Here is a 57,671-nt window from a genome sequence, read left to right as displayed (position 1 = left end):
CAGAGCTGACTTCACGGCCCAATTCCTTGATGATGACCTTTGCCCCCTCGAAACGCGCCTTATTTTGCGCATCAGTCAATTCGCCCTGTAATGTATTCGCTGACGCAGGGGTACTCAGCAGGCCCAGTGCAATGGCAACGCCAGCACAGATTTTCGATATACCAGTCGGTAGAGTGTTCTTCATGTTTTTTCTCGCACAGAAAAGGGGTTTTAATAAATTTCGGGACGACCTTAACGGTGCTCAATGAACGAATTATTGCAGCCTGATAGAGAACACGACTCATATGCCACCAAATTGAGTGTTTTTACACCACAATGAGCTAAAATGACCCCTGTCATTGCGGTAACACGGTGGTTTTTTTGAAATAAATGCGCATATGTCGCACACTTGCTGACTTGTATGAGCTGTTTTGACCCCGTGACTAAATAGGCGATGATTTCGCTTCTGAGCCGAAAAAACGAAAAAAGCCGCGGCACATAAGTGCTCGCGGCTTTAACAACCAGAATTTGTTGTTACAGGGCTTGTTCGAACTGAGGTAAAACCTCGAACAAATCAGCCACCAAGCCATAGTCTGCCACCTGGAAGATGGGCGCTTCCGGATCTTTATTGATAGCAACGATGACTTTTGAATCTTTCATACCGGCCAGATGCTGAATCGCACCACTGATCCCCACGGCAATGTATAGGTCTGGCGCTACGATTTTACCCGTCTGACCAACCTGCATATCATTTGGTACGAAGCCTGCGTCAACCGCAGCACGTGATGCACCAATGGCTGCCCCTAATTTGTCTGCAATGCCTTCCAACAGAGAGAAGTTCTCCCCGTTTTGCATGCCGCGACCACCAGAAATAACCACTGGTGCCGCCGTTAGTTCAGGGCGCTCAGACTCAGTTTGCTCAACACCGACAAAGCTGCTGCTGGTATTTTCAACCGACGCAGTCAGTGTTTCGACGGCAACAGGTGCTTGCTCACTGGCCGCATCAAACGCACTGGCACGCACGGTGATAACTTTTTGTGCTTCTAATGATTTAACCGTAGCAATGGCGTTACCAGCATAGATAGGACGCATAAAGGTGTCTGCATCGACCACATCTACAATTTCAGAGATTTGCGACTTATCCAGCAATGCCGCAACGCGAGGCATGATATTTTTACCTGTAGTCGATGCCGCAGCCAGAATATGGCTGTAGCCTTGTGCAAGTGTGATAACCAGATCCGCTGTGCTTTCGGCCAACTGATGATCAAGCGCACTATCGTCAGCCAGCTTAACCGCCGTTACGCCTGCGATTTGTGCCGCGGCCTCTGCCACAGATCCGACGTTATGACCCGCGACCAGAACATGGATCTCTGCGCCAAGCTTGCTCGCCGCATGAACCACTTTTGCCGTTTCTGGCTTTAATACACCATTTTCGTGTTCAGCAATGACTAGTACGCTCATGAGATCACCTTAGCTTCAGTTTTTAGTTTATTAACCAGTTCTTCTACACTTTCAACAACGATACCCGCTTCACGTTTGGCAGGCTCTGCCACACGAACCAGCTCCACACGCGGCGTCAGATCAACGCCCAGCGTATCTGCTGCAATCACATCAAGTGGTTTACGTTTGGCTTTCATAATGTTTGGCAGAGATGCATAGCGCGGCTCATTCAGGCGCAGATCTGTGGTTACAACCGCAGGCAGGTTAAGTGCTACCGTTTGCAGACCACCGTCTACTTCACGGGTTACAACCGCTTTACCGTCTGCAATTTCAACTTTAGACGCAAACGTGCCCTGAGGGCGTTTAGTAAGTGCAGCTAACATCTGACCAGTTTGATTGTTGTCAGAATCGATAGATTGTTTGCCCAGAATAACCAGTTCAGGGCTTTCTTGCTCTACCAGCTTTGCCAGTAGTTTAGCAACATGAAGCGACTCCAGTTTGGCGTCAGTTTCAATGTGAATGGCTTTGTCAGCGCCCAGCGCCAGTGCGGTGCGTAGTTGCTCCTGACAGGCCTTGTCGCCTATCGACACAGCAATGACTTCGCTGGCTGTACCAGCTTCTTTAAGGCGGATTGCTTCTTCTACCGCTATCTCACAGAACGGGTTCATTGCCATTTTTACATTGGTCAGATCAACATCACTGTTGTCGGCCTTGACTCTTGCCTTGACATTGTAGTCAATCACGCGTTTGATTGGCACAAGTACTTTCATGGTTACTCCATCATCTGGTTATTCTATAGGGCTGACGTAAACGTCAACAAAACAATTTAATGAATCCAGACTACTTCCTGTTGACGTAAACGTCAACCTAAAATAACCTTAGCTTAACCTTAACAAAACTAAAGCCTCGTTTTAGTTAAACTACCGTCAATCTATGTGAGGTAAAAATGGTCGAACGCGAAACCATGGAATTTGATGTTGTGATCGTTGGCGCGGGCCCTGCGGGCTTATCGTGCGCGATCCGACTTGCACAACAGGCACAGGAAAAACAACAAGAACTGATGATCTGTGTCGTTGAAAAAGGCTCAGAGGTCGGAGCACATATATTGTCTGGTGCTGTCTTTGAAACTAAAGCGCTGGACGAATTAATCCCGGATTGGGCTGAAAAAAATGCCCCTGTCACCACAAAAGTGACCGAGGACGAAATCTACCTGTTTAAAGATCAGAGCAAAGCGACCAGCATCCCGCATTTTGCTGTTCCTAAGACCTTTAAAAATGATGGCAATTATATTGTGTCTATGGGTAATGTCTGCCGCTGGCTGGCTGAACAAGCTGAGCAACTGGGTGTGGAGGTATTCCCCGGATTCAGCGCGCACTCGCTGATAGTCGAAGATGATGAGGTGAAAGGCATCATCACCGGTGATATGGGTGTTGGCAAAGATGGCAAGCCAAAAGACAGTTACATGCCAGGTATGGAACTGAGAGCCAAGTACACCGTATTTGCAGAGGGTTGTCGTGGCCATCTGGGCAAACAGCTGATCAGCCAGTTTGCACTGGATAAAGATGCAACCCCTCAGCACTACGGTATTGGCTTTAAAGAGATCTGGCAAATTGACCCGGCAAAACATCAGGAAGGTAAAGTTGTCCATGGTACGGGCTGGCCGCTCGATAACGAAACCCACGGTGGTTCGTTTATGTACCATGCCGAGAATAATCAGGTCGTAGTCGGATTAATCATAGATCTAAACTACAAAAACCCCTACCTGAGCCCGTTTGACGAGTTTCAGCGTATGAAGCATCAACAAGTCTTTAAAGACACGCTGGAAGGCGGTGAGCGCATTGCTTATGGTGCCCGAGCGATTGCCAAAGGGGGTCTACATGCGTTGCCTAAAATGCACTTCCCGGGCGGTTTGCTGGTTGGCTGTGATGCCGGTACTCTGAACTTTGCCAAAATCAAAGGCAATCACACGGCAATGAAGTCGGGTATGATAGCTGCGGATACCATTTTAGCTGCGCTAGGGGAAGAAAACCTTCGCGCAGATTTAAGCGAGTTTGCCGATAACTTCAAAAGCAGCTGGCTGTATGACGAGCTTTATCAGTCACGTAACTTTGGCCCGGCCATGCACAAGTTTGGTCGCATATTGGGTGGTGCCTACAACATGGTTGACCAAAACCTGTTTTCAGGTTCATTGCCATTCACACTCAAAGATACCACGCTGGATCATGCTTCTCTCAGGCTGGCAAAAGACTCTCAGGAAATTAACTATCCTAAACCGGACGGTAAACTGAGTTTTGACAAGCTGTCGTCTGTGTTTTTATCCAATACTAACCATGAAGAAGAGCAGCCCTGTCATTTGCAACTTAAAGATGCCTCTATTCCTATTCAGGTAAATCTTGAACAGTATGCAGAGCCTGCACAGCGTTACTGCCCCGCAGGTGTGTACGAGGTCAACGAAGATGAAAACGGCGATAAGCAGTTTGTGATCAATGGACAAAACTGCGTTCACTGTAAGACCTGTGACATCAAAGATCCGAGTCAGAATATCACCTGGGTGACGCCAGAAGGCGCAGGTGGTCCTAACTATCCCAACATGTAATTTATGCTGGCAGGTGTCCCTGACCTGCCACAAATGCTATTTATCCTAAATTGCCGGGGCAAAATGCCCCTTTTTTTCTATACTTAAGCAAACGTTTTTTGGAATATGAGGTGCCCTATGGCGCAGCAATCTGAAGTGGTGTTTCGCTTTTTAGCCGAGCCAACCGACGTGAACTTTGGCGGTAAAGTCCACGGTGGCGTAGTGATGAAATGGATAGATCAGGCGGGCTATGCCTGTGCTGCGGGCTGGAGTGGTGCCTATTGTGTTACGGTTTCCGTCGCGGGAGTGCGTTTTCATCGCCCTATTTTGGTTGGCCAGATTGTTGAAGTCTCTGCACGCATTGCCCATACCGGCAAAACCAGTATGCAGATTTTTATTCAGGTGCGTTGTGGCGACCCACAAAAGCAACACATGGTCGAGACCAATCATTGCATCATCAGCTTTATTGCCATGGACCAGGCCGGCTACCCTATTCCGGTTGCCAAGTATGAAGCGAAAACCCAGGAGCAAAAAGCGCTGGAGCAATATGCCATTAAGATGAAAGAAATTGCGATTCAGACCGAATCATTGTTACAAAACACGCTGGATCAGGACGACTGAACCAGCGTGTATAGCGGTTTGCGAGTCCGGCATTTACGCTTAAAAGGTGTACAATGCGCCGATAAAGGCCACATCCATAGTGTCATCACCCACCAGAGGGCTCTTGCTGATAACGCTATCCAGCTCTGTTCTGCTTACACTGGCTATCAAGGTAACTTCTGGCGTCAGCTGGTAGTAGGCGTTTAAGCCAAACGTGACGTTCACGGCACTGTCGTCAGTCTGATACGCTGTACGCCCAACTGATGCATTGATATTTTTGCCGCTGATTCCGTATACGGTATTCACGTAATCTGAATCCAGCCAGCGCACCTGTGCCTGTGCCGAAATACCAAATCCATGAGCACTTTCATACAAAGGAACTTCTGCACTGAGTGCAAAATTGGTGGCGTCTGATTCATCAGACAAATCGGTATGTCCGGATACACCGAACCATAAGAATCTGGCACCATAGTTCAACACTAACTCACCATCAGGTGCGTCATAGCCGTCAAACACTTTACTGTCTGAGCTGGTGTTACCAAACAGACTATCATACCCTTCGTTGCGATAGCCAAGACCAGCGTAGGCGGTAAAAGTATCATTCAAGTTCAAAAACTGATAACCGATGGTACTGTCTTCATTAGAAAACCAGTTACCTTTTTTGATGTCGGCCATCGGCACTATCGCCATTTCGTTGCCAACTCCCTTCCAGGGCAAGTCTGCCACTAATACACCTGCACCAATTTTGACTTCCCAGTCATCCTGCCCTTGCTCGGAGGCGTTACCATACATGCTTGCCAGACCCAAAAATAAACCGCCAGCCATGGCCACTGAGTTTTTAAATATCCCGATCATTCTGAGCTCCTAGTCTCTAAAAGTGTTATTGCGCTGAGATTGAAAGTTTGGGAGTCTGCCGATAACGGCTGAGCAAATGCCCCGACTTCCCCTTAAACTCCACGTACTCATGATGTGATAAAAACATGCAAAACTCAGTGAGGGTCTTGTGAGCAACTGTAACTTTGTGCGCCATATCACAACAGTTATTCACATCTCAGGCGCCTTCATGTATTTAAGTCACCCATTTTGGAACGGTTTAAATTTATCCAGTGTAGCTCTTACCTGCTGGTAAGAGCTGTGCTATGATTGCCGCCGGCTTAAATTGTGGTCAAAGAAAGAGCAAATAGTAGTGAGAAATGTCCGGTTTTTAGTGGTAGACGATTGTACCGCAGTGCGCAATGTCGTACGTAATATCATAAAGACACGCCTGGGGTCAGATCAGGTGATCATGGCAGCTAATGGTAAGCAGGCAATTCAGATCCTCGAGTCAAAGCCCGTCGACATTATTATTTCTGACTGGCAAATGCCGGAAATGAATGGCGAAGAGCTGCTCTACCGAGTCCGCAATAGCGCAAAATTTAAAGACCTGCCTTTTATCATGATGACCTCTAACGGTGAGCGCGATTTTGTGATAACCGCGATCAAAAATGGCGTTAGCCACTTTGTCGTCAAGCCGTTTAGGGCAGAAAAACTTGAAGCTGCTGTGAATAAATCCTGGAATGGCGCTTGTAAACGTAACTCAGTGCGCCATTCTGCCTTGCCATCACACGCATTGCGTATTGTTGCATCCGACGCCCTGCTTGAAGCCAAGGTAAATAACATCAGCCACACCGGTATGCAGGTTTATTCAGATTATGTGGACGCGCTTAAACTATACAAAACCACTGAATTCAACCTGAGCTTTGACAACTTTAACGGCCCTCACGCTTTGAGTATTTCCCCTTTGTATGGGTCGATTGTGCGTATAGAAGCAAACGAAGGCCCAGAGCAAGACTGTTTGCTGGGCGTGCGTTTTGAGCTGGATAAATGCAGCGAGCAGGTTCGTAAGAACCTGGACAAACTGATGATACACCTGGATAACGCAGCCCCGGACGTTGTAGATAATAATTAGATAGCTTGCCTGGCCAGCTCGAACATTGTTGTATTTGTTTGCCTGATAAGCTCGTGGCGCGGCATATCACATTGCGACATGACTTTACTCACAACCAGCTCGATTTCGCATTGCAATGCCGAATTGAGTTGAGTAGCCCGGACCGTCCCATCTCCTACTCCTGCAAATAATGGTTGTAAAAACACACGACGTTTACAGAGCTGCTCCACGACTAAAGGCATTACCGGAGACTGCTCAGTAAAAACCCGACGGCAAATACTACTTACCATACGACTGTATGTCGGCTCCATCATATTGGAAACAAGGCGACCTTTTTGCTCAGACTGCGGAGCACTTTCTATACTAAACATTTTCAAACCAATACATTATGTAATAACCCGATCCTAGCTACAAACAGCAAACTGGGGAATTACACAGGATTACAGCTCAGAGTCAGTTCCATTTGTTACTACGCTTTTAGATCGCTACAATACGCGCAAATTTACTAGCCGGAATATTGCGTGCACTTCGATATACAGCCCATTGGTGTGATCCATTCACCCTACAAACAAAAGTTTGCCATTCCAAGACAACCTCGCCTTGTACCAGAAGCCAAAGCTAAGCTGGTATTCTGTGCAGACTTTAACCGAGAAGAGTTTGTCCGCGGTATTGAGGAGTTTAGCCACCTGTGGCTGTTATTCCGCTTTCACGAGACCGCCGACAAAGGTTACTCTGCTTTGGTACGACCGCCACGGTTAGGCGGCAATGCGCGCAAAGGTGTATTTGCGACCCGCGCCACCTTCAGACCAAATGGCATTGGTATGAGTGCCGTAAAGCTCGAAGGTGTCGAGTACAAAAATGGTCAACTCGCACTACTGCTATCTGGAATAGACTTGCTCGACGGCACGCCGATAGTCGATATTAAGCCCTATTTGCCCTATTCAGATGCTCTGGCCGATGCTGCCGCGGGTTTTGCAGATACCCGCCCTGAGACGCAAATGACGGTGACTTTTAGTGAGCAGGCCGAAGATTTTATCTCTAAACAGGGGGATTACCCGGATTTAAGGGACTTTATTAGTAACGTGCTCAAACAAGACCCTCGCCCTGCATATAAGAAAAAACAGGAAAATCCGCAAAACTATGGCATGAACCTGTATGACTTTAATATTCGCTGGCAAGTAGATGGCGAACACAACCATGTCCTTGAAGTAGCCCAGGCGGAGTCGGATTGAACAAAAATCCCTCAGCTACCTGAACTGTCGCTTTTTCGCGATAAATAAAGCTTTTTAAGCGGTTTTAGCACTGTTAAACTAACCCGACAAAAATACTACAACAACGTATGACTACTTGGGCCAAGGCCTGAGTGATCATCAATTGAACGGAACAAGTATGCGTACCAGTCAATATATTTTAGCGACTCAAAAAGAGACGCCTGCAGATGCAGAAGTGATCAGCCATCAGCTGATGTTACGCGCGGGCATGATCCGCAAATTAGCCTCCGGTTTATACACTTGGTTACCTTCCGGCCTGAAAGTGCTGCGTAAAGTAGAAAAAATCGTCCGTGAAGAAATGGACAAAGCCGGCGCCATTGAAATGCTGATGCCCATCATTCAGCCAGCCGATTTATGGCAAGAGTCAGGCCGTTGGGAGCAATTCGGTCCTGAGCTACTGCGTATCAATGACAGACACAATCGTCCGTTCGCACTGGGCCCAACCCACGAAGAAGTGATCACTGATCTGGTACGCCGTGAAGTCAGCAGCTACAAACAACTGCCACTGACCTTATATCAGGTTCAGACCAAAGTCCGTGACGAAGTACGCCCTCGTTTTGGTGTAATGCGTGCCCGTGAATTCACCATGAAAGATGCTTATTCTTTCCACCTGGACGAAGCGTGCCTGGAAAAAACCTATCAGGCAATGCACCAGGCCTACTGCAATATCTTTGAACGCCTGGGCTTGGATTACCGCCCGGTTATCGCAGATACAGGCTCAATCGGTGGTAGTGTGTCTCACGAGTTTCACGTCTTGGCTGAATCGGGTGAAGATGCCATCGCTTTCAGCACTGAAAGTGACTATGCAGCTAACATCGAAAAGGCCGAAGCCGTTGCGCCCTCTGAGTCTCGCCCTGAGCCTTCGAAAGAACTGAATACTTTCGATACGCCTGAAGCCAACACGATAGCCGAGTTAAAAGCAAAGCATGGTGTTAAACCACATCGTGGCGTGAAGACTCTGATAGTCTACGGCGCGCCGGACGAAGACGATAAGCGTGGTCTGGTTGCGCTTATTCTGCGTGGCGATCACGAGCTAAATGAGCTGAAAGCTGAGAAACTTCCTCTGGTTGATTCACCTCTGGAAATGGCAAAAGAAGAAGACATCGTTGCTGCAATTGGTGCTAAGCCAGGCTCACTGGGCCCGGTTGGTCTGAGCATGCCTGTTATCGTCGACCGCAGCGCTGCTATCATGGCAGACTTCGTTGCAGGTGCGAACAAAAATGGTGTTCACTACAGCGGTATTAACTGGGATCGTGATGTTACAGACTATACGGTTGCAGATCTGCGCAATGTGGTTGAAGGCGATCCAAGCCCGTGTGGTAAAGGCACACTGCAGATCAAACGTGGTATTGAGGTTGGTCACATTTTCCAGCTAGGCACTAAGTACTCAGAAGCCATGAGCGCTGGCGTCCTAGGCGAAAGTGGAAAAAACCAGGTCATGACCATGGGCTGTTACGGTATTGGTGTTTCGCGTATCGTTGCGGCTGCCATCGAGCAGAATAATGACGATTACGGTATTAAGTGGCCACAGGCCATAGCGCCGTTTGAGCTGGCTATCGTACCAATGAATATGCATAAATCGCATCGCATCCCGGATATTGCACAGAAGTTTTACACTGACCTGCAAGCGGCCGGTGTTGAAGTACTATTCGACGATCGTAAAGAGCGTCCGGGTGTGATGTTTAACGACATGGAGCTATTGGGTGTGCCATTCACGCTGGTGATCGGTGAGCGTAACCTGGACAACAACCAGGTAGAGCTTAAGAACCGCCGTACTGGTGAAAAACTGATGCTGGACATTGACTCTGCGGTAGCTGAGATCGCAAAAGCATTGGGTAAATAGTCCCTTCTCCGGCAGAGCACACTAAGCTGTGTTCTGCTTTATCCTCACTGTCACAATAGCTTCTCTTAACTGCCCTGTTTTTGTCATCCCTCGTCTCTAACTTAGGGTTTATTACGCTCGAGAGTATGGCTATGACACAAACCTACTATCCAACAATTTGGATCTCCGATGTACATCTGGGCTATAAAGACTGCAAAGCCGAGTTTCTGCTGGACTTTCTGAACAGCACACGTTGCGATACCCTATATCTTGTCGGTGATATCGTAGACCTGTGGTCACTCAAAAGGCAGTTTTTCTGGCACTCCAGCCACTACCAGGTACTCGAATGTATTCAACGCAAGGCTGAAAATGGCACTAAAGTCATTTACATTCCCGGTAATCACGATGAAACTTTCCGCAATTACGTAGGTAAAACCCTGTTTCATGTTGAAGTACACAAAACCTATATTCATACCACATCAGCGGGCAAACAATTTTTGTTATTACATGGTGATGATTTTGACTCAGCAACCCGCTATAACAAGCTGATCAGCATCATAGGCGATGCAGCCTATGATTTCTTGCTGTTTCTTAACCGCTGGACCAATCGAGTACGCAGGCTTTATGGCGGGCACTATTGGTCTTTGGCTTCGTGGTTAAAAAACCGGGTTCATAAAGCCCGTGAAGCAATCCATGCTTTTGAACAAGCAGCGGTGCACGAAGCAAAAAAACGCGGTGTTGATGGCATTATTTGCGGTCACATACATCAACCTAGAATTGCTGTCATGGATGGTATCGTGTATTGCAATGATGGCGACTGGATAGAAAACTGTACTGCGCTGGTAGAAAATGAACAAGGCCGAATTGAATTACTGCATTGGTCTGACATTAAGAAGGTGTTGACCGTGGTCGAGCCTGAAGCTGCCTCCCCTGAGGATGTCAAGGCAGCCTGAATTACCGCATGAGGTAGCATGGCGTTAACCATGCTACTAATTTATCTGAATAATACGGATTCGCGACTGAACCAGCGTACACAGCAACCCAACAGAGCCGCAGCGAGCAGAGTTGAAGCTAAGAAGATCAAAGCCACCGCCTGGTAATCAACCGTCCCTTTAACAATTTCCTTGATGGCCAGCGCCACATTGGTGATTGGGATCCAGGCGGTTTTGGCATTTAAAGTCATATTTGGCAAAACGGAAACCACAATAGGCACAAACACCAACATACTCAGCGGTCCCATGTAATTTTGTGCCTCTTTAAAGCTACGAGCATAAATGGAAATCGCCAGCACCAGAGACGACAGCATCATGGCAACGGGTAATAACAGGGCAAAAATCAGCAGAAAATCCCACTGTGTGACACTCGAAAATGCACTCAGGATAGGATCCAATGTACCAAACCCACTGGCAATCCCAATCCAGATGGCCATGCTAGACACAGTGACCAAAGCACAGGCAATAGAGCTAATAAGAATAGTCAGAAACTTGCCCAGCACCAATTGAGTGCGAGTCAGGGGTGTCAGTAGTAAGGTTTCCAGCGTACCGCGCTCTTTCTCACCAGCACCCAGATCAATTGCCGGGTAACTGGCGCCCATCAATACCAGCGGGATCAGCATGTAGGGAATAAACGCACCGATTTTCTCACCAATGTTTTCGCGCCTGTCAGCGGTGTCCACCTTTTCCATTATTACAGGTTTAAGTACAGCCGCTTGTTTATTCGCTTCAACACCCAGTTCAGTGAGAGCCTGCTCTGTCAGTTTGGCCGAATACTCATCAATGGCCTTTTTTATCCGGCCATAAATAAAATTAATAGACTGCGCATCATTAAAGACCACCTGAAACCGGGTTTGTTCACCCAGAATCACCTGTTCCTTGGGAGTTGACGGAATGTAGATCCCCACGTCAATAATACCTCTTCTGACAGCATCACTGAGTGCGTCAACACTGTCGAGCTTAGTATCGCCCTCATAGCGTTTAAAACTGCGATGATAGAACAAGGTATCGGCGAAAGGACGGGCAAAGTCCTCGTTAACCACATAAAACGTATGAACCTTTTGCTCTGCCTCTAAGGCTGCTTTAGAAGTCAGAAAAGCAACAAAAGCAAATAAAACTGGAAAGATAACGATGGGAAGCGCAATCACAAAAAACAAAGTTTTGCGGTCTCTTAGTAATTCGCGCAGCTCCTTGAGCATGACCTCAAACATATTGCTCTCCCTGAATGATAGTTAAAAACGCCTGATTGAGCTCGCTGTTTTGTCCCTGCTCGCGAAAAGCGATCAGGCTGCCTTCAAAACAGCTGATGCCTTTGTCAATCACACACACCCGATCACATAACATATCGACTTCATCAAGGTGATGCGTAGAGAATATGACCGGTGTGCCCTGCTCTTTTAATTGCCTGATAAAAGACAGTAACGTTTGTTTGGTCATAATATCCAGACCTGTTGTTGGCTCGTCCAGGATGACCACCTGTGGGTCATGAACTACCGCTCGGGCTATACTGGTTTTCTGTTTCATGCCGGTAGATAAGCTGTCTGAGCGCTTATCCAGGAACGAGGTCATATCCAGCGTTTCGAACAATAGTTCACAGCGGGTCTTTAACTCTTTGCCTCTAAGGCCATGTAATCTGGCAAAGTACTCGACATTTTCTTTTGCACTCAGGCGCCCATACAAGCCGGTAGTGCCAGACAAAAAGCCGATATGACGCCTGCCATGTAGCGGGTTTTTGACGATATCTTGCCCGGCGACAATGATAGCCCCGCTGTCGGGAGACAGTGCCGTTGACAGCAACCTGAGCGTGGTTGTTTTACCAGCCCCATTAGGGCCGAGTAACCCCAATACTTCCCCTCTTTGACACTGAAACGACACAGATTCAACCGAATGAAAATAACCGTCTCTTTCTCTGGGGTCGTCACTGGTTTTATTTTTGTTGTGCTCCCTGCTGAGCTTAAAGCGCTTTTTTAAACCCTCAACCTGTATCACTGTGTGTCCTTTTTTGCTGCCGATAGTCGTTTAGGGCGGAAATAATCGGTATCGCTATAAAAAGCCAGGTCCTGCTGACCCTGATGCCATTGGGGTATCCCAAGTAAGGGTAGAGGTGACATATGCTTATTGTTATCCAGCAATCCCTGACGTTCTATCATATCGACCAGTTTCTGGTCTAAATGACGATACTGAAGCCTTAAAGGCAAGTGATAAAAAGCTTCATCTACTTCGATGCATATGACCTTGCCCGTAAGACCGGTAAAAGGCTTAGTCAGCATTTCGTAGTTTGCATGACCAAATACAAAGGGTAGCAGGTTGTGATGCCACATCGCACTATATTCATAAAATACTTCCTGCCACTGGTGGGCACGTAATGCCGTTTGCCAGCTGATATCAGGTACCGCCAATACCACCCCGCATTCGTCGAATAATGTCAGCGCATTGCGCTTTTTACTACGCTGCTTCAGGCCATGTTCGCCGATTTCCTGCATATGCAAACGATTCAGCAAAGACTTCGTTTGTGGAAACAGGCACCAGATAAGGGCACCAAAAAAATCATGCCAGTTGTTTTCGCGGGTGGGAATACGATTTGTCTGTGCAATGATCTCTTCGTAATACAGAGTTTCGCCTTCCAGCTCACTATTGGGTGTAAATACCACATCCCGATTGTGTTGCTGATCTTTTTGGCCATTCAGCCAGTCAAATGACGGCCAGTCAGCGTGGTGGCTAAGTGAAAACAGCTCTTCTAAATGTTCAAATGGTGCCTGACTGAACAGGTCTGCATGCCAGTGCTCTGGCGCGGTGAATTTATTCATATTGCCGATATGTCTTTCTCAGGCAGTGTTCAAAGCTGGCATTTTACCTCACCTGAACCCAATACCCCAAGCTTACTTTGTTTAGTAAACCGCCAATTTCGTCAATTATCGCCAAAAGTCGAAATATCAGTGTAAATAACGTTATACTAGCGGCATATAACAACAAGCGAAGATAAATAACACTATGAAACTAAAACTAGCGCTAAGCGCACTGTCTGTTGCTGTGTTAGCTGGCTGTATGGCAACACAAACCAATCAGCCCGGCGATGTAACCGCCGCTTATAACAGCATCAATGCCGACCAACTGGCAACCCACATTAAAACTCTGGCCTCTGACGAGTTTGGTGGTCGTGCCCCTTCTACCAAAGGCGAAGAACTGACTCTGGCCTATCTGAAAAAGCATTTCACCGAGTTGGGTTTCCAACCAGGTAATGGTGACAGCTTCTTCCAGGAAGTCCCTTTGGTATCTATCGAAGCCGACCCGAACATGACGCTAAGTATTGGTGGTAAAGACTACGAATATAAAAAAGACATGGTAATGGGCACGGGCCGTATCAGTAAATTAGAGTCGATTAAAGATTCTGAACTGGTGTTTGTCGGTTATGGTGTCAATGCACCAGAATATGACTGGAACGACTACGAAGGTCTGGATGTGCGTGGCAAAACTGTCGTCATGCTGGTAAACGATCCGGGCTTTGCACGTAAAGACCCGGCTTTGTTCACGGGTGAAGCCATGACTTACTATGGTCGCTGGACTTACAAATATGAAGAAGCAAGCCGTCAGGGCGCTGCAGGTGCTATTATCGTTCACGAAACCGCACCAGCTTCTTACCCCTGGAGCGTTGTTGAGAATTCGTGGAGTGGTCCTCAGTTTGGCTTCCAGAAAGAAAACAACAACATGGACCGCGTCGCTGTTGAGGGCTGGGTAACCAGTGATGTTGCCAAAGAGCTGTTTGCAAAAGCAGGCTTGGACTTTGCCGAAGCAAAAGAAAAAGCCGCTGCCGGCGCATACCATGTAGACATGGGCGATTTAACAGCGTCTGTTACTGTAAAAAGTAAGATCAGCACTTCAACGTCTTATAACTTCATCGCGACTTTGCCTGGTGCAAAGCACAGTGACGAGCACATCATCTACTCAGCTCACTGGGATCACTTAGGCACAGATCCTAACCGCAAAGGTGATAAAATTTATAACGGTGCTCATGACAATGCAACCGGCACAGGTGGCATGATCGAAGTCGCTGAAGCTTTCAGCAAGCTGCCCGTTAAACCAGACCGTTCAGTCACGTTCCTGGCTGTTACCGCCGAAGAACAGGGCCTGCTGGGCTCAAAGTTCTACGCCGCAAACCCGGTTATCCCAGCCGATAAAACGGTAGCCAACATCAACATGGACAGCCTTAACCTACTGGGTAAAGTAAAAGACATCAGCGTCGTGGGTATTGGTAAATCATCACTGGACGAAATGCTGGAAACCGCCGCGAAAGCACAAAACCGCGTTGTCTCTGGCGATCCACGTCCGGCAGCTGGCGGCTACTACCGCTCTGATCACTTTGCCTTTGCCAACATGGGTGTTCCGGCCATGTATGCCGGTGGTGGTACAGAAGCACGTGACGAAGCCACAGCACAATACCGTAAGCGCATGAGCTTAGTGCTACGTGGCTGCTATCACCAACCTTGTGATCGCTACCGTGATGAGTGGGACTTAAGCGGTGCCGTACAGGATCTTCAGTTATTCTTCCAGGTTGGCTACGACATTTCTCAGCAGAGCGACTGGCCTACGTGGAAAGCAACCTCTGAGTTCCAACGCAACAAATAAATACAAATGATATTGATTTTCATTTAATATCATTCTAAAGTGCAACTGTGTTTTCAATCGGTTGCACTTTTATGCTCTCACAATCCTATTCTGCCACAACCAGAAGCAGATCTGCACTCTCCTCCTTGCTGGCAAACAAACGATTATTACTGCCATTTTTACTCTGCCTGGCTGTCGCCTTTGAGCCGCTGCGCGCCCTTACTATCGCAACACTCGCCGACGCATTTTTTCAGGTAAGTGTGTTTGTTGCCGGCACACTGGCAATCTATTACTTTTTAATCGACAGATTACCTCAACTGGAACTCAGTTACCTGAAAGCCAAGTCCCCTGTGCTGGAAATTGCAATGGCAGCGGTGCTGGGTGCACTGCCGGGCTGCGGCGGCGCAATCATAGTGGTCACGCAGTTTACCAAAGGACAGGCAAGCTTTGCTTCTGTGGTTGCTGTGCTAACGGCAACCATGGGGGATGCTGCTTTTTTACTCTTGGCAAAACAACCTCTCGAAGGGTTGATAATTATCGCTTTAGGTATCGCTGTAGGCATTGCCAGTGGTTTGACTGTAAACTTGCTCCATAAGCCTGAGTTTTGCCAGCCAAATCTGCAAAACAAAAACGCCATACAATGCAAAGCGCCTTCTGCTGCCATTCGCTTCAGTGAGCCAGTCTGGCGCTGGGCACTTATACCCAGTCTAATCATTGCGTTGCTGATTGCGTTTAACACAAACCTGGGCGTCTTCACACAGCCTGTAGAGCTCGCTGGGGCTGCCTTAGCCATATTTGCGCTCACTATCTGGGCACTTTCTTCGAAGGGGCAAAGTTACCGCGAAGTCACAGCTGAAGATGATGAACAGGATCCCCCATCCAAACTGGCTAAAGTCATACACGACACCCACTTTGTCACCGCCTGGGTTGTTGCCAGCTTTATGCTCTACGAGCTGTCTGTGGCGCTGTTTGGCCTGGATCTGGCAGCCTGGTTTTCTGAGTACGCAGTATTTGCCCCTCTTATCGCGGTTGCCATTGGGTTGCTACCTGGCTGTGGGCCGCAAATAGTGGTGACCACTCTTTACATTCAGGGGATTTTACCTTTCAGTGCACTGGCGGCAAATGCGGTTGCTAACGATGGTGACGCGTTGTTTCCTGCCCTTGCGCTGGCACCTGGGGCAGCTGTTTTGGCAACAGTTTATTCCGCCATACCCGCGCTGCTTGTCGGATATGGCCTGTACTACTTTGCTGTATAGTAAAAGCAAAAGGCCTGCAGACGCAGGCCTTGTTAATTACATGGTGAAAAATAAAGTGGTGCTAAAAACTAGCCTTGATGCTTTTCGATGATCAATATCACTTCTCCAACTTTAAAACCCCATTTGATGATTTCTGTACGATTGAATAACCGCTTTTCGTTGACCAGATACATCCAATCATCCAGGGTGACTTCCAGTGGCTTGCCCTGATATTGGATCTCCAGCTGATATCGCCAGTACAAAGCAGACCCGGCGGTTTCTCCCTGCGCCACACCAATAACGTCGCCTGCCGTACCTTGATAGCGATTGTCTGCGGTTTTTTCCAGCTGCCATACTCTTGTCGATTTCTCTCCATCGTCGAATCGAAACCACTCTTTTAACTCGCCTTTATTACCCTTCCAGGTACCTATCAGATCGGCCTCAAAGCGCCGGGTCAAGTTACCACTGCGGTCCAGCACTATCCCATAGGCTGTCAACTCTCCTTCAAAGAATTGCTCCAATGCAAGTTCAGGCTTGGTATCGCTGTAGTCCGCAATCGTTTTGCTGGTGCAACCACTCAATAGCAACATCAGCACTATAGTCGTTAGTAGTTTCATTGTAATTTACCTTTTCCCTATAAGCTGTTTTCTCAGCTTGGGCTCAGTGGTTTTTTCAGACAACCAGATCCCCAAAAATGCAGGGCCAAAGGCACGGTCATTAATCGCGCCCAGAAACCGAGCAGATTCTTTAAGTACAGACTCTGAAAGAGATCCTTTTAACGTCTCTGGTGCTTCAGGACGAAAGTAAAAACGGCTCTGTTGCTCTTTATCAACGACTAATATCAGTTGATTTCCTTTACGGATATCAGGCCAAAGTTGACCAAGCTGTCTGAGCCACTGTTCGCTGTTATCCAGCTTAACTTTTTGTTTTTGCCATTGCTCTCGGGTTGCATCGACCAGCTCTTGCGCCTCAATATCACGCTTGTAGGTCAATTTGAGTACTTGCGGAAATTCTGTTTCCTGATACGTCCCTGCTGATGTATAAAGCGCAGCGGAGTATATGTCCCAAAACAGATATCGTAATTCTGCAGTTCCACGTAGCTCAAGCGTTGGCAATTGAGTAGCACTTGATGCCCCAGCCTGAGACGATACCAATATGGCAGCTGCCGTTATTAATTTTCGACCTAATCGACTAAGCATGTTGAACCCCCGATTGCGTATTCAGGCGTGAATTTAGGTAGACCACCAGGGGTAACACTATCGCCCACACCGCGGCGAACACTAAAAACACATTAATAAGAGACAGCGAACTGTTGAGAGCTCCCAACTTGATACCACCGATATAGCTCAGGGCACCAAATACCGCGCCTGTCATTGCCTGAACGCCCACATTGAAGCGCCCCAGCCAGCTAAGGCTATGATTCAGAGTTAACAGAAAATGCGCCCACAACAACGCTAACCACAATGGCAACCAAGGCTGACCATCAACAAAGGAGATAACACCAAGTGCTGCAAGCGTTTGGTCGACCACTAATCCCACAGGTAAAATCGTTAAACTGACCACATCTGCTTTTCTGCTAGGTGAAAGTGCAAAATGCAGAGCCATAATAACGACTACCGCGATGACTGCCTGGTGAGTGAACAGTGCGCTAAGCCACCAGACAGATTGAAAAATGACAAGGTTAATTAGCCAGAAATTGCGCATCGTTGACCCCAACGTATCTGGGCTTACGGGCAACGAGATGATGTGTACTGATCACTCGCTCAAGGAAGGCGCCCTCACAATACTGCAGATAAAAGAGCCATAGGCGCCTAAAGCGCTCGTCAAAGCCGAAAGTACGGATCTGTTGCCAGTTTTGCTCGAACTGCAACCGCCAACGCTTGAGTGTCTGCGCATAATGTAAGCCAATGTCGTCGATGTCGCGCACAACCATGTCTGTTTGAGTACCCAGATGCGCAGACATCACCGCAACTGACGGAAGACACCCACCAGGAAAAATATAGCGCTGAATAAAGTCAACGTTGTTTCGATAGTGGTCATAGCGCCCATCTGAAATGGTGATAGCCTGAAGCAACATTAAGCCGTCGTCTTTTAGCAAACTACTACACTTGGCAAAAAAGCCCGGCATATAACTATGTCCGACTGCTTCTATCATCTCAATAGACACCAGTTTATCGAACTCGCCTTCCAGCAACCGGTAATCCTGCTTCAACAAAGTAATCTGCGCTTCCAGGCCAGCAGTTTTAATTCGTTGTGCGGTAAAGTCGTGCTGGGCATCTGATATGGTAGTGGTTGTAACTTTACAGCCGTAATTTTGCGCTGCAAATATGGCCAGTGCGCCCCAGCCAGTGCCAATTTCCAACAGGTGGTCATCAGGACTCAGCTCAAGCTTGTCACAAATGACCTTCAGTTTGTTGTGCTGGGCCTGCTCAAGCGGTTGATCCAATGTCTCAAACACAGCGCTGGAGTACATCATGGTCGGATCCAGGAAAGCCTGGTACAAATCGTTGCTCAAATCATAATGGGCAAGAATATTTTGCTTGGAGCCTGATTCACTGTTGCGATTGCCAAAGTGAAATACCTTATTTTTAAGCGCAGTAAGCCAAGACATTTTCCCCTCTAGCTCGTCTAACTGAGACTGAGCGCAGGCAAATATACGGATCACCTTAGTCAGCTCCGGAGTGGCCCATTTTCCATCGATAAAAGCCTCAGCCGCACCTATTCCCCCTCCTTTGAGCACATCAATATAAAAGCTGGGATCGCTGACGAAGATGGTCGCCTGGAGCCGTGGTTGCATCGCCCCCAGTAACACTTTCTCGCTACCTTCTATGATCTCCAGTCGATCATGCTCGAGATTTTTAAGTAGCTTAAAAATAAACGCTCTGGCTTTATTAATCATCAACTGGTGCCACCAAGATATAGTGACGGGCTTAGAGATGGTTTGGCTATTCTGTTCCATGTATCACTTCGCTTTATTACAGTTAGAGTGAGTGTCGGGGTGTGGTATGAAGGGCACACGCTTCACCCAGAGTTTCAAAGCCTGCCAGTAAATAGACAAGCATATTTTCAACGTCATAGAGGGCACACACAAACCCAAACCAACCAAACTCTTTAATGAGAGTGGCCTGGACTTGAGTGCCATGGTGGCATCAAACAACTTGTCCTGTTGCATCTTGCCCAACTGCTTGTATTCATGCTCAGGAGTTGCATGGTTTTCGATATGAACCATCAACTGTCCCGGTCCCTGCTCAGGCGGCGCTTTAACGCGCCAAAGGTACTGCATATCCAGAGACATAAACGGAGACACATGAAACACTTTATCGGTCCTGTGCGCCTTGCTGATATCAACTAAATAATAATGACGCTGATTCCAGGGGGTATTACTCACCTCTGCCAGCATCAAACTGCAATCGCCCTGAGTGTCGTAGCAAAAATAGACATTGAGCGGGCTAAAATACAAGCCCAGGCAACGGCCTTGCACAAGGGCCTTAACCCGACCCCCAGGCCATTGTCCGCCAAGCTCTATGACTTTGTTTTTTATACGTTGCTGCAAGGTACCGGGATCACCTTTGAGGTAGTCTTTGTGAGCAAAACGAATTGGGCGATACCATTGAGGGCCCAGTATTCCCTGCCCTTTTTGAGTAAAGGTATCTTCGTCGACGTCCAGGCATAACATATACAAACGGTAAGAAAAACCGTGAAACACAGGTGAAAAGCGCCTGTGCCTGACCTGGCCGACATACAAAGGTGAACTCTGTGCTACACCACTCATCACAAATCGTCCAGGCTTATGCCAAACTTTGCGGCCACATCAACTGCGCTGCGCACGCCGTCTTCATGGAAACCGTTATACCAATAAGCACCGGCAAAGTGGGTGTGCTGTTTCCCGCAAATTTCCTTACGACGTTGTTGTGCCGCCATACTCTGCGTATTGAACACCGGATGTGCATACTGATAGTGGCCAAGCACCTTATCTTCATCAATCGGTTGATTTAACGTGACACAAAAAGTACACGGTGCTTCAATACCCTGCAAAATGTTCATGTTGTAGGTTACGGCTGCAGGTCGCGACTCATTGTTATCGAGCAAATAGTTCCAGGCAGCCCACGCCAGACGACGCTTTGGCAGTAGATTTGTGTCAGTATGCAACACTACACTGTTGTTAGCATAAGGGATCGCTGATAACACACTGGTTTCTTCCTCACTGGCATCACCCAGTAGTGTCAGCGCCTGATCACTGTGGCATGCAAAAACCACCTCATCGAATTCATGGGTACCATCAGCAAAATGAAGCTGTACGCTACCGTCTGTTCGGGTCACCTTTTCAATATTGGCATCAAGATGAATGTTACCTTCTAGGCCATTCAGCAATGGTGCAATGTACTGCTTAGAGCCACCAGGGATCACATACCATTGCGGCCTGTCACTGATGTTGAGGAGTCCATGATGGTAAAAAAAGCGAACAAAAAACTTCAGCTCGAATTCTTTCATTTTCTGCAAGCTGGTCGACCAGATAGCAGCCCCCATGGGCAAAATGTAGTGCTCAGCAAAAAACTCACTGAAACTTTGTTGTTCGAGAAAAGTACCGAGGGTTTCATCGCTGGTAAAGTCGTCATTAGCAAAGCGCTCTTTAGCGGCTTTGTTGAAACGCACAATTTCACGGATCAAACGCCAAAATTTTGGACGGACAATATTGCGTCTTTGCGCAAACAGCGTATTGAGGTCGTGGCCGTTGTATTCCAGTCCGGTATCCTTGTTATGAACACTAAAGCTCATTTCTGTCGGTTTACCCTGAATTCCAAGCTTATCCATTAATTTAATAAAGTTTGGATAGGTTCTGTCGTTATAAACGATGAACCCGGTATCAACCTGATACGTTTGTCCCTGATATTCGATGTCTTTTGTTGCAGTATGCCCGCCCAGACGATCTCGTTTTTCGAATAAATGTACGTCATGTTGGGTACTGAGCAAACGTGCACAGACCATACCTGAAACGCCACTACCAATGACGGCTATTTTTTTCATCTTTTTATCCATTTTGCCGCAACATGTCGCCAAACGTTATGCGGCAACCAACCAAAAAATTTAAGCAGGTAGGTAAACCTGCGAGGAAAGTGAATATCAAACTGTTTGTTTTCTACCCCTTGAAAGATACGTTCCGCGGCTTGTTCGCTGGTTATCTGACAAGGCATTGGAAAGTCGTTTTTTTGTGTTAGGGGAGTATCAACAAAGCCGGGGTGTACGACGCTGACCTGAATGCCATTTCCGGCCAAATCCACATCGAGTGTCTTAGCAAGATAGGTAAGTCCCGATTTGGAAGCACCGTAAGCCTCAGCACGAGGTAAAGGCAGGAAACTTGCCGATGAACTGACAAACACCAAAAAGGAAGGAGCACGTAGCTTGCCAAGCCATGCATCCAGGCAGTAACCCACTGAGATCAGGTTAACGCGGATGATCCGCTCGAACAGTTCAGAATCGAATTGTTTCGCGTCGTCTATGTATTCACAGCCACCGGCGTTAAGGATAATCCCATCCAGGTGTGGCAGTTTGTCTGCCACCTCAAAAATGGCAGCCTTATCATTAAGGTCAAAACATACATGTCGTACTTGTTCAGATTCAGGCAGAACCGATTGAAGTTTTTCTTTACTACGGCCACACACATGCACTTTGTAGCCGGCATTAAGATAGCGTCTGGAGAGAGCGAGCCCTATTCCGGAACTTGCCCCCGTTATCAAAATTTCGGGCATGCCTGTGCTCCTTTGTTGTTTACACCGCTGCTTTGCTCCCCAGAAATACGGGCTTTGAGCCAACGTACACCCACTCCCATCAATGGGATATGTTCGTACAGCAAGCTGCCTGCATCGAAGTAATCTCGATGTAGAATCACTTTGCCGTCCTGTATTTTTAGGTAAGAATGGCCTTCTACGCTTATCTCCCGGCCTTTTCCCAACCGGTTATGCCGATAGCGCATGGTCCAGTAAAGCGCGGCCTGGTCGCCTTGCGACAGACTATGGTGAATATCAAACTGACAGCTGATCACATTGCTGTACATATCGGAAAAGTATGTGCTGAGGTTGCTCAGTCCATTAATGCCATGTAACGGATCGCTAAACTGGATATCAGGGTGATAAATCTCTTCCAGCAAGTGCAAGGTTTCTTTGTCCAGTTTATTGTAAATCCTTACAAAGTTGCTTAGCCAGTCTGGTTGTTCGGTCATTACTTTGTCCTTTTTGATACTATGCCTTGTTATACGGGGTCAGACTGACATCAGATCAAACTCTCTGAGTCTGGGGTAACCTTTTGCACTGATACCGGCTGATATCAGATGGACGCACAAGTTACTCCTAGAACATTAGCAGCTTTTCTGATAAAGCGCTTGAAATCAGCACCCTATAAATGAAAAAGCACAAAGGCTGGCTTTGTGCTCAAGTCGAAGGAGGAATTAAAATAAGACTTAATGCTGATTTAGTAGATCAACTTACCTATGGGGTTAAACAATTGGCTCAGGCCCTGGCTAAAGTGCAACGCATCGTCGGCAAGTGTAAAGCACAAGCAAGACTCAGTCGCAACAGGTGAATGTTCATGGCTACCATCTAGCATAATAAAGTCGCCCGGAACGTAACTGTCCATTTCATCTTTGAATGTACCGGAAAGCAGTAATGTCAGCTCAAAGCCCTTGTGGGTATGCTGAGGTACACTGCCGCCCTTTTCAATGTGCAACAAACTGGCATGCAGCTTACCGTCGCCCAGATTCAACCTGGAGCGAGACAACTTGCCTAGTTTTAACCAGCCACTCAATCCAACATTCTGCAAGCTGGATGGCAGCACAAATTGCTCTCCCTTCACTTCAATTTCAAGAGGTGCAGGAGCAGGCTGGTCTGTAAACTGCGTGTCTTCTGTTATCTGAGCGATTAAATCGTCCCAGTTTTCGTCACCTTGCAGATCCATATCTTCACCAGCAAAGCTATGCGCACAGCTTGCTTCAAACTGACTAGTCAGCTGCTGGCATTGCGGGCACATAGCCACGTGCATACTCACAGCCACACTGAGCGACGCGCACAGTTCTCCCTGAACATAAGATTGAAGAATGTGTTCGGATGGGTGATATTTAATCATGGTGCTCCCCCATATGTGCTTTCAGTTTGCCCAGTGCCAGTCTCAGTCGGGATTTTACGGTGCCCAAAGGTATACCAAGTTGATTTGCCAGCTCTTCCTGACTCAACTCCTGAAAATAAATGCCTTTCACTACATTTTTTTGTTCTTCAGGTAGCTTTTCTACATAATCTACGAGCTGCCTGTCCAACAAATGATCGGAAAATTCGGCACTGTCATCGCGCTCATTGCTATGTTGCTGCCAGATGTCCTCACTAAGATTGTCCTCACGGTTGGTCTGCATCTTTCTCAGCATATCGAAGGACTGATTCCGCACCAGAGTATAAATCCAAGTGGTTACAGCGCCTTTTTCGGCATTAAACAAATGGGCTTTTCGCCACACGTTAGCCATGCTCTCCTGAAGCAGCTCCTGTGCCTGGCTTGCATCGCCAAAGCGTTGGCGACCCAGGTGCAACACCTTAGGTGCAAACCACTTGAATAAACAGGCGAATGCTTTTCTGTCCCTTTGTTTGGCAATGCGGTGCATCCAGTCGCACAACTGCGCCTGTTGCTCGGGACTGAGCAGGCGTTGCTCCGAAGTTTGTGTAGCAGCAACGTCTTTCATAACTGACCCCTGTGGCGTTTCGGTACTTTGCTGACGGCTTTTTTCTATCATTAGCTCACATCCATACATAATGGAAGTTTAAAAACGGATTTTTTATTTCTATACACTTTATACGTCGAACAAATAGATTGGGATCACACATGCTGACGAATATATCAGTCGTCCTGACCCGTTAAAATGGTATCAAGGAATTTCAGTGCCTGAGGCAATGTGCCTGGCTCGCAAAAGCCCTCTTTATGCTCCGGAGAAAACGGTAAAATCTCCAAGAAACGTCCGGCTACCCATGCAGCATCTTCAAATCGGGGTTCCGGATATAACGCAGCCAGTTCGGGGTTTTGTTTGAATATACGCAGCAGCTCATCGCTAATGTGTTGATATCTGGGTGCCAGTTCAGAGCACGACCAGTGTGGTCTTACATCAAAGAGAGCTTGGCGTAATCCGTCAGCGTCCATCCAGACTTCGGTCACATCCAGCAAACCCTTAGAACGTACGTCGATGGTTAGAATATCATCTTCCGCGGAGCCAAAATCAATGATTTCCACCCAACTTGCCCAAGGTGCAGTCTGAAATTCAGTCGCAGACTTGTACAAACTAAGTGCAAAGTGACGCTCATCGCCGGCTTCTTTCACCATGCGCAAATATTTTTGCTCGAAGATCCGCAACCGAGTGACGCCACCGGGCAGGAGAAATACGGGTAGTGGAAAAAGTGCCATTTGCACGCTTTGCATCATAAAATCAGGCCAAACAGTTAAATCTGACTTGTAATACGTATAAGCGATTTACCCGGATCAACGAAAATCTATCTCGCTAAGCCAGTACATACTTTTTGGTTTTTTATCGGCGGGAGCATTAAAAAAGGGCCGTAAAGGCCCTTTACAACAAGTAAGAAACTAGCAAAAGCAATGATTAGCGCATCGCCATCATCATTTTAGCCGGCTCCTCTAAGTAAGACTTCCACAAATTGTTGAATCTTGCAATCGTTCCGCCATCAATAACACGATGATCGCCAGACCAGCTCACTTGCATAATCGCACGTGATACCACATTGCCCTTATCATCAAAACGTGGCAGATGCTGTAATTTACCCAGCGCAACAATGGCCACTTCAGGCTTATTAATGATAGGTGTCGCTGTCGTTCCGCCGATTGCGCCGATGTTCGAAATTGAGATCGTGCCGCCTTTGAGGTCATTGGGGGAAACTCGCCCTTCACGCGCAGCGTCTGTAAGCTGTGTTACCGCTTCAGCGACATCCACAATCGATTTGTTCTGACACTGTTTAATATTTGGTACCAGCAATCCAAGCTTACTGTCGACCGCCATACCGATATTGTGGTCGTCAAAGTAAGTTATCTCTGTGCACTCATCGTTCACCTGCGAATTAAGAATTGGGAATTCTTTAATCGCCAGTGATAACGCCTTGATAAAGAATGGCATCATTGTGAGTTTAATGCCCTGCTTTGCATACTGATCTTTTAGCGATTTGCGCAATGCGATCAGGTCAGTCAGATCAATCTCATCACTGTAAGTGAAATGCGGAATAGTTGAAACCGACGCGACCATCTGTTTGGCCATCGCAGCTTTCATACCACGGATTGACTCGACACGTGTTCCACCTGATGCTACCGGTGCCGGTGTTGATTGTTCGGTCTGAGCAGGCGTAGTCGACTGAACGGCGACAGTGCCACCTTGCGCAAAGCGCTCGAGGTCTTCTTTAAATACACGACCATTTTTACCTGAGCCTGGTACCTGAGTGATGTCGATGTCCATCTCGCGCGCGCGGCGTCTGACCGCTGGCGAGGCAACGGCTTTGCCATTCACTTTAGTCGTTGTAGCTGGTTGTGCAGGCGGCGCTTTGCTTTCGCTAACAGGCTGTGGCTTGTGGACCGTCAGCTCGTCTTGTTTCGGGCTGTGATCCGCACCTAAGCGCATCTGGAATAACGGACTGTGCACCTGCGCAATATCGCCTTTTTGATAATATAGCTTTTCAACCACACCATCGTACTTGGCTGGGATTTGCACCAGAGCTTTGTCTGTCATCACATCACACACAGCCTGATCTTCTTTGATTTCATCGCCTTCTGCGACCAACCACTCGACGATTTCACACTCAACAATACCTTCACCTATATCCGGCAAAATAAAGTCTTCTAAATGTGCCGCAGACGCAGCTGGTGCTGAACCGCTGTCACCTGCATTGCTGGCAGGTGCAGGTGCTTCGCCAGCAACATCCATTGCAAACAGTGGCTCATGGACTTTAGCAATATCGCCTTTTGCATAGTGTAATTGGGTGATCACGCCGTTGTGTACAGCCGGGATCTGGACCAGTGCCTTGTCTGTCATCACATCGCAGATAGGCTGATCTTCTTTTACTTCATCACCAACATTCACCAGCCATTCGACCAGTTCACATTCGACGATCCCCTCGCCGATATCCGGTAAAATAAATTCTTTAGACATGATCCGTCCCTTAAAACTCTACTGACTTCTTAATTGCAGCGAATACTTTAAGTGCATCCGGTACATACTCTTTTTCCAGTGCCAGCGGATAAGGTGTATCCAGGCCACAAACACGCTCGATAGGCGATTCAAGATGCAGGAAACACTCTTTCTGGATAGTTGCTGCGATTTCAGCGCCGAATCCGTTCGTGATAGGTGCTTCGTGACTGATAACCAGGCGACCGGTTTTAGTTACAGACTTAGCAATGGTCTCGACATCCCACGGCAAGATTGAACGCAAGTCAATGACTTCACAACTGATCCCGGCTTCTTCCGCTTTGGCCGCTGCCTGCTCAATGATCTCCATCTGTGCGCCCCAGGCAAGTAGTGTCACGTCTTTACCTTCTTTCACTACTTCGGCTTTACCAATTTCAATGGTGTAATCGCCCTCAGGCACTTCACCCGTAGACGCGCGATACAAACGCTTTGGTTCAAAGAAAATCACCGGGTTGTCATCTTTAATACACGCGCGCAGCAGACCTTTTGCCTGATATGGATTACGCGGCACGACCAGCTTCAGACCTGGCGTATGAGCAAAATAAGCTTCGGGTGATTGTGAGTGGTACAGACCACCGGCAATACCACCACCATAAGGTGTGCGAATGGTCAGATTGCCGACATTGAACTCATTACCAGAGCGGTAACGGAACTTGGCCGATTCGTTTACTATCTGGTCGAACGCCGGGAAAATGTAATCAGCAAACTGGATCTCAGCAAGCGCCGGTGCACCGAAAGCCGCCAGACCATTAGCAAAACCCAGGATCCCCTGCTCAGTCAGTGGCGTGTTAAACACACGGTGTTTACCGTATTTTTCCTGTAAGCCTGAAGTGGCACGGAATACACCGCCAAAGTAACCCACATCCTCACCAAAAATACAGGCCTGCGGGTGCTCTGCCATGGTGATGTCTAGCGCCGAGTTAATGGCGTGCAGCATGTTCATTTTAGCCATTATTTTACCCTCCCAGCCGTGATTGGATATGCATCCGGATGCTGTTTAATGTGCTCTTTAAGTTCTTCGTATTGTTTCTGCAGTGCCGGGATAGGTGTATCGTAAACATCAGAAACAAGCTCTTCCAGTGCTGGTTTTTGAACCTTTTCCGCCACTTTTAGCGCTGCCAATATCTCTTCACGGATCTTGTCTTTTTGTGCTTCGTCTTCTTCTTCGTTCAGCCAGCCCTGTTTTAATAACCAGGCTTTGAAACGTGCAACCGGACAGTTTGACTTAAACTCGGCTTCTTCGTCTTTAGTACGATAACCTGATGGGTCGTCCGACGTAGAGTGCGCACCTAAGCGATAAGCTATAGATTCAATAAGGACAGGCTCGCCTGTCGTTACTGCAATCTCACGGGCTTTTTGCGTTGCCGCATACACCGCCAAGGTATCCGCTCCGTCGACACGAATGGTCTTAATGCCGTAGCCGACACCGCGAGAGGCAATACCGTCGCCTTTAAATTGTTCATCAGCTGGCGTAGAGATGGCGTAACCATTGTTACGGGCAAAGAAAAGTACCGGAGCCTTATGCACTGCGGCCATGTTCAAACCTGCGTGGAAGTCACCTTCCGACGCGGCACCTTCCCCAAAGTAACAAATAGTGACGTTGTCAATTTCGCTGCTTAGTTCACCGCTTTGTGCATCGATATGCTTCAATTTCTGGCCGTACGCATAGCCCGTCGCTTGCGGGATCTGTGTGCCCAGTGGCGATGAAATGGTCAGGTAGTGTAATTCGTTTGAGCCATAATGAACTGGCATCTGACGACCCTTACCCAAGTCTTTTTCGTTAGAGAACAGCTGGTTCATAAACTGCTCAAGCGAAAATCCACGATAGTGCAGTGCCGCTTGCTCGCGATACTGTGCCATGATCATGTCTTCTTGTTTTAGCGCAGCCGCACTGGCGGTAATAGCAGCCTCTTCACCAAGACACTGCATATAAAAGCTGATCCGGCCTTGACGCTGAGCCGCCTGCATACGTTCATCCAGCAGGCGGATAAAACGCATTGTGGAGTAAATACGTAGCGCCGTGTCTTTGTCTAACTCAGGTGCAGTTGCACCGTCCAAAATCTCACCGTCTTCGCTGAGAATTTTCAGCGTCGGGATGTTAAGCGCATGGCCATCGATAAATTCGAGCGCATGGCTGATATTCAACGATATGTTATTGGGGTTAGTCATAACCTACCTTCTCTTGTTGTCATAACTAATTTGCAATGCCAAAGCCGCTTAAAATGGGCCGGTTCCGCGGTTAGAGATTTGAATAATTAGTGCGGTAAATGCAAATTAATTAAATTAAAGCTTTTGCCACTTTACGTTAACGTAAACGGTTATTCAACTAATCCTAGATGAATAACCGTTAATTTGCACATTTTGCGGTGGAAAGTTTTTGATACGCTTTATTAAGCGCTTTATTTACAGAGGGTTATACGAAGTTTTCGTCCACTTCCAGCGGGATCACAGTCAGTAATGCACGCTGACCCAGTGCGACTTTAGCATTCGGGAAAATGATGGCTTCGCCCTCAACTTCTGCAAAGTAGTCCTTATCACCGTCGGTTGCGAGCAATTCACCTTTAGCAAAACCGGTGAAATTTACCGCAGAATCAGGGAATGGGAATGAAAACGCCTCACAGGTGCGGTTTATCGTACGATGCACCTGGAACAACTCGAAGTCATTTGCATTAAATTCACCAAATTCAACACTTCCTTGGCTAATTAATGCTTTTAGTGTTTGTTTTACTGCGGCAAAACGAGGCATATCATTCTCGCCAAAAGGCTTCACCTGCCCCAGCTCAACTGTAAAGGCGTCAGCACCAAACTGGAAAGATGAGAAGTAGCTGAAGGTAGTCGCTGCTGAGCGCATCATCAAAATAGTATTGACGCCACAGGCCAGCATAAATTGTAATTGTGACTTCTTCCACGGCTTTCCATGCAGGAATGGATAAACTGCAAATTTCTCGTTTTTGGAGCCACGAATTGCGGTATGCAGATCATAGTGACAGCGATATCGCCCCTCTGGCACGCTGGTGAAAAAGTCGCGCACATAGCCTTCAAGTTTTGCAGCGCGGATCTGCTCCGGGTTTTCGGTGCGGTTTTCGTGGGCACCGTTGAACAATCGGTTCAGGTTTTCATCCACAAAACGCTCTGCGATATTGATGGACTTAGGGTTTCCGAATACAAATAACACACGATGTGCCAGTTCAATTCGCTCCAGGATCACATCCTGAATAAACTCGTCGCATATTTCGATGGGAGCGGTTTCATTGCCATGCACCGCGCTCGACAACACGATGTCTTTGTTACCATAAGTGGCAGGCGTAAACTGGATAACACCTGTGTCTTTTACTTCAACCAAAGTGCCGTTGCTCAGCGTAAATTGCTCAGCGGCAAGGGAAAACTCGTTATTACGAGTCAGAGTCAGGAAGTCTCCAGTTTGTTTTAACGTATCAAGGTACATACGAACATCACCTTTTGTGAGAGAAATGAGCGTCGCTGAGGAGTCATACCAATTTCACTAAATACCTGTTCAATTTGACGGAGCAAATATGACGCTAACGGCGTTAAAAATTTTTCATTTAGAACAACTAAATAACAAAATTTTTGCCTTGTTATCGACCATATTTTCTCGCCTCATAATAGAACACTTAATTAAGCAAATTGGTATCATATTTCAGCAACTAAATAGTAGGTATAAAAAAAGGCCATCACAACGTATGGCCTTTTATCACTTAAAGTTAGCGGATCACGCTATCTACCAATATCTTGGCCGCCTGTTCCAGCTCAGCAAGATGCGCTTCGCCTTTAAACGACTCAAGATAGATTTTATAAATGTCTTCGGTGCCCGATGGACGAGCCGCAAACCAACCCGACTCGGTTACCACTTTTAATCCGCCGATGGCGGCATTGTTGCCTGGTGCCTCGGTCAGAATATCTGTGATAGCGTCACCGGCAAGCGTGCTGGCCGTGACATCTTGCGGGCTTAAGGCTTTTAATTTGGCTTTTTGTTCAGGTGATGCAGGCGCATCAATACGCTTATAAACTGGCGCGCCATATTTCGCTTCAAGCTCACGGTAATATTGTGACGGCGTTTTACCGGTCACAGCCAGGATCTCGGCAGCCAGCAAGCCCATAATAAAGCCGTCTTTGTCTGTGTTCCAGACCTCACCGTTACGACGCAAGAAGGATGCGCCCGCGCTTTCTTCACCACCAAATGCCAACCATTGTTCACTCAGGCCTTCAACGAACCACTTGAAACCAACTGGTACTTCGTACACTTCGCGCTGGTTGCCTTTGACTACTTTGTCGATCATTGCGCTGGATACCAGGGTTTTACCAACTTTTATATCACTTCCCCAGTCTCGGTGCTTAAGCAGGTAGTCTATCGACACGGCCAGGAAATGGTTTGGGTTCATCAAACCGTCTTTAGTGACAATACCGTGACGATCGTAATCCGGATCGTTACCAATACCGATATCATAATCGTCTTTAATCGCCACCAGATTGGCCATTGCAAATGGCGAAGAACAATCCATACGAATTTTGCCGTCTTTATCCAAAGGCATAAAGGCAAAGCGTGGGTCAACTTGCTCATTCACAACCGTAAGGTCTAAGCCATATTGTTTGGCGATCACTGGCCAGAAGTTGATACCAGAGCCACCAAGCGGATCAACACCAATACGTATACCCGCTTTTGCAATGGCTTCGAGGTCGACAATATTTGCCAAATCTTCCACATAAGGTGTGATCAAATCGACATATTTTACAAATCCAGAGCGACTGGCTTTAGCAAATGGGAACAACTCCACTTCAACCAAATCTTCGATTAATAGTTGATTGGCGCGATCCTCAATCCACTTAGTCACATCAGTATCAGCCGGTCCACCATTCGGGGGATTGTACTTAAAGCCACCATCTTCTGGCGGATTATGTGAAGGTGTCACCACAATGCCATCGGCCAGCTCATGTGGATGAGTCTGGTTGTGGCAAACAATCGCATGGCTGATCACTGGGGTTGGCGTATAATCGTCATTTTCCTGAGTCACTACATGGACTTCATTGGCGACCAGTACTTCGATGGCAGAGTTGAACGCCGCTTCCGACAACGCATGGGTGTCTTTACCTAAAAACAAGGGTCCAAAAATATTGTTGGCTTTCCTATAGTCACAGATAGCCTGGGTGATGGCCAGGATGTGAGACTCATTAAACTTTACATTATATGAACAGCCTCGGTGACCTGACGTGCCAAAAGCAACGCACTGCTCCGGATTTTGCTCCAGATCAGGCTCATTTAGGTAGTAAGCCGATACCAGTTTGGGAATATTAGCCAGCTGACTTAACGGTGCTGGTTTGCCTGCATTGGGGTGATTTGCCATCACATTTCCTTATAGGTAGTCTCGGATAGTTTCTGCCTGTTGCGCCGAATAACCAAGTATGAGCGCAACTTCGTGCAACATCATTTTTTTGCGCGTCGTATTTGAGTTTGTCATAACCCAGTACTGACTGTCTGCAATGTTTTTCGGGTTCGTACTACTACCGCTTTCGAGCAGCGCTGCTTTACTGGTCGAAAAATAAATGCGATCTCGCCCTTTAATTTCCAGAACTTTATGGAAATCCACTTTGTGGCTGCGATGAAATGCCGCCAGAATAAACAAAAAGCGCCCTACTACGCCTTTTTGCATAGCAAGCTCTTCTTTGTTGAGAATATCAAATACGTTACCTGAAGGCTCACTTGAAACCGCTGCTGGCTCTGGCTCTACCTCAGGTTGAGCTGCCGATTCTGCTGGCTGTACGGTTTCCTGAACTGGCTGCGCCACTGAGTTCAGGTTCAATAAACGACGCAGGATCTGGGAAGCGCTTTCACCAATACTTTGCGTGTTACTGGCAATGTACTGATATAGCTCGTCATCTATTTCTATTTTTTTCATGCTTGTCCTGTCATTTTATACATCTACTGCATCTTCTCGGGATTATATCTAAATTTAACTTATTCCTCTACGGCTATGATTTTGCTTTCAACACTGGCAAACTATGCGCCGGATCCGGAGGTATTATGTTGCTTAACTACAAATTATCGGGACAACCACTGGGCAGTGCCGAGCCCGTTGTCTTACTTCACGGCCTGTTTGGCTCGTTGGAGAACCTAAATATTATAGCCCGCGCATTGGGCGAGTCTTACGCTGTGATCAATCTAGATTTGCGCAATCATGGCTTGTCGTTCAAAAGTGATGTAATGGATTATCCGAGTATGGCTCAGGACGTGCTAAATGTACTCGAGTACCTAAACGTAGAAAAAGCGCATCTGGTTGGTCATTCAATGGGCGGCAAAGTCGCCATGCAAGTAGCAATGCTGGATGAAAGTAAAATCCATAAGCTGGTTGTGCTGGACATAGCTCCGGTGCATTATCACCCACGCCATGACAGTATTATCCAGGCATTAAACGCTGTTGCTTGTGCACAGGTAACTAGCCGCACTGAAGCCGACACAATAATGAAGGCCTTTATAGACGAACAAGGCGTGCGCGGTTTTTTGCTCAAAAGCCTGGCAAAAGGCGAACATGGAGAATTCAACTGGCGCTTTAACCTGGCTGTCATAGAGGCCAACTATGATAAGATCATATCAAATATAAATACAACTCATTCTTGTTTGTGTGATACCCTGTTCCTGAAAGGAAACAACTCAGATTATATTCTGGCAGAACACAAAGACGCCATCATGCAAGCCTTTAACAATGCCAGAGCAAAAATCATCCAGGGTGCCGGACATTGGCTGCACGCAGAGAAACCGCAAGCAGTCAATCGTTCAATTATTGATTTTATTCAATAATTACCCCAGTTTTTTCTCAGCAAACTTAATTTATCGGTAACAGGTATGGTATAGTAGCCGCCGTTTATATTTTGAGTAGTGCAAAGATGATCAACGAATTTATGAATGAGTTTGAAACCATTGGTCTTTACTTTGCTCTCGCCGGGATTTTCTTCTTTATAGGTATGGCCATTCAGGACGTCCTAAAGAAAGGAGACGTGCCCAAGTTTGGTCGATACATTGTCTGGTTAGTGCTATTTTTAGGGTGCTCAGGCTTTATCGCCAAGGGCCTGATACAAGTATTTTGGCAAGGTGCGGGTGTTGGTTGATGGCCAAGTCTGAATTAGATAGAACCACTATCGACTTGTTTGAAAATGAAAAGCGCCCTGGTCGGCCTAAGACAAATCCTCTCCCCAGAGAGATGCAGCTAAAGATCAACAAGCGCAATCAGATTAAAAGAGACAGAGCAAGAGGGTTAAAGCGCGTCGAGTTTAAAATTTCCTCTGAGCTATATCAGGCATTGAGCGATATGGCTGAAGAGCAAAATATCAGTCGTAGCGCGCTGATAGAAACCATTTTGCAAGAAAAATTAGCGATTAATAGATAAAAGGTAAGTAGTTAATGGCAAGCGTAGGTATTTTTTTCGGCAGTGACACGGGTAACACCGAACACGTTGCAAAAATGATCCAAAAAGAATTGGGCAAAAAATTAGTCGACGTTAAAGACATCGCCAAGAGCAGCAAAGCAGATATCGAAGAGTTCGACTTGATTCTTTTTGGTATCCCTACTTGGTACTACGGTGAAGCACAGTGTGACTGGGATGACTTTTTCCCTGAGCTGGAAGAAATCAATTTTGAAGGCAAACTAGTCGCAATCTTCGGTTGCGGTGACCAGGAAGACTATGCTGAATACTTCCTCGATGCAATGGGCATGGTCAACGACATCGTCACTGAACGTGGTGCAATCGTGATCGGTAACTGGTCTACCGAAGGCTACGACTTCGAAGCCTCTAAAGCCCTGGTTGACGACGGTCACTTTGTTGGTCTGGGAATTGACGAAGACCGTCAGCCTGAATTGACAGAAGAACGTGTCAAAAAGTGGTCTGCTCAGGTATACGAAGAAATGTGCCTAAGCGAGCTGGAAGACTAACAACCTCTAACGAGGTTAGTAATCCAAAGCACACTATTTTTAAGTCTGTGTCGTGCTAGACTTAAGTAGTAACTGAAATTAGACAAATTGAGACAGATTAATGACTGATCACAACTTAGAGCTAAAAAAAGCGGGTTTAAAGGTTACCCTGCCACGTATTAAGATCTTAGAGATCTTGCAGTGTCCTGATAACCAGCACATCAGTGCCGAAGACGTATACAAAATCTTGCTGGACAAGGGCGAAGAAATCGGTCTTGCAACCGTTTATCGTGTATTAAACCAGTTTGACGACGCTGGCATTGTGACCCGTCACCACTTTGAAGGTGGTAAGTCTGTATTTGAATTGTCAGGCAGTACACACCATGACCATCTGGTATGCCTTAAGTGTGGTAAAGTCGTTGAATTTGAAGACGACGTGATTGAAACGCGTCAGGAAGAAATTGCTAAAGACAACGGCATTAAGCTGACCAACCATTCACTATATTTGTACGGTGAGTGCAGCGACGTAGAAGCGTGTAAAAAATACGCTGAAGAAAACGGTAACTAAGCTTACGTATTTCATTGTAAAAAGCCGACAACAGTCGGCTTTTTTGTGTCTGATGTGTCGTGGTTAAATCTGCCTTTTCATTGCATAACTTCAGCTCCCCAACAAATACTCGATCAGGGCAATTTGTATAGAGTTAACCTGGCAGTCTTATAGTAAAAAACTCTACACCAGCTTTGAAGCCTGCAAAATTGAAAGGCTTGACAACACACTTGCCTACCCCAGTCCTTCGCGCTTCATTTACCTCAGCAAGTGAGCGTCATCGTCAGAAAATTTACATCTTCATATCTACTATTTTGCCAATTCAATGCTCCGGCTTTGATACATGTCCGGTTGTTTTAATGGGTTAACACGAGTACATGGAATCAAGCGTGATTCATCCGACAGGTTATGCGTTTTGAAGTGATTTTCGTCAACTCTTATAATTTTTCCATAATAAACACTGTCTGGAGTGTGATTTACAAAAGACTCTACTGATTGTGGTGTAAAAATATCCAGCTCATCTTTTTCTAGTCTGGATAAATGCTTCTTGTACGCAAAGCTTTTAACAATATCCCCAGTTATCTCAAAACGGGCTGAAGTTTCGATATAAATAACAGACGCCACATCGGGCTGTGAATTATCATAAATCTTATAAGTAACCTTAGACCACACGCTTGATTGTTCTGTTGAATAGTAATCAACTGTATGAAATTCCATGGTCGAGCCCTCACCGATTTCAATGGTTGCCGTACATTCCCAGTGTCCATCAAAGAAATCTGAAATTTCCTCTTGCGAATAGGAAAACAGAGGCAGCAGTAAAAAAGCTAATGTAGTTATTTTTGTCATAACACGGATTTAAAACTCAACTCTATCAAACAGAAAGATTACTAATGCGGCTAAAACTACGTACCAAAAAAACAACCAAACGTCATTTTAAAGTATGTGTCACTCTTTGGATAAGGTATTAATGGCTTCTTATTCACCCTTTTGCTTCCAAACTAGGTGTAAGACAAGATGGATTATTAAGAATATCGCCGGACATAAAAACAAATAAAACTCTAACCAGGTACTACCCAGCTTGAAAATTTCACCTTTATAGTTAATTCCTGACCAATAAGTAAATACCAGAGCTGAGAGGCCTAGAATAAGAAACACTAATCGAGTTTTTTGCTTAAGCTTTAAGCCCCAACTTACGGAAGTTAAAGCGAGGTAGCCAAAAATTCCAAATATTGAAGTAAAAATCCATTTCAGGCTAAAAAGTATTGGCAATTCGAGAATATTACCGACTGCACCAATTAAGGTGAAAAATGCGATGATCACCAACAAGGTTGAAGGAACCCAAGCCAAAATAACAGTTAACCCAATTAGCAGATTTCTCATAAATCTAGATACATTCTTCATAAACCACTTCGCGATAATAACGACTTGCTTAAACTATACTTGTCTGTTTGATTTTTCCGTTATAAATTCTCTCGAATGCCTTTTAGCTTTAAAGAGGACAGAAGCAACGGACACTGCAAAACCAAAGTGGGATTCTACCCTGGCAGTCCTAGCCTTGTTGTAATCGCGTAAGTTGGTGATACGCTTTTCTTTCCAAGGTCAATCTCGGTGTTTTTTTCAGATCTGAGCACATAAGGCTACTGAGTTAAAAAAGTACCAGGGTACCCGGTACTTATACAGTTAGACAATACTTGCCTTGCTCTATTTTACTGAAGTTAAGTATCGGACTAGCAGCTGTAATCTACGGACTGACAGAAATTTTCGCTCATGCAAAACCAGTCGGTATGGCACAAACCATTCCCAGATTTGTGAGGAGCACCTGCTCCAATATTGGGGGTTAGATCTGCAGGTATTACATTTTTGTCTGCGGATAGGTTTTTAATCTTTTGCTTCTTTAATCTAATTTTCATGATTATTTCCTTATTGTATGTTGTATGAGCAGGTTATGCCTGCACGAACACTTTAAGCTCAAAAAACGAACAAAGCAAATTTTGTACAGAGTATGTGTGATTTCAGCCTTGTGTAGAAGCCGGTTCGAGTGGATAAAAATCACATAAACAACAGGGCAATAGAGGCTGTTTTCTATGATAGACCCAACCCTGCCCAGTTCCTGAGCTTGCTTGGTTCTTTAGCATTAGCAAAGCCAATTATTTTTCATGTAGATTACTTTTTTTCTACCATTAAGTCCGAAAGCTTATAGTTGCGCATTGGACCACACATTGCCATTCCACCATCTTTAGTCTTCGGAAAACGGTAGTAAACAGTAATTTTAATATTATTCACCTGACTCATATTTAAATAGAAATATGAAATACTATATCCTTTAAGTTCTGGATTGGCTTGAAGCTCCCAATCACCAACCTCATTTACACTTATGGATGTCTGTAGCACCAGTTTCTCTCCATTTACATAATTTATGCTCATGGAAGATGCTTTAGCTTTTTCAACTACACTTGGAACAAAAACACCTATAGCTTCAACTTCTTTAGTCACTTTAGTTGGGTCAATGATTGATGCATAAGCAACAAGTTCATCAACAGCAGGGCTTATTGAACACGCCCAAGTTGAAAAAGGAAATAATAAAACAGGCAAACACTTCATGACTTTATTAATAATCATTCCCTATATACTCTTGACTTAATATTGATTCTATATGCGATGTATCTATTTCACTTGCACACTGTTTAATGAGTTTCTTTAAATTTGGTTTTAAATGTACTGAAGCGTGACTAATTGGTAGGTTCTTTAAAGCGCAAAATATCGCAAGTGCGTAACAAAACTCTGTTTCTGTTAAATAACCACTCCTATTGGCTGACCACCCTTGGGCATCAAAATCCGTGAACTGTTGAAAATTGAATGCCGAATTTGCCATAAATATACCAAACCCAAGAAACACAGCGGTAAGGTCCGTTGCAAATTCCCAGTTTTCCCAACCTCCGGGTGGTTCCTCCTTAGATGTTGCAGTTAAATAATGAGCTAATTCATGTGCGAAAGTCGCGACCAATTGCACAGGCTGTTTGAGCAAAGAAGGGTTGTAAGTTATTTGTACGGTTTCTTCTGTAACAGAGAATGTACCGAGTGGAGAAGACTCTATACCCTTCACATGCAGTGCAGAGCCAAGGCTTGGATCGGGATCCTCATCCTGTTCTATCAGGACACAATCCCAATTTTCAATTCCCGCATACTTTTTAACTTGGTTGAATGTTTCCAATACAGCTTCTTTTTCGTTTGAAACTTTTGATGGGAAAAATTCGCTATTGGGTAAAACCAATACAGTATCTTTGTAGAAGTCATCTCCTCCAAAGTTCTTCATTAACCACTTGTATGTTTCTATTTGAAATAAAATGTCCTCTTGTGAAAGTACGGGCTTTTTCCTGAAAATTCCAAACACGGTTTAATTTCCCATGATTTATAACAATTTATTTTCTACCAAAATGTCAGAACACAAACCGACAAAATGGATTGCACCGCATATGTTTATCGTCCCACGGAATAGACTCGGAGTAAATAAGTCGTTGAAATATGTATGAGTATATCCATGTAATAGTTGAAAAAACCAAAGCACAGCCCGTACAACTAACACTATTTTTACCAATTGGATTGTTCATGATCCCTTTTTTACCAACCTTTTGAGAGTACCCGAGCAAATGTACCTGAGCCATTTTGCCAAATGAACTATTAAACCGCATATAAAATGGATCTTGGCACCCACTCGATTTCACAGTAAGTAAAGTTTTACACCAAAGAAGTTGTGGTGATTTAAAATCATGTATTAACCAACTGATATAAAAAACATCGCTCTAAGCACGTAACACCAGCAACATACTAAATAACCAAATTATTGATTGACATGATAAAATCAAAAATATAAGTGTGTAAAAACACACTAATGAAGACGGTATCCAATTGAGTGATTGTGGGTTCGGTAAAGCCGACAATCGTCGGCTTCTTTGTGCTCTGTGAGCCTAATGCGGGCAGTAATTGGTATCTTCAGGTTTGCACTAGGTATCTGCCAGTACTTTATGTGCATTCACTCAGAACAGTGCTAAAGTGCCCTGAAATAAAGCGGTGGATTGACTGGATTAAGCGTTTTATCCTCTATGATCTTACCGCCTTGTAACTGTCTGTTCGTTGACTCTATTAACGACTGCTGATGACCGTTTAAGTCCAGGCCCACTGGTGTCTTTTGCGCTAGTACTCCTTCTTTTGAGCAGTACCGAATACGCATAGTGTCATTGACATCTTGCCAGGTACATTCCAGTAAGGTTTCTGTGAATCCATCTACTATACGTTGGGCAGGGTAAGCCCTGAAGTAAACCGGTCCCACTTCGCAGGCATTTGGCTCTGGTGTTTTATCAATGACAGCCACACCGCCAGTGAAATGGTTGAGTGCAAAGCCGTGAAAGCTCATAACGCAATTTGAAGAGTCCGCTATCTGTAATTTGGTGGCAATTGGTAAATTCAACGTACGTCCTTCGATATCATCACACATTAAATTATGAGAGTTGTTGACCACGTTATTCCAACGGCATTCCAGACGCTTTTCTTCCTGCCCACCTACGATGCGACTCGCGGGCGCGGGGTCAAAAGATACCGAATATCCCCTACAGGAAGTCTTCTCCCCGTCAACTTTAACGGTTCCTTTAAGCTCTGTCCGGTAACCATCAAACCAGTTTATTGTGCAAATACCATAGCTGGGAATATTCACCCTGTTAGCAACCAATATGTCTGGTAAACTGGCATCTACCGGATGGGTACACATTTTGTTTTCCCATGTACCTATTTCATTTTGTTTATCAGACTGCCAATAGCAAGACATGGGTGAGCTGTCTTGGGCATGTGCAGTGGCCATGAAGCTACACGCGATAATTGATGATGCTTTTAGTAGTACATTTAATTTGTTTTTCATACTGGTATTCCTTTTTAGTAATGAGTTGTCATCCGAAAACATGTGCACATTAACATTTTTAAAAAGGTTAAAAAGTCTAAATTACAGTTACTTACAATCAATTACCAGGCACTACAAACACACCTTTTTACTTACAAAGCTAATACGCATCATCGACCTGGATTCATTTTCCATACATGCTTAGCCGTGTAGCTACCGCTTATCGGCATCGTATGTCTAAGGACAATGGCGATTGCAAAAGACTCGTACGTTCAAGTAAAAGCCATGTAAGGCAGTGTAATAGTATTTGTAGTGCCGACGCCTAAACTCTCAAGGCTGTTATCCCTGACAGCCATCCACACAAGGAGCCAGGCTATGACTATCTCAAAATTTATGCTGTGTGCGTTATTTAGTAGCACTTTTTTGGTACATGCAGGAACCCAGTACCTAACCCAACCTGCCAGTAATATCACGCAAACTTCAGCTCAATTGAACGGATACTCCTCTTCCACAATTGGTCTCAGTGGAGAGATTTTTGACTATGGGCAAACGATCAGTTACGGAAATGGTGCACTGGCCATTCCTCCAGGTGTTAATGGTCCTGTGAGTGCGCAAATTTCCAACCTGGATTGCGGCACACAGTATCACTTTCGCTTTCGAGGTGACCCCAAACCGCCCCGCACAACTATTCAGGGTGAAGATCTCACCTTTACTACGCTCCCCTGCGGTCCGACGAGCTATTCGAACGTATCCTTTGAAACAGGTGGACAATACTATTTCGTCGCAGAAGGCAATGGTGGTAGCACGGTGAATGCAAACCGTCTGGCTATTGGGCCTTGGGAGCAGTTTAACTTGATTGATATCAACGGTGGCGACCTGAATAGTGGCGATCAGGTCCATATTCAGACAACTTCAGGCTACTACTTTGTTGCAGAGCAAGGCGGTGGCGCGGAACTCAATGCCAACAGAACCGCAGCATCTATTTGGGAAACGTTTACCATCGAAATACCAAACAACCCTGGCGGTTTGATACAAAACGGAGACAAAGTCGCCCTCAAGTCTGTCAACGGGTATTACGTGCAAGCGGCTGGTAACGGAGGATCTGGCGCAAATGTCTACCCAACGGTGATTGGCTGCAATGCTACATACCCATGTTCCTGGGAAATGTTTAAAATCTATTTTTAGACAAACCACAAATTTGCATGGCTGTATAACTTGCCATGCAGTACATCAGACTTACAAACAAGCTATCCAAATTATGACTTAAACCTTTCGTTCTTGTTTTATAAGCAGTTAAATTTGAATAACCCCAATACTGGTTGAATCTCCCAAATCGTCTTGATCAGAGATGAAGATTTTGGACATCTAATCACTTGGACCAGCGTTTACTCAAACTATGCTATCTTACATTCTACTTACTTTATTGATGTCCTCCAAACCGGCATTATCAACCACGATATAGTGGCCTCAAGATATATCGTAAGTTGGTCTATAACGAACTGCTGACTATGAGAAATGAATAGTAAGCACTTTTGTAATCACGCTAGTTAGCGTTAGGCTATTCTTTCAAAATTAAATCTAGATGTTTACTTTTGAGATCTGGTCATACAAAACCAAATTGACTCAATAGGTTAGGAAACATCGCGGTCAGGCAGAGCTCCATAGTGTGAGATAAGAAACTTCGCACCCTAGACTTGCAACAAAAACAACCCATAATTAGATCGAAAAATTTACATCTTAAATGATTTTTTAATAAAAAATCATCAAATCGGCTTCAAAGGACCATCTTGGGAGAATTAGGCTATGAGTGAAAATCAGAATTTCTCTAACTCCGTGTGGGGGTTATTTGGTACAGTTTTAGGTGGGGTCTTAGTTTACCTTATTACACTTGTAATAAATAATAGCGTAGAAGAGGCTAAGGACTCGGCACAGCAGGAATTACAACAAATACAGGTGATAAAAGAAAAGGTTTCTGCAGAACATAAAGCAGCGGCCGAATTAGTAGCAGACTTAAAGAAAATGCAAATTGCAGAAAGCATTGAGGAATTAAAAGAAACATTGCAAGAAATTGCAGTAAAAGAGGCCAAAAAAACAGCATCTGACGAAATAGCAGTATTAAATGAAAAGTTCGTTAACCAAAAAGAGTCTTTCGAGGAGACTGTCGACTTAGTATTCCTAATAAAAATGATTAGGGATAAAGGAGTTGGAGTGGCCAGTCACTCATGGATGTCATGTGTTGAAAATAAGTATTATGCTGGGAAATTTTCAAGGAAAGATGTTGATTACAGCAGAAACTGTAGATCAGCCAACCCTCCAACAGGCCAATAGTGGATGAGTCGCACCGGGCATCAATCTGCAGAGTAAGGCTTCGGGATAGCCATTGAAGTGCTATCTCGTTCGACACTCGCAAACGCAAGGTTTGATAGAAAATACCCAAGGGAAATAAAGAGAAAGCCAATAAAATACCCTATAGATATGCCAATCAGTTTAACTGACTGGCATTGCGGCGACGGCCGGCTTAACTGTTAACTTATACTCATCCCCAGTGCGCGTACCTCTTTTAGCCAATTCTTCCGCTGACTCTCATCAGATAGAATAACCGAACCAAATAAAGTGACTTCAGCTTTGGTAATGCCACAAAATTCAAGCGTGTACCTACCCAGCTGCTCCAAGACTGGCCCGGATTGTTGTTCAGCAAACTCTTGTGGAGCATCCATAGTTAATATGACTCTTGCCGTTTTACCAGTCAGCAATTGCACAACGCTGGCACTGTCATCTTTAAAAGAAAACGCTATTCCGGGTAACAACGCCCTATCAAGTAACCCTTTGAGTTTTGCAGGCAACCCGCCCCACCAGACAGGTGTAACAATTACAATATGTTCGGCCCAAATAAGGGCTTCAACAAAATCACTCAGGCAAGCTTCCAGCTCCTGAACTTCATCGTAGCCCGACGCCAAGTTTGGGTCAAAATTCACCTCTGATAAATTAAAGCGACGGACCATTGCTGACTTTTCAGCTTGATGTTGATACTCAGAGCTCAGACTATGAGTAAAACTACTTTGTTTTGGGTTGCCATTTAACAGTAAGACTTTTTTCATTATTTTCCTCTTCAATTTAGGTAAACAATGAATATCTTAGAGTCTCCCGTTAAGGGAAGAGTCAAGCTGTTTTTTGACAAGAATTGATTGAGCCTATGCAGGTATCTAACTTCGCTATTTTCTCAGAAATAGCATGCAACTCGATTTCAAGTCTTTGTCTTATCACTATCAGGAAGGCGTTAATCTCTGTCCAATTTGCGCTGCCATTGTGATATTTAATTACCCCCTTCAGCTCTGCTAAAGTTACTCCCAGCTCCTTAGCCTCTGAAATCAGTTTCAACACCTCAATATGTTCGGGGGTATAAACTCGATATGCCCCTTTTCTCTTTGGTGCTACAATTAAGCCTTTCTCTTCATAAAACCGGATTGCTTTGACGGATAAACCGGTTTTATTTGCCACTTCACCTATATACACTGTCATTTCCTTGAAAAAACGATACCAGCAGCAATTATAAGCACAATAAGGTTGAATCCTTAAATAATATCAGGTCAGAAACTTTGAAGCTAAGTCAGTTAGCGAGCTTAATTGACCATCTGTATCATAGCTGTGATCATCTTTATCTGCTAACTTCTCTGTGCTCGCAAAGTGCAATACTTCATTCTCTTTAGCAAACTATAAGACGTTCCTGCAAGTTCAAATAAGTAGGATAACTATACCGGCTTAAACCTGAGTAAATGGCTAGAACCAACCTCTATACATCATCAACCCTCAAGTGTTTTATTATCGCAGCAAGTAACTGTTCTGGCTCATTGGTGCCTAAACTGACGGTGGTGCCGTCTTTCAGTGTGAGTTCTACGGCGTTCAGACCGGAGACATTATATAACCAGCCGGTGGATAGCATGCGAATGCCCAGGCCATTGTACCATTTTGTTTTTATGATTTTTGCCGAGTCTATTTGTGTGCAATCGAGTGATTTGCGCCAAAAACCCGGGCCGAAAAACCAGCGAACCTGCCCCTCACCTACTTTAATTGTCAGTGAACTAAACAATATGGCGATGATGCCAACGACAACAAAAGCAAAGCTTGCGTTGTCTTCGGGTTTAACGACAGCGCTATAGGCAAGAACCAGTGCAGATGTGCCCATAACAGCCAATATGGCGGTGCCAATTTGGGTATGTTTATAGTCCATTATGCTTTCTCCTGTACTGTATTCTGTTGAGCCTCTTATGTCTTTTGTAGAATTATATACGTCTTTAATCAAGGATTATTAAAGGGCCAGGCCATACCACTTAGGCCTACCCCTTAGTCACCGCCCTTAGTTAGCAAGTGTAACCATTAACAGACACAGGGCAGGAATAGTTTGGATCTGAGATTGGACCACATCCCATCGCGGATATCGCCCCGCCAACCTGACGTGTTTTGCCATTACCGAGGGCTACCTGCCCAGACAGGTTTTTTACCTTCTTCTTGTTGAGTATCAATGTCATTATTTTCACCTTTACATTATTGCACCAATATTGGTAACAAACAGTGTGTTGCCATTTTGCTCAAAAAGCAACCAACAAAGGCCGATGCACAAATATTTCACGCAATTGTCATAATTAAGAAGAGCGCTCACGGTGCTGAATGTCGCGAGCAAACTGAGTACAGTCAGCAAGTGCCGTGTCGTGATCTGTACTATACGCACTAACACTTCGGCCCCATTGATCTTGCCCCTGCGCAAGATATTGCCCTGGACCCACCTCCCGACATCTGAAATACCACCCAGTGAGTGCATCAAAGATCGGATACGCTCTTGCTAATTCATCCACAGGCATGGCTGTGTTAGGTTTTTTCACTATGGTATATGTCCCTGTGGTGCATTGTTGTTTTTGGGCGCAAGCTGATGAGATACCAGCTTGCAACTAACTTATTAAAGTACGATGCGGCTTGCTTTGGTAAAAGGTGCAATGCCAATTTGCTCGAAGATCGCTTCCGGTTTAAAGACTTGAGTACCTTTAATCACCAGAGAGAGTTTTCTCAGGGCCTTGATATCCTGACTCGGATCACCGTCGACCAGGAGCAGATCAGCCACTTTACCTTCACTTATAGAGCCTGTCTGATGTGCGACCCCCATCAATCTGGCGCTATCGATTGTGGCCATTTTCAGGACCTCAGTAGCAGGGATACCGGCCATAGCGTACAACTCAAGCTCTCGAAGTAAGGTAAACCCGGGGACACTGTCTGTGCCTGCAACCATAGGTACGCCTGCGTCATAGAGAATTTTAACCATTTTCAGCATAGCGTCTCCTGAGTTCTGATAGGCACTTTGGTGTTCATCCTCAACCTGCATCTGAGCCCCTTTCAGGTTGCGCACAAAATTCGGTGGCAAATGCGATGCAATCTCGGCAAACTCTTGGTCAATCTGTTTGTTTTTACTCATTAACAGGCTTCTGAAGGTAGACACGGTAGGGTCAATGACCACGTTTTTATCTGCCAGTAGCTTAATAAAGGTATCCATTTCCTCACCGGTCATCGGCATTTCAGCTGCTTTTTCGCCGATCAAAGAAAAACGTTGCTTGGTGCGAGTGTCGACTTTTTCACCCGCCAAAAAGTTCAGAAATAGCATGTTGATATGCTGGATCTCATTATACCCGGCATGCACGGCCTGCTCTGCGGTCATAAAAGCCGGAATATGACCACTGAGGCGAAGCCCTCGGCTATGCGCCCGTTGTGCTATCGGCTCAACCCATTTAGGATCGATAGATGAATAGAGCTTGATCTGGACGTAGCCATTATCGGCAAAAAAATCCACCATCTCGAGCGCTTCTTCCAGGGTTTTAACGCTTAAACCGGCAGAGTTTTCACTGTATTTGTCCATGAATCCCGCGCGATATACACGAGTACCCAGTACTTTACCTGTATCAAACAAAGACTGAATCTCCATCAGATTCTGATGTTCATTACCCATGTCCCGTACACTGGTTACACCGGTAGCAATGTTCAGGATACCGGTATCTTTACTTAAATGGCCATGCATATCCCACAGACCGGGGATCAAGGTTTTACCCAGCCCATTTACTGTTGCCACCTTTTTACTAAGCTTGATCTTCGGCGCGACCTGAACAATTTTGCCTTGCTCAATCAGTACCTGCTGACCTGTGCGCGTGGTCCCTTTTTCTACGTCGAATACGTTCACCTGATCTAACAGCAACGCTGAGTGGTATTCAGTAAGCTGCTTAGCCAAGGTCTCCAGATATGTTTGCTCCGCTTTTAGCTGACGGGCCTTTAGCTGGTCAAACTGCTCTGTACTAAAGCCGTCACGGATAACATACATGCCACCCCAGCTCTGAGCAAAGTAATTACCTTCTTCGTCGTACCAGGCAAAATCTGGTGTCATGGTCAATCCGGATTTAGCATACAAGTAGACTTGCTCATCACCCAGCTTTACCGTGTCCAACTTTGTGAATGTGATTTTCCCGTGGGGCAACACTTCGATCTGATCAAGATCATTTTTGATCAGGTAACGGATCAGCGCATTATCGATTGCTAACGTGCTGTTCTTTGGCACGTAAAATATCGGTTGGGTTGTGTTCGCACTACTCTGCTCGTCATTATTTCGCCACTTGGCATGACCATTTTCCCATGCATAAGATTCACTGATGTCTGCGCCAAAAGCAGACTGCCCCTGGACTTCAAAGCCCAAAATCCTGCCTTTGTCGTCAAGTTTGAGCGTTTCATCAATCACAATACGGCGGTTATTCCAGCCAAATCGAGCCTGTGATGTGTATGTACTCGCATCTAACTGTGTCTGGCTCATTGTGCCAGCCAGCCCTTTTTCTGAATAGATGTTATTAACTATGGTTTGTGCAAGTGCTGCGGGCAAATAAGCGGCAGATAGAACAGTTGTTGCAGCGAACAAGTGCCGCACTGCAAAACTCCTTATCGTGTTTTGTTTCACTGTGTTTTCCTTACATATTATTTTAATCAACAACATTTATATCATATTCAACTGTGAAATTTTCAAAAACACTATGATTTTAAATACTTGGATTATTTCATGAAATGGAGTTTGGGCCCCAATTAAGCGCATGCTCTGCGTTGTAACTTCTCAATGCTTAGTCTGGCTCCGTGAGCTGTTGTTTTAGAAGTGAGATCACCTCAGATGGCGTTTGTCTGTTGGCGGCAAGATAAAAGTCGCTGCTTAGTTCATCCAGTTCAAATAAAAATTTAAAATCGCTTCGTTTACAGCCAATTTTTCCGCACATATAGTCCAGATGTATTGGGGATGCAGCTATTATATCCGCTCGACCTCTTAGCAACATTTTTAATGTAACTAATGTCTCTGGCAATACGACTGTAGTGTCTAGCATGTTCTTTCCCGATAGATATTGAAATACCACATCGTCACGCTTTACCCCGACCTTGTAGTTAAGCAGATCAGCCAGTTTCTCCATTTTGATATCGCGCCGCTCTTGCAGTGCAATAAGATAAGTTTTAGTGCTCATCAGCACACCGACCCAGTGAAACAGGTCCTCTCTGTCCGGTGTTCTTACCATTGAAAAGATCAAAGTCCCCGGTTCATCTACCGCTGTTTTATAGGCCCTGGCCCACGGCATAACTTCAATGTCGGCTTTAATATTCAAATCGGACAGTAATTTGGTAACTTTCTCAGCGGCCACGCCTTCTACTTGCCCATTCTTGCCTGACATCTGATATGGCGGCAGATCTTCAGTTACAATTTTGAGCTGACTTAAACCTGTCAAAGGTGAATCCTGACCTGGAGCGACTAAAGGCCACAGCAAAAATGAAATCAAAACAATAAAATTAACATACCGCATGTGTAACCAACTTAAAGAATGTTAAAACCACAATTGTGTCAAGGCACATAACCTATATACGTCTGAGGAAATCATTGGGATGATTAGTACTTTAAAAATAGTGCGAAATAGTCATAGAATTACAGCCAGTTTGGTCTGAACCGTAAAAGCAAGCGCCAAGCCATGGGCTTGCTTATTCAGACCATCAACTAAGGATACTCATTAACGCCCTTAATGTTCCTACAGGAGACGTTGCCTGTTACGGACATCATTGCGCGAAGCTAATAGCCAGCCCTCCAAGCTTATTTTGCCTGAATGTAACTACTCAGCTGATCTACATGTTGTCGCGTTTCATCAATTAAACCGCCGATTTCTCTCGCCGATTCTGTCGTACGCATCGCCAGGCTTCTAACCTCGTCGGCCACAACCGCAAAACCTCTGCCCGCGTCACCAGCTCTGGCCGACTCAATGGCCGCATTAAGTGCCAGCAGGTTAGTCTGGTCCGAAATACTGTTGATGGTATTAATGATGGTGCTGATCTTTGACAGGACCTGCGCCATGGCATGGTGCGTTTCAGTCAGTACCGCATTGCGCTCGGACACATCTGTGCCGTACAGCAAGATTTTATTTAAGTTGCCATCTTCATCTAACACAGGAGAAATGGCTGCGTCTATCTGCACTTCACTTAAACCAGTTGGCAGGGCAAGCTGGGTTTTAACGAACTGACCGTTGCGTATCGACTGCCACTGCTCGTCACTGAGGTAACTCGACAAGGTTTTTAACATTTGCTGCACGGCACGTTTATCGCTGGCGCCCAAAGCACTGAGACCCATAGGATTGATCAGTGTCAACTCACCCAGAGGATCAAACTCCAGCACTATATTCGCCTCACCTATGGCTCTGAGGCGGATATCATTTTCCAATGCGACACGCTTAGTACTGTCCACGTTTGCCTGAATCGATACAAAACGGATCAGACTCCCCTTGTCATCAAATACCGGATTGATTGCCAAACTTATCCAGTAGGGGTCGCCTTCTTTTGTATAGTTAAGGATCTCTTCATAAAACGGGGTGCGCTGCTCCAGATTCTTTTTTATCCGTTTTTTGGTATCCGGTGAAGTATGCTTACCCTGCAAGACATGGCCTGGCTTTTTGCCCAATACTTCGTGTTGCTCGTACCCCGATAACTTGGTAAATCCGGGATTTACATACTCAATCAGTCCGTTTGCATCTGTGATAATCACAGAATTGTCTGTTTCGTTAGCAACCAACGAAAGTAGCGCAATCTGGTCTCGCTGGGCTTTTTCTTCGGTGATATCCTTAACAAATGCGGTATAAGCTATTTTTCCAGCCACATTAACTTTCGACAAGGACAGATTGGCCCACAACACCTGACCGTCACTGCGTTCAATTTCCACATCCCTCGACGTACCAACAATTTTATCTTCACCAGTTCTGCGATTACGATTAACCATTTCATCATGGTTGCCCTGAATTGCTTTTGGCACGAGCATTTTTACATTTCGGCCTATCACTTCATCTCGTTGATAGCCCCACAAACGCTCTGCCGCTGGATTAAAAAACGTCACTATGTTGCTATGGTCAATAGATACAACAGCGTCAATACACTGCTCAAGCGTCTGGTCGATCCGCTCTTGTGCTTCTTTTTGTACGGTAATATCTTTAATAAATGCGGTGTAATGAATGCCATCAGACTGGCGCACCTTAGACAATGACAGACTGCACCACTTCTTCTCGCCACTGCGAGTTTCAATCTGAATATCGCGCGACGTGCCGACGATTTTATCTGGCCCACCGTTGCGGTTGGCATTAACGTATTCATCATGGTTAGTCGCAAATTCCCGGGGAACAAGCATTTTGACATTTTTACCTATCACCTCGGTTTTACTGTAGCCAAACAGTTTTTCTGCAGCCGCATTCATATAAGTAACGTTGTTTTTGGTGTTGATACTGATCACGGCATCAATAGCCTGATCCAGGATAGCTTGAGTGTTATCCGACTTACCGGAGAAGAGTGACTGAATCATCAATTAACCTCTGAGCATAGGTGAAAGCACGCGCTCGCAGGCTTAATACCTGGTGGTTGCAATCACACATGCATTAAACTGCGGTTAATTAAAAGTAGACCGAATTTTCGAAAAGTGTCAATTATCGGCGCAGCTTTAGAGCTACAAGTGAGCATGTTTTGCGTAAGACAGAAAGGCCGTATTACCCCAAACAGTGAAGTAACGCACGTCTAAACTGATCACATGACAATCGGTACTTAACTCAATACTGCAATTCTCTCCGCCATAATTTACCAGTATCTGTACGCCGCCGAATAATGCTCTTATGTTCCATATATCAAGGTTGGAAGCCTTAGCTCTTTGCTGGCTTGGCTCACCTAGGACCTCGACAACATAGGCTCTTTGACTGCCGATATATACCTTATCAGATGATATCCAACTGGCCGCCAAACGACATGCATGGACAATGAACGTCACGCCCACAGCTGCTAAGAAAATTATAAAAAGCCGATTTTTAATCATTAAACTAACCTTGCGCGAGGGTGTATACATACGCTTGTATTATCGCGCCGCTATCGAGCTCAACATCAGTCAGTACTCTGGTGTATTGCGCTCCCTCAAATTCATCCAGTCTGTGCCAATGAATGCTCAATTGTTCTGACGTAAAGACCAGACCAGCGACTTGCTGTGTGCCATTGTCCAGAATCAGTCCCGGATACCCTAACTCAGCACCCCAGCCAGCATTACACAATTGGCCATACACTTTACCTGGTTGCCATTGGCCATCTACATCGGCCAAAATGTGCTCGTTGGTACGCCCGGGAGCTAATGTGCCATATACAAATAGACTTGCCATTTTGCCTCCATGTACATTTATTCATGACAGAATGGGGATCTGAAATTGCATCGTGATTCCTCCGTACTGCTCCATATCTACCTCTTCGATCCACTCTATAAAGAATCCCTCGGGATCGACCTCATAGCCAGCGATTTGGGCTTTTTCAAATAAAGTGTGTAGTACCTGACTATAGGCCACATCCGACAAAAGATAGGCCCGGCAGCAAAAGTAGTGACCGGCTGCGATCTCCAGCTCATAGGACTCTGACTGACCCGCCACTTTTCCTATCTGAGTATGGATATCCGACCAGCTTTTCTCAAGCTCAGAGGTTCGTGTGATCCCCAGTAGTCCTACCGATTTCTCTCCATAGTGGTCTAAAATCTGGTCCCAATCGGTCGTATCTGTTGAGATGAGCTTAATATTACGTGTGTCATAAAACGCTCGAGTGCATGGCAAGGCCTCAGCAAGTTGTTTCTCAAGTGAACCAGACTTGCCGGGGTGAGCCAGTTTATTCATTAATACCGTTGTTTGCGCAGGAGTTGCTTGCTGAGCCATTAAACGGACCGCTTTTGCGGTTAACCCGAGGTCGCGTTTGAGTGCTTTTGCCAACGCCTGCGAAGAAGCAAAGCCACATAACTGGGCAATATCTGTAACCGACAGAGTGTCGTGATACAACAGATAATACACCGCGTATTGCAGCCGGACCCGACTTAAATAACGCCCCGGGGTTTCATTGAACAACTTGCTAAACTGACGATGAAAATGAAATGCAGAAATAGCACTTTTTTTAGCGATCTGCTGCCAGGTCAAGCCCTCTTCAAGCTGCTCATGCATCAACAGCAAAGCCTGTTCAAATCGTTTACGCATGTGATCGGGCAAAGGTGCCAGCAAAGCAATTTCTGGCACCAGATTAAACGCGGGATCTTTGTTTTCGGACATAAGGGCTCACTGGTAAATCCTGGGCGACAACTATCGCTCAGGCAGTAGCCCGAAGTCAACTGACCGTCATTGTCTGCTTGGCTGACGAGACTGCAGAGCGGGGTTGTCTATGGCTGAAGCCAAGCAACACGGGTATTAAGAACAAGGTGATCAGGGTTGCGAATAATTCACCAAATACCAGAGATACCGCAGCAGGTTTTAAGTACTGGACTTGTTCAGATGTCCCGAACAACAAAGGCAATAAACCGCACACAGTGGTTACTGTGGTCAGGAAAATTGCTCTGAAACGAGCGGTACCTGCCATTATCAGCGCCTCAGTGGGCTCAATGCCATTGCGATGTTCGCTGTTAAAGCGAGTCATCAGTACTAAGGCGTCATTCACCACAATCCCTGTCATAGCCATCATACCAAACAATGACAATAAGCTGACAGGCAGATCCATTATGGCATGGCCAAAAATGGCACCGGCAAACCCAAAGGGGATCACCGCCATGATGATAAGCGGCTGCCAGTAGGACTTAAGTGGGATCGCCAGCAACACATAGATCAGCATCAATGTCAGTATTAATGCCGCTTTAAAACCTTTGCTCACTTCGTCTATTTCTTCATACTCACCCGCAGGCTTGATACCCACCTCAGGATATTGGGTTTTGAGTGTCTCAATCTCTTTGGCCAGTAATGCCAGCGTTTGCTCCGGTGAGCCTGAAGCACGATCCTGAGACCAATAGAGGTTGATCACCCGTGAGCGGTCCCGACGCTGTAACGCCTGTGGTTCGTACTCATAACTTAACCGGGCCACATCACCCAGTGCAACACTCTGCCCGTCCTTGAGTATTACCCGCATATCCTTTAATTCATGCTCTGTTCGTACCGCCTGCTGTGCAAAGCGCAAAACCACTTTTAGTTCCTGAGATTGATATAACAACCTATGCACCTCTCGCTCACCCAGCGCATTGGCGACCAACTCTGCCACCTGTGCCTGGGTGAGCCCCAACTGGCGACCGAATGTGTTTAGTCTGATCCGGATCTGTCGCTGTGCTGCCTGGTGGTCGTCTCGTACGTCTTTCACGCCGGGCAAACCTGCCAGCTTTTCACGTAACAGGTCGCTGACCTGCTTTGCCTGCAAAACATCATGGGATGAAATGGCCAGAAAAGTGCCCCCCGCCGGAGGCTCTGCGGCACTAAAGTGCTGCGCGTAACTGCCCTCTATGTTTTCAGCATACTCACGCCAGGCGTCGCTAAGTGTGTTCGCCGGTAGTACATTAAGTGCTTCCGAGGTCAGCTCAGCGGTCACTTCCAGCTCACCAAACCCATTGGACCACGCCAGAATATTTTTCATCGGAGCTGCATTTAGGGCGTAGTCTGCCTGCAGGGTGTTGTTAGCCTTCTGCGCACTGAGCTCAAGCTGGCTCAACGCCCGTGCCTGCAACCCAAGCGGCGCTCCCTCTTCCAAAGTTACCTTCGCAGTCACATATCGGCCCGGAATATCCGGAAACAAAGTACTTCGTATCGCGCCACCCAACCAAAGACCATAGGCCAATACAAAAGCGGATAAAAACATCACCAAAGTGGATCTTTTATGCTTCAGGCTCACACACAGCATGGGTTTGTAGATGCGTTGAATGAACTGAGTTAGTGTCCAGCGCGCTTTGTTTTGAACCGTGGCGAAAATCCCGCTTCGCGCCCCTTTGCGAGACATTGCAGCCAGATGTGATGGCAGGATAAACTTGCTTTCGACCAGTGAAAAACACAATGCCAGAATAACGACAGCCGAAAACCCTGCAAACAATTTTGCCAGATCATTGTTAATCCAGAGCATTGGCGAAAACGCCGCAATACTGGTCAGTACACCAAACACGGTTGCGACGGTCACAGACTCAACTCCTGAGAAGGCGGCTTGCTTGTAGTTGGCGTTGCCGTTTTGGTGTTCATCAATGGCTTCACCTACAACGACCGCATCATCGACCAAAATGCCCAATACCAAAATAAAGCCAAACAAAGTAATGTCATTGAGGCTATAGTCCAGCAACTGCATACCATATAAAGTGCCACAAATGGCAACCGGGATCCCCGCAGCGACCCAAAATGCCAGTCTCAGGTTTAGAAACACCCCCAACAACAAAATCACTATCAGTAAACCCTGCCAGGCACTGCTGCCCAGCCTTTGTAACTGCTCTTCAATATAAGGTGCCATGTCTGCCATGGTGGTGATCTCAATGTCTTCTGCCAGCACAGGCTTTAGCTCAGCAATGGTGTCACGAATTGCCGCGCTGACATCAAGTAGATTATCGCTCTGACTAGTGCTGACCATCAGTGCAATACCGGGTATGCCATTGTTGCGAACTATGGCGTCGCTGTGCTCATAGCCTCGACGCACAGTTGCAACCTCGCCTAAAGTCACTTCTCCCGCCGGACCGTTTATCACAGGCAGACTTTTCAACTCACCCAGTGCGCTCAGATAGCCGTCTCCACGCAAGGTAATACGCCCGCCTTCATGTTGCAGTTGCCCACTGCGTGTTTCGAGGGACATCTGCACCATAGTGCCCGCCAGCTGCTCCAGCGTCATGCCGTAGCGCAGCAGTGCTTCAGGGTCAGGTTCAATGTATATCCGTGGCTCACGCGCTCCCCAGTTGCTGACTTTGGAAATGTCGGGGTGCTTTTTTAACGCCAGCTCTATGCGCCTGGCAACTTGTTGCAGAGCCTCATCGCTGCGCGGCGCAGAAACAATGACAAACGCCGCCAGATTAGTAAATTCATCCCGGGTCACAATGGGCTTCTCAGCCTGAGCCGGAAAGTGGCTGATAGCATTAACCTGATTGCGCACTTCCTCCAGTAACTTGCCAAGATCCGCATCGGGCTTTTTGCGAATGGTTACGGTAGACAATCCAGCCTGCGACTGGCTGGTAATTTGTTTTATCCCCGCCACCGAGCTGACCGACTCCTCAACACGTTGTGTAATGCTTTCGTCAATCTGCCTTGCTGTACCGCCCGGATATGCCACGTGAATACTAAGACTGGATGGCGCTATCTGAGGAAAAGACTCAACTCTGAGCTGACCAAACGCCAGCAGACCACCAGCAATAATCATCGCCATCAGTAAGTTGGCAGCCACCGGGTTATCAATAAACCATTTGCTTAGCCAGCTCATAGCGCCTCCTGCTTGTCTGCAATCTGCAACGCCTCTGTAACCGGGTTTACTTTCTTTTTAGCCATCATGGAACGCAGTGGGAAACGCACAACCTGCAATGAAGCGGGTTGCTCGTCAATCAGTGACACAATCACGCTGTTCGCTCTTACCTCGATAACCCGGACATTCAGCTGACGCAGCTGTTGCTGCGCTGTTACCACCCAGATAAATTCGTCCGGATCAACAGCGCTGAGCGGCAGTTCATATAAGGCTCCTTCATTTTTGAGCTCAAACTGCACTTTCACCTGTTGGTTCGGGAGCAACTGAGTTTCGTGATGATAGGGTTCGGACACCGTCAGCACTAACGTTCGCTGGCGCGTTGTTTCATTGACCAGTGGCGACACATAACGTACAGATGCCGGCCAACTCGCACCTGAGCGGCTGTGTACTTTAATCACATTTTTATCGAGCTCAGCTGTACTTATCCTGTCCCAGTCATGCTGTGACAAGGGCACATGAATATCCATACTGTCGCTGGCCACCAGTTCGAACAGAGTCTGACTGGCTTCCATCCATTCTCCCGGGCTCACAAAGCGCTGTGTGATCATGGCATCATAAGGAGCAACAACAATGGCGTCATCCAGCAGTTGTTGTGCACTTTTTACATTTTGTTGTGCGCGTGCCAGTTCCGCTCGCGCCGCCGCCAGGTGCGGTTCCATTCTGGCAAATGCCGTGCTGTTTTGAGCGGGCCGCATGCTCTGTGCGACCTCTTGTTCATGCAGCTGTTGCTGCAAATTGAGTTCTGCCTGTTTTAATGTGCTCTGTGCCTCAAAAAGCTGAGATTCAAGTAAACGGGTATTAAGCCGTGCCAGTACCTGATCTTTTTTCACATGCTTGCCCGGCTCCATATCTGTACCCAGATACTCTAATCTGGCGCTGCTGGTTGCCTTCAATTGCACAGGCCAGCGTGCCTGAGTATGCGCCTGGACTGATAATGTGGGCGTCAGTTCAGTACGCTCTATGGTCAACACAGAAACAGATGGCACAACAACTTTTTCAACCCGAGGCATGGGTTCAACGGGTGACATAAGCACCACGGTCACTAATGACAAGAGTAATGTGGCTCCGGCAGCAATGGCCGGCAAACGAGCTTTAAACATCATGGATCACCTCCTGGTTAGGCACGATATCAACGGGTTGATTTAGTCGTTTACTGATTTCACTCAGGCGAGACAGCGTCTGTAACGTGATGGGCAACATAATTGCAGTATCTACAAATTCGAGGGAATAGGTCACAATAGAGAACACCTGGCCAACACTGATATCGGGGATCAGCTGCACCATCCACAAATTACCAAGCACAGCAGCAAAGAGTACAAGGAAAATCAGGCCATAAACCCAGGCTTCAGTATCGGATAGTCGGATCTCACATCGTTTAAGGCGTTCAAAGTGCGCACTGATTGCGCCAAGTGGCCTGTGGCTCAGCACCCAAACCTGTTGCTCAAGTTGGTCATTAAGCTTGCTATTAAGCAGACTGAAACGGTCATGAAACAGCGCATAAATTAGACACATCAAAGCCGCAGCCAATAAGACACTATAGGCCAGATACAAGTGGAATGACGCCAGGATTACCACAGTGGCAACCAGTTGAATCACAGCAGTAAACACGCCAGGCAGGTCATTTTCAAGAAAATCAACCAGCTCACGTGACATAGTCAGACGCGCATCTTTTACAGACACCGGGGCACCGCGTAGCCTAAAGGCCAGCATTTCAGCCACCCAGACACGGATGTCACCAAATACTCGGGTATCATAAAAACGCCGCAGGACACTGATCACCACCAGCGCCACCAGCACCAGTGCAAACCAAGTGAGCGGTGTCAGTGACTGAGCTAACACGCCATCAATGGCGTGGCCGATAAACAAAGGCAATAAAATTAATAGGATATTTTCTAAGATCACCATGGTCCAGGTGAGCAGAATTTTAACTGGGCTGGTGCGAATAATCGCACCAAAAGAAATTGAATTAAGGAGGTTCACAACCAGCTCCGTGAGTACTACAAACTTACGGCCAGTGTGACAGAGCGCGACACTAAAAAAGTGTCCCAGATTGCGCTTTACACTTTCTAACGCTCTGTGAGGCGCTCAATATAGCGTTTATGTAAGGCAGTTATGTCTTTCTCTGATAAATATCTGGCTGACATATTTGCATCAAAATACTTGGGTCGTCCGGCGTCTCAAAACCAAATTGGGCATACAAGCCATGAGCATCCTTGGTAGCCAGCATAATTCGGCGCAGGCCTTGTAATTCAGGGTGCTTCATCACCGCCTCAACTAGCATTTTACTTACTCCCTGACCTCTGTGCTGCTCAAGAATAAACACATCCGCCAGATAAGCAAAAGTTGCTTTGTCGGTAATTAGCCGGGCAAAGCCCACTTGCTCCCCCGCTTCGCTGTATGCGCCAAAACACAGTGAGTTGTCGATAGCCCTGGCCATCACATCGCGGGGGATGTTCTTCGCCCAGTAAGAGCCAGAAATAAAGTGATAAATCACGTCAAAATTAAGCCGTGTCGGGTCGGTGCTGATGGTATAGGCAGACATAGTACTCCTTCAAGCGTATTATTATTACTCCCTTCATTAAACCCCTGACCCCTCGTGATGACAAGCCCTTGAGCCATAGTCGGTAATAAAATGTCCCTACATTTTATTACCGACCAGCATACCACGCGTCAATTGTATGGCTTTCTGATGACTTCCAGGGCCTTGAGTAACCCAAAACGTTACGGGTAATCCCATTGCACAATACATATTGGGGTGGTCCTGAAGATGAAAGTGTAAATGCGGTTCGCTCGTAAAACCAGTGAACCCGCAGCGCCCCAACAACTCTCCCTGCTT

Annotated in this window: 61 protein-coding genes (2 of these 61 running past the window's edge); 15 read left to right on the top strand and 46 right to left on the bottom strand. The window is 46.2% G+C overall.

Annotated features, from left to right (window positions below; translation table 11 throughout):
* The 3 genes from ACXAH1_RS04440 to ACXAH1_RS04430 form a co-directional block, all read right to left on the bottom strand.
* Positions 1–184, bottom strand: the start of a protein-coding gene (locus ACXAH1_RS04440) for a TonB-dependent receptor (RefSeq protein ID WP_475194192.1). Its footprint begins 2,606 nt before the window's first position; only the first 184 of its 2,790 coding nucleotides appear in the window; its start codon is at positions 182–184; the stop codon falls past the left edge of the window.
* 329 nt (positions 185–513) lie between these two features.
* A complete protein-coding gene (locus ACXAH1_RS04435) occupies positions 514–1,440 on the bottom strand; it encodes an electron transfer flavoprotein subunit alpha/FixB family protein (protein WP_475194186.1) in 927 nt (308 codons plus the stop codon).
* Positions 1,437–2,189 (bottom strand): electron transfer flavoprotein subunit beta/FixA family protein, encoded by a 753-nt coding sequence (locus tag ACXAH1_RS04430; RefSeq protein ID WP_475194183.1) that lies wholly within the window; start codon positions 2,187–2,189, stop codon positions 1,437–1,439. Before ACXAH1_RS04430 ends, ACXAH1_RS04435 begins: the two co-directional genes overlap by 4 nt.
* 176 nt (positions 2,190–2,365) lie before the next feature.
* Between ACXAH1_RS04430 and ACXAH1_RS04425 the strand changes: the two genes are divergently transcribed.
* Both ACXAH1_RS04425 and ACXAH1_RS04420 read left to right on the top strand, forming a co-directional pair.
* Positions 2,366–4,015 carry an electron transfer flavoprotein-ubiquinone oxidoreductase gene (locus tag ACXAH1_RS04425; protein WP_475194182.1) on the top strand — a complete coding sequence of 550 codons (1,650 nt, stop codon included), beginning with the start codon at positions 2,366–2,368 and terminating at the stop codon, positions 4,013–4,015.
* Between the two features lie 117 nt (positions 4,016–4,132).
* Positions 4,133–4,615, top strand: a complete 483-nt coding sequence (locus tag ACXAH1_RS04420) for an acyl-CoA thioesterase (RefSeq protein ID WP_125779823.1) — start codon at positions 4,133–4,135, stop codon at positions 4,613–4,615.
* Positions 4,616–4,654: 39 nt separating this feature from the next.
* On the opposite strand, the gene ACXAH1_RS04415 is transcribed toward ACXAH1_RS04420, so the two are convergent.
* Complete coding sequence (locus ACXAH1_RS04415) at positions 4,655–5,449, bottom strand: MipA/OmpV family protein (protein WP_475194177.1); 795 nt, start codon at positions 5,447–5,449, stop codon at positions 4,655–4,657.
* 331 nt (positions 5,450–5,780) lie between these two features.
* Between ACXAH1_RS04415 and ACXAH1_RS04410 the strand changes: the two genes are divergently transcribed.
* Positions 5,781–6,542 (top strand): response regulator, encoded by a 762-nt coding sequence (locus tag ACXAH1_RS04410; RefSeq protein WP_475194176.1) that lies wholly within the window; start codon positions 5,781–5,783, stop codon positions 6,540–6,542.
* Here ACXAH1_RS04410 and ACXAH1_RS04405 read toward each other — a convergent pair.
* Entirely contained in the window at positions 6,539–6,892 is a 354-nt protein-coding gene (locus ACXAH1_RS04405) for a hypothetical protein (protein ID WP_475194174.1), read from the bottom strand. The two genes, ACXAH1_RS04410 and ACXAH1_RS04405, sit on opposite strands and share 4 nt — an antisense overlap.
* A 150-nt stretch (positions 6,893–7,042) precedes the next feature.
* Here ACXAH1_RS04405 and tsaA point away from each other — a divergent pair, with 150 nt between their 5' ends.
* The 3 genes from tsaA (at position 7,043) to ACXAH1_RS04390 (ending at position 10,567) form a co-directional block, all read left to right on the top strand.
* Positions 7,043–7,753, top strand: a complete 711-nt coding sequence (tsaA, locus tag ACXAH1_RS04400; protein WP_475194172.1) for a tRNA (N6-threonylcarbamoyladenosine(37)-N6)-methyltransferase TrmO — start codon at positions 7,043–7,045, stop codon at positions 7,751–7,753.
* Positions 7,754–7,910: 157 nt separating this feature from the next.
* The gene (locus ACXAH1_RS04395; protein WP_475194169.1) at positions 7,911–9,635 is read left to right on the top strand and encodes a proline--tRNA ligase; all 1,725 of its coding nucleotides are present in this window, start codon (positions 7,911–7,913) and stop codon (positions 9,633–9,635) included.
* Between the two features lie 131 nt (positions 9,636–9,766).
* On the top strand, positions 9,767–10,567 hold the full coding sequence (locus tag ACXAH1_RS04390) for a UDP-2,3-diacylglucosamine diphosphatase (protein ID WP_138552467.1): 801 nt from the start codon (positions 9,767–9,769) through the stop codon (positions 10,565–10,567).
* Positions 10,568–10,608: 41 nt separating this feature from the next.
* On the opposite strand, the gene ACXAH1_RS04385 is transcribed toward ACXAH1_RS04390, so the two are convergent.
* Genes ACXAH1_RS04385 through ACXAH1_RS04375 form a run of 3 tightly spaced genes read right to left on the bottom strand, consistent with a single transcriptional unit; the run spans position 10,609 to position 13,413 of the window.
* On the bottom strand, positions 10,609–11,817 hold the full coding sequence (locus ACXAH1_RS04385) for an ABC transporter permease (protein ID WP_475194168.1): 1,209 nt from the start codon (positions 11,815–11,817) through the stop codon (positions 10,609–10,611).
* Positions 11,810–12,595 (bottom strand): ATP-binding cassette domain-containing protein, encoded by a 786-nt coding sequence (locus tag ACXAH1_RS04380; RefSeq protein WP_475194165.1) that lies wholly within the window; start codon positions 12,593–12,595, stop codon positions 11,810–11,812. Before ACXAH1_RS04380 ends, ACXAH1_RS04385 begins: the two co-directional genes overlap by 8 nt.
* Positions 12,592–13,413, bottom strand: coding sequence for a DUF3025 domain-containing protein (locus tag ACXAH1_RS04375; RefSeq protein ID WP_475194162.1), 822 nt, complete (start codon positions 13,411–13,413; stop codon positions 12,592–12,594). Before ACXAH1_RS04375 ends, ACXAH1_RS04380 begins: the two co-directional genes overlap by 4 nt.
* Before the next feature lie 184 nt (positions 13,414–13,597).
* On the opposite strand from ACXAH1_RS04375, the gene ACXAH1_RS04370 reads away from it, so the two are divergent.
* Positions 13,598–15,229: a M28 family metallopeptidase gene (locus ACXAH1_RS04370; protein ID WP_475194158.1), complete on the top strand. Its 1,632-nt coding sequence runs from the start codon at positions 13,598–13,600 to the stop codon at positions 15,227–15,229.
* A 71-nt stretch (positions 15,230–15,300) separates the two neighbouring features.
* A complete protein-coding gene (locus ACXAH1_RS04365) occupies positions 15,301–16,464 on the top strand; it encodes a putative manganese transporter (protein WP_475194156.1) in 1,164 nt (387 codons plus the stop codon).
* A 68-nt stretch (positions 16,465–16,532) separates the two neighbouring features.
* Here the strand turns inward: ACXAH1_RS04365 and ACXAH1_RS04360 are convergent, their stop codons facing one another.
* The 17 genes from ACXAH1_RS04360 to seqA all read right to left on the bottom strand — a co-directional run bounded on the left by ACXAH1_RS04360 (position 16,533) and on the right by seqA (position 32,565).
* Positions 16,533–17,060, bottom strand: coding sequence for a DUF3833 domain-containing protein (locus ACXAH1_RS04360; RefSeq protein ID WP_475194153.1), 528 nt, complete (start codon positions 17,058–17,060; stop codon positions 16,533–16,535).
* A 6-nt stretch (positions 17,061–17,066) separates the two neighbouring features.
* Positions 17,067–17,642 (bottom strand): chalcone isomerase family protein, encoded by a 576-nt coding sequence (locus ACXAH1_RS04355; protein ID WP_475194151.1) that lies wholly within the window; start codon positions 17,640–17,642, stop codon positions 17,067–17,069.
* Complete coding sequence (locus ACXAH1_RS04350; RefSeq protein WP_475194148.1) at positions 17,635–18,147, bottom strand: DUF2878 domain-containing protein; 513 nt, start codon at positions 18,145–18,147, stop codon at positions 17,635–17,637. Before ACXAH1_RS04350 ends, ACXAH1_RS04355 begins: the two co-directional genes overlap by 8 nt.
* Entirely contained in the window at positions 18,125–19,402 is a 1,278-nt protein-coding gene (locus tag ACXAH1_RS04345) for a class I SAM-dependent methyltransferase (protein ID WP_475194145.1), read from the bottom strand. Before ACXAH1_RS04345 ends, ACXAH1_RS04350 begins: the two co-directional genes overlap by 23 nt.
* A gap of 3 nt (positions 19,403–19,405) precedes the next feature.
* Entirely contained in the window at positions 19,406–20,215 is an 810-nt protein-coding gene (locus tag ACXAH1_RS04340; protein WP_475194142.1) for a DUF1365 domain-containing protein, read from the bottom strand.
* The gene (locus ACXAH1_RS04335; RefSeq protein ID WP_475194138.1) at positions 20,215–21,468 is read right to left on the bottom strand and encodes an NAD(P)/FAD-dependent oxidoreductase; all 1,254 of its coding nucleotides are present in this window, start codon (positions 21,466–21,468) and stop codon (positions 20,215–20,217) included. Before ACXAH1_RS04335 ends, ACXAH1_RS04340 begins: the two co-directional genes overlap by 1 nt.
* Positions 21,465–22,190: an SDR family NAD(P)-dependent oxidoreductase gene (locus ACXAH1_RS04330; RefSeq protein WP_475194136.1), complete on the bottom strand. Its 726-nt coding sequence runs from the start codon at positions 22,188–22,190 to the stop codon at positions 21,465–21,467. Before ACXAH1_RS04330 ends, ACXAH1_RS04335 begins: the two co-directional genes overlap by 4 nt.
* Positions 22,175–22,660, bottom strand: a complete 486-nt coding sequence (locus ACXAH1_RS04325) for a nuclear transport factor 2 family protein (RefSeq protein WP_475194134.1) — start codon at positions 22,658–22,660, stop codon at positions 22,175–22,177. The genes ACXAH1_RS04330 and ACXAH1_RS04325 overlap by 16 nt, the downstream gene beginning before the upstream one ends.
* A gap of 248 nt (positions 22,661–22,908) precedes the next feature.
* Positions 22,909–23,559, bottom strand: a complete 651-nt coding sequence (locus tag ACXAH1_RS04320) for a ChrR family anti-sigma-E factor (protein WP_475194132.1) — start codon at positions 23,557–23,559, stop codon at positions 22,909–22,911.
* A complete protein-coding gene (locus ACXAH1_RS04315; RefSeq protein WP_475194130.1) occupies positions 23,552–24,211 on the bottom strand; it encodes a sigma-70 family RNA polymerase sigma factor in 660 nt (219 codons plus the stop codon). Before ACXAH1_RS04315 ends, ACXAH1_RS04320 begins: the two co-directional genes overlap by 8 nt.
* 104 nt (positions 24,212–24,315) lie before the next feature.
* A complete protein-coding gene (locus ACXAH1_RS04310; RefSeq protein ID WP_475194126.1) occupies positions 24,316–24,873 on the bottom strand; it encodes an LON peptidase substrate-binding domain-containing protein in 558 nt (185 codons plus the stop codon).
* A gap of 193 nt (positions 24,874–25,066) precedes the next feature.
* Positions 25,067–26,617: a dihydrolipoyllysine-residue acetyltransferase gene (locus ACXAH1_RS04305; protein WP_475194124.1), complete on the bottom strand. Its 1,551-nt coding sequence runs from the start codon at positions 26,615–26,617 to the stop codon at positions 25,067–25,069.
* A gap of 10 nt (positions 26,618–26,627) precedes the next feature.
* Positions 26,628–27,605, bottom strand: coding sequence for an alpha-ketoacid dehydrogenase subunit beta (locus ACXAH1_RS04300; protein WP_046004494.1), 978 nt, complete (start codon positions 27,603–27,605; stop codon positions 26,628–26,630).
* Positions 27,605–28,822 carry a thiamine pyrophosphate-dependent dehydrogenase E1 component subunit alpha gene (locus tag ACXAH1_RS04295; RefSeq protein ID WP_054015196.1) on the bottom strand — a complete coding sequence of 406 codons (1,218 nt, stop codon included), beginning with the start codon at positions 28,820–28,822 and terminating at the stop codon, positions 27,605–27,607. Before ACXAH1_RS04295 ends, ACXAH1_RS04300 begins: the two co-directional genes overlap by 1 nt.
* Before the next feature lie 244 nt (positions 28,823–29,066).
* Positions 29,067–30,098, bottom strand: coding sequence for a succinylglutamate desuccinylase (gene astE, locus ACXAH1_RS04290; RefSeq protein ID WP_475194122.1), 1,032 nt, complete (start codon positions 30,096–30,098; stop codon positions 29,067–29,069).
* A gap of 277 nt (positions 30,099–30,375) precedes the next feature.
* A complete protein-coding gene (pgm, locus tag ACXAH1_RS04285) occupies positions 30,376–32,013 on the bottom strand; it encodes a phosphoglucomutase (alpha-D-glucose-1,6-bisphosphate-dependent) (protein ID WP_475194119.1) in 1,638 nt (545 codons plus the stop codon).
* A 9-nt stretch (positions 32,014–32,022) separates the two neighbouring features.
* On the bottom strand, positions 32,023–32,565 hold the full coding sequence (gene seqA / locus ACXAH1_RS04280; RefSeq protein ID WP_475194116.1) for a replication initiation negative regulator SeqA: 543 nt from the start codon (positions 32,563–32,565) through the stop codon (positions 32,023–32,025).
* Between the two features lie 125 nt (positions 32,566–32,690).
* Here seqA and ACXAH1_RS04275 point away from each other — a divergent pair, with 125 nt between their 5' ends.
* The 5 genes from ACXAH1_RS04275 to fur all read left to right on the top strand — a co-directional run bounded on the left by ACXAH1_RS04275 (position 32,691) and on the right by fur (position 35,139).
* Entirely contained in the window at positions 32,691–33,464 is a 774-nt protein-coding gene (locus tag ACXAH1_RS04275) for an alpha/beta fold hydrolase (RefSeq protein WP_475194115.1), read from the top strand.
* 86 nt (positions 33,465–33,550) lie between these two features.
* Positions 33,551–33,772, top strand: coding sequence for a DUF2788 domain-containing protein (locus ACXAH1_RS04270; RefSeq protein WP_046004500.1), 222 nt, complete (start codon positions 33,551–33,553; stop codon positions 33,770–33,772).
* Positions 33,772–34,050 (top strand): LexA regulated protein, encoded by a 279-nt coding sequence (gene ybfE / locus ACXAH1_RS04265; protein WP_010384731.1) that lies wholly within the window; start codon positions 33,772–33,774, stop codon positions 34,048–34,050. The genes ACXAH1_RS04270 and ybfE overlap by 1 nt, the downstream gene beginning before the upstream one ends.
* A gap of 14 nt (positions 34,051–34,064) precedes the next feature.
* The gene (gene fldA / locus ACXAH1_RS04260) at positions 34,065–34,592 is read left to right on the top strand and encodes a flavodoxin FldA (protein WP_138545604.1); all 528 of its coding nucleotides are present in this window, start codon (positions 34,065–34,067) and stop codon (positions 34,590–34,592) included.
* A gap of 100 nt (positions 34,593–34,692) precedes the next feature.
* On the top strand, positions 34,693–35,139 hold the full coding sequence (gene fur, locus ACXAH1_RS04255; protein ID WP_054015203.1) for a ferric iron uptake transcriptional regulator: 447 nt from the start codon (positions 34,693–34,695) through the stop codon (positions 35,137–35,139).
* 288 nt (positions 35,140–35,427) lie between these two features.
* Here the strand turns inward: fur and ACXAH1_RS04250 are convergent, their stop codons facing one another.
* The 5 genes from ACXAH1_RS04250 to ACXAH1_RS04230 form a co-directional block, all read right to left on the bottom strand.
* A complete protein-coding gene (locus ACXAH1_RS04250; protein WP_475194110.1) occupies positions 35,428–35,964 on the bottom strand; it encodes a hypothetical protein in 537 nt (178 codons plus the stop codon).
* Between the two features lie 129 nt (positions 35,965–36,093).
* Positions 36,094–36,519 (bottom strand): hypothetical protein, encoded by a 426-nt coding sequence (locus tag ACXAH1_RS04245; RefSeq protein WP_475194107.1) that lies wholly within the window; start codon positions 36,517–36,519, stop codon positions 36,094–36,096.
* 762 nt (positions 36,520–37,281) lie between these two features.
* The gene (locus ACXAH1_RS04240) at positions 37,282–37,737 is read right to left on the bottom strand and encodes a hypothetical protein (RefSeq protein ID WP_475194106.1); all 456 of its coding nucleotides are present in this window, start codon (positions 37,735–37,737) and stop codon (positions 37,282–37,284) included.
* Complete coding sequence (locus ACXAH1_RS04235) at positions 37,727–38,509, bottom strand: hypothetical protein (protein WP_475194103.1); 783 nt, start codon at positions 38,507–38,509, stop codon at positions 37,727–37,729. The genes ACXAH1_RS04240 and ACXAH1_RS04235 overlap by 11 nt, the downstream gene beginning before the upstream one ends.
* 654 nt (positions 38,510–39,163) lie before the next feature.
* Complete coding sequence (locus ACXAH1_RS04230) at positions 39,164–40,027, bottom strand: hypothetical protein (RefSeq protein ID WP_475194101.1); 864 nt, start codon at positions 40,025–40,027, stop codon at positions 39,164–39,166.
* 354 nt (positions 40,028–40,381) lie between these two features.
* On the opposite strand from ACXAH1_RS04230, the gene ACXAH1_RS04225 reads away from it, so the two are divergent.
* Complete coding sequence (locus ACXAH1_RS04225; RefSeq protein WP_475194098.1) at positions 40,382–41,191, top strand: fascin domain-containing protein; 810 nt, start codon at positions 40,382–40,384, stop codon at positions 41,189–41,191.
* Positions 41,192–41,809: 618 nt separating this feature from the next.
* Positions 41,810–42,334: a hypothetical protein gene (locus ACXAH1_RS04220; protein WP_475194097.1), complete on the top strand. Its 525-nt coding sequence runs from the start codon at positions 41,810–41,812 to the stop codon at positions 42,332–42,334.
* A gap of 197 nt (positions 42,335–42,531) precedes the next feature.
* Here ACXAH1_RS04220 and ACXAH1_RS04215 read toward each other — a convergent pair whose 3' ends face one another.
* The 16 genes from ACXAH1_RS04215 to ACXAH1_RS04140 all read right to left on the bottom strand — a co-directional run.
* The gene (locus ACXAH1_RS04215) at positions 42,532–43,104 is read right to left on the bottom strand and encodes an NAD(P)H-dependent oxidoreductase (protein ID WP_475194096.1); all 573 of its coding nucleotides are present in this window, start codon (positions 43,102–43,104) and stop codon (positions 42,532–42,534) included.
* Positions 43,105–43,165: 61 nt separating this feature from the next.
* Positions 43,166–43,525 (bottom strand): MerR family transcriptional regulator, encoded by a 360-nt coding sequence (locus ACXAH1_RS04210; protein ID WP_475194093.1) that lies wholly within the window; start codon positions 43,523–43,525, stop codon positions 43,166–43,168.
* 271 nt (positions 43,526–43,796) lie between these two features.
* Positions 43,797–44,234, bottom strand: a complete 438-nt coding sequence (locus tag ACXAH1_RS04205) for a hypothetical protein (protein ID WP_475194092.1) — start codon at positions 44,232–44,234, stop codon at positions 43,797–43,799.
* A gap of 130 nt (positions 44,235–44,364) precedes the next feature.
* Entirely contained in the window at positions 44,365–44,532 is a 168-nt protein-coding gene (locus tag ACXAH1_RS04200; protein ID WP_475194091.1) for a hypothetical protein, read from the bottom strand.
* A gap of 114 nt (positions 44,533–44,646) precedes the next feature.
* Positions 44,647–44,883 (bottom strand): hypothetical protein, encoded by a 237-nt coding sequence (locus ACXAH1_RS04195; protein ID WP_475194089.1) that lies wholly within the window; start codon positions 44,881–44,883, stop codon positions 44,647–44,649.
* Between the two features lie 74 nt (positions 44,884–44,957).
* On the bottom strand, positions 44,958–46,955 hold the full coding sequence (locus tag ACXAH1_RS04190; RefSeq protein ID WP_475194088.1) for an amidohydrolase family protein: 1,998 nt from the start codon (positions 46,953–46,955) through the stop codon (positions 44,958–44,960).
* Between the two features lie 187 nt (positions 46,956–47,142).
* On the bottom strand, positions 47,143–47,790 hold the full coding sequence (locus ACXAH1_RS04185) for a substrate-binding periplasmic protein (RefSeq protein WP_475194085.1): 648 nt from the start codon (positions 47,788–47,790) through the stop codon (positions 47,143–47,145).
* A gap of 356 nt (positions 47,791–48,146) precedes the next feature.
* Positions 48,147–49,892, bottom strand: a complete 1,746-nt coding sequence (locus tag ACXAH1_RS04180; RefSeq protein WP_475194083.1) for a PAS domain S-box protein — start codon at positions 49,890–49,892, stop codon at positions 48,147–48,149.
* Positions 49,893–50,033: 141 nt separating this feature from the next.
* A complete protein-coding gene (locus ACXAH1_RS04175; protein WP_475194082.1) occupies positions 50,034–50,393 on the bottom strand; it encodes a hypothetical protein in 360 nt (119 codons plus the stop codon).
* Positions 50,394–50,397: 4 nt separating this feature from the next.
* Positions 50,398–50,727 (bottom strand): gamma-glutamylcyclotransferase family protein, encoded by a 330-nt coding sequence (locus ACXAH1_RS04170; RefSeq protein ID WP_475194080.1) that lies wholly within the window; start codon positions 50,725–50,727, stop codon positions 50,398–50,400.
* 21 nt (positions 50,728–50,748) lie between these two features.
* The gene (locus tag ACXAH1_RS04165; RefSeq protein ID WP_475194077.1) at positions 50,749–51,648 is read right to left on the bottom strand and encodes a helix-turn-helix transcriptional regulator; all 900 of its coding nucleotides are present in this window, start codon (positions 51,646–51,648) and stop codon (positions 50,749–50,751) included.
* A gap of 55 nt (positions 51,649–51,703) precedes the next feature.
* Entirely contained in the window at positions 51,704–54,796 is a 3,093-nt protein-coding gene (locus ACXAH1_RS04160; RefSeq protein WP_475194075.1) for an efflux RND transporter permease subunit, read from the bottom strand.
* Positions 54,793–55,938, bottom strand: a complete 1,146-nt coding sequence (locus tag ACXAH1_RS04155) for an efflux RND transporter periplasmic adaptor subunit (protein WP_475194073.1) — start codon at positions 55,936–55,938, stop codon at positions 54,793–54,795. The genes ACXAH1_RS04160 and ACXAH1_RS04155 overlap by 4 nt, the downstream gene beginning before the upstream one ends.
* Positions 55,928–56,815: an ABC transporter six-transmembrane domain-containing protein gene (locus tag ACXAH1_RS04150; RefSeq protein WP_475194071.1), complete on the bottom strand. Its 888-nt coding sequence runs from the start codon at positions 56,813–56,815 to the stop codon at positions 55,928–55,930. Before ACXAH1_RS04150 ends, ACXAH1_RS04155 begins: the two co-directional genes overlap by 11 nt.
* 130 nt (positions 56,816–56,945) lie before the next feature.
* Complete coding sequence (locus ACXAH1_RS04145) at positions 56,946–57,377, bottom strand: GNAT family N-acetyltransferase (protein ID WP_475194067.1); 432 nt, start codon at positions 57,375–57,377, stop codon at positions 56,946–56,948.
* A gap of 96 nt (positions 57,378–57,473) precedes the next feature.
* Positions 57,474–57,671, bottom strand: the 3' portion of a protein-coding gene (locus ACXAH1_RS04140; protein ID WP_475194066.1) for a M23 family metallopeptidase. The gene runs 819 nt beyond the window's last position; 198 of the gene's 1,017 nt are visible here — the last part of the coding sequence; its start codon lies off the right edge, out of view; its stop codon occupies positions 57,474–57,476.

This window comes from Pseudoalteromonas sp. AWH4_217 (assembly GCF_056161105.1).
Note: the sequence above shows the minus strand (reverse complement) of the source record. Positions and strands in the feature narration are given on the sequence as shown.

Coding starts and splice junctions, on each gene's coding strand:
- ACXAH1_RS04435 (WP_475194186.1), bottom strand. CDS start 1,440: ATGAGCGTACTAGTCATTGCTGAACACGAAAATGGTGTATTAAAGCCA.
- ACXAH1_RS04430 (WP_475194183.1), bottom strand. CDS start 2,189: ATGAAAGTACTTGTGCCAATCAAACGCGTGATTGACTACAATGTCAAG.
- ACXAH1_RS04425 (WP_475194182.1), top strand. CDS start 2,366: ATGGTCGAACGCGAAACCATGGAATTTGATGTTGTGATCGTTGGCGCG.
- ACXAH1_RS04420 (WP_125779823.1), top strand. CDS start 4,133: ATGGCGCAGCAATCTGAAGTGGTGTTTCGCTTTTTAGCCGAGCCAACC.
- ACXAH1_RS04415 (WP_475194177.1), bottom strand. CDS start 5,449: ATGATCGGGATATTTAAAAACTCAGTGGCCATGGCTGGCGGTTTATTT.
- ACXAH1_RS04405 (WP_475194174.1), bottom strand. CDS start 6,892: ATGTTTAGTATAGAAAGTGCTCCGCAGTCTGAGCAAAAAGGTCGCCTT.
- ACXAH1_RS04395 (WP_475194169.1), top strand. CDS start 7,911: ATGCGTACCAGTCAATATATTTTAGCGACTCAAAAAGAGACGCCTGCA.
- ACXAH1_RS04390 (WP_138552467.1), top strand. CDS start 9,767: ATGACACAAACCTACTATCCAACAATTTGGATCTCCGATGTACATCTG.
- ACXAH1_RS04385 (WP_475194168.1), bottom strand. CDS start 11,817: ATGTTTGAGGTCATGCTCAAGGAGCTGCGCGAATTACTAAGAGACCGC.
- ACXAH1_RS04375 (WP_475194162.1), bottom strand. CDS start 13,413: ATGAATAAATTCACCGCGCCAGAGCACTGGCATGCAGACCTGTTCAGT.
- ACXAH1_RS04370 (WP_475194158.1), top strand. CDS start 13,598: ATGAAACTAAAACTAGCGCTAAGCGCACTGTCTGTTGCTGTGTTAGCT.
- ACXAH1_RS04365 (WP_475194156.1), top strand. CDS start 15,301: ATGCTCTCACAATCCTATTCTGCCACAACCAGAAGCAGATCTGCACTC.
- ACXAH1_RS04360 (WP_475194153.1), bottom strand. CDS start 17,060: ATGAAACTACTAACGACTATAGTGCTGATGTTGCTATTGAGTGGTTGC.
- ACXAH1_RS04355 (WP_475194151.1), bottom strand. CDS start 17,642: ATGCTTAGTCGATTAGGTCGAAAATTAATAACGGCAGCTGCCATATTG.
- ACXAH1_RS04350 (WP_475194148.1), bottom strand. CDS start 18,147: ATGCGCAATTTCTGGCTAATTAACCTTGTCATTTTTCAATCTGTCTGG.
- ACXAH1_RS04345 (WP_475194145.1), bottom strand. CDS start 19,402: ATGGAACAGAATAGCCAAACCATCTCTAAGCCCGTCACTATATCTTGG.
- ACXAH1_RS04340 (WP_475194142.1), bottom strand. CDS start 20,215: ATGAGTGGTGTAGCACAGAGTTCACCTTTGTATGTCGGCCAGGTCAGG.
- ACXAH1_RS04335 (WP_475194138.1), bottom strand. CDS start 21,468: ATGAAAAAAATAGCCGTCATTGGTAGTGGCGTTTCAGGTATGGTCTGT.
- ACXAH1_RS04330 (WP_475194136.1), bottom strand. CDS start 22,190: ATGCCCGAAATTTTGATAACGGGGGCAAGTTCCGGAATAGGGCTCGCT.
- ACXAH1_RS04325 (WP_475194134.1), bottom strand. CDS start 22,660: ATGACCGAACAACCAGACTGGCTAAGCAACTTTGTAAGGATTTACAAT.
- ACXAH1_RS04320 (WP_475194132.1), bottom strand. CDS start 23,559: ATGATTAAATATCACCCATCCGAACACATTCTTCAATCTTATGTTCAG.
- ACXAH1_RS04315 (WP_475194130.1), bottom strand. CDS start 24,211: ATGATAGAAAAAAGCCGTCAGCAAAGTACCGAAACGCCACAGGGGTCA.
- ACXAH1_RS04310 (WP_475194126.1), bottom strand. CDS start 24,873: ATGGCACTTTTTCCACTACCCGTATTTCTCCTGCCCGGTGGCGTCACT.
- ACXAH1_RS04305 (WP_475194124.1), bottom strand. CDS start 26,617: ATGTCTAAAGAATTTATTTTACCGGATATCGGCGAGGGGATCGTCGAA.
- ACXAH1_RS04300 (WP_046004494.1), bottom strand. CDS start 27,605: ATGGCTAAAATGAACATGCTGCACGCCATTAACTCGGCGCTAGACATC.
- ACXAH1_RS04295 (WP_054015196.1), bottom strand. CDS start 28,822: ATGACTAACCCCAATAACATATCGTTGAATATCAGCCATGCGCTCGAA.
- astE (WP_475194122.1), bottom strand. CDS start 30,098: ATGTACCTTGATACGTTAAAACAAACTGGAGACTTCCTGACTCTGACT.
- pgm (WP_475194119.1), bottom strand. CDS start 32,013: ATGGCAAATCACCCCAATGCAGGCAAACCAGCACCGTTAAGTCAGCTG.
- seqA (WP_475194116.1), bottom strand. CDS start 32,565: ATGAAAAAAATAGAAATAGATGACGAGCTATATCAGTACATTGCCAGT.
- ACXAH1_RS04275 (WP_475194115.1), top strand. CDS start 32,691: ATGTTGCTTAACTACAAATTATCGGGACAACCACTGGGCAGTGCCGAG.
- ACXAH1_RS04270 (WP_046004500.1), top strand. CDS start 33,551: ATGATCAACGAATTTATGAATGAGTTTGAAACCATTGGTCTTTACTTT.
- ybfE (WP_010384731.1), top strand. CDS start 33,772: ATGGCCAAGTCTGAATTAGATAGAACCACTATCGACTTGTTTGAAAAT.
- fldA (WP_138545604.1), top strand. CDS start 34,065: ATGGCAAGCGTAGGTATTTTTTTCGGCAGTGACACGGGTAACACCGAA.
- fur (WP_054015203.1), top strand. CDS start 34,693: ATGACTGATCACAACTTAGAGCTAAAAAAAGCGGGTTTAAAGGTTACC.
- ACXAH1_RS04250 (WP_475194110.1), bottom strand. CDS start 35,964: ATGACAAAAATAACTACATTAGCTTTTTTACTGCTGCCTCTGTTTTCC.
- ACXAH1_RS04245 (WP_475194107.1), bottom strand. CDS start 36,519: ATGAAGAATGTATCTAGATTTATGAGAAATCTGCTAATTGGGTTAACT.
- ACXAH1_RS04240 (WP_475194106.1), bottom strand. CDS start 37,737: ATGATTATTAATAAAGTCATGAAGTGTTTGCCTGTTTTATTATTTCCT.
- ACXAH1_RS04230 (WP_475194101.1), bottom strand. CDS start 40,027: ATGAAAAACAAATTAAATGTACTACTAAAAGCATCATCAATTATCGCG.
- ACXAH1_RS04225 (WP_475194098.1), top strand. CDS start 40,382: ATGACTATCTCAAAATTTATGCTGTGTGCGTTATTTAGTAGCACTTTT.
- ACXAH1_RS04220 (WP_475194097.1), top strand. CDS start 41,810: ATGAGTGAAAATCAGAATTTCTCTAACTCCGTGTGGGGGTTATTTGGT.
- ACXAH1_RS04215 (WP_475194096.1), bottom strand. CDS start 43,104: ATGAAAAAAGTCTTACTGTTAAATGGCAACCCAAAACAAAGTAGTTTT.
- ACXAH1_RS04210 (WP_475194093.1), bottom strand. CDS start 43,525: ATGACAGTGTATATAGGTGAAGTGGCAAATAAAACCGGTTTATCCGTC.
- ACXAH1_RS04205 (WP_475194092.1), bottom strand. CDS start 44,234: ATGGACTATAAACATACCCAAATTGGCACCGCCATATTGGCTGTTATG.
- ACXAH1_RS04200 (WP_475194091.1), bottom strand. CDS start 44,532: ATGACATTGATACTCAACAAGAAGAAGGTAAAAAACCTGTCTGGGCAG.
- ACXAH1_RS04180 (WP_475194083.1), bottom strand. CDS start 49,892: ATGATTCAGTCACTCTTCTCCGGTAAGTCGGATAACACTCAAGCTATC.
- ACXAH1_RS04175 (WP_475194082.1), bottom strand. CDS start 50,393: ATGATTAAAAATCGGCTTTTTATAATTTTCTTAGCAGCTGTGGGCGTG.
- ACXAH1_RS04170 (WP_475194080.1), bottom strand. CDS start 50,727: ATGGCAAGTCTATTTGTATATGGCACATTAGCTCCCGGGCGTACCAAC.
- ACXAH1_RS04165 (WP_475194077.1), bottom strand. CDS start 51,648: ATGTCCGAAAACAAAGATCCCGCGTTTAATCTGGTGCCAGAAATTGCT.
- ACXAH1_RS04160 (WP_475194075.1), bottom strand. CDS start 54,796: ATGAGCTGGCTAAGCAAATGGTTTATTGATAACCCGGTGGCTGCCAAC.
- ACXAH1_RS04155 (WP_475194073.1), bottom strand. CDS start 55,938: ATGATGTTTAAAGCTCGTTTGCCGGCCATTGCTGCCGGAGCCACATTA.
- ACXAH1_RS04145 (WP_475194067.1), bottom strand. CDS start 57,377: ATGTCTGCCTATACCATCAGCACCGACCCGACACGGCTTAATTTTGAC.